Source organism: Maricaulis maris, assembly GCF_049116555.1.
GTDB classification, from domain to species: Bacteria; Pseudomonadota; Alphaproteobacteria; order Caulobacterales; family Maricaulaceae; genus Maricaulis; species Maricaulis maris_C.
On sequence record NZ_JAGDYT010000008.1, the window covers coordinates 1 to 55,229 of the forward strand.

General features: G+C 63.5%; 55 protein-coding genes and 1 tRNA gene (1 of these 56 running past the window's edge). 33 read left to right on the plus strand and 23 right to left on the minus strand.

Annotated elements, in window-relative coordinates:
• Positions 1-88 precede the first annotated feature (88 nt).
• From JXQ94_RS10615 to JXQ94_RS10665, 11 genes are all read right to left on the minus strand, one after another.
• Positions 89-1,330 (minus strand): tetratricopeptide repeat protein, encoded by a 1,242-nt coding sequence (locus JXQ94_RS10615; protein WP_421923760.1) that lies wholly within the window; start codon positions 1,328-1,330, stop codon positions 89-91.
• A 61-nt stretch (positions 1,331-1,391) separates the two neighbouring features.
• Positions 1,392-2,285 (minus strand): tetratricopeptide repeat protein, encoded by an 894-nt coding sequence (locus tag JXQ94_RS10620; protein WP_421923761.1) that lies wholly within the window; start codon positions 2,283-2,285, stop codon positions 1,392-1,394.
• A 104-nt stretch (positions 2,286-2,389) separates the two neighbouring features.
• The gene (ptsN, locus tag JXQ94_RS10625; protein ID WP_421923762.1) at positions 2,390-2,854 is read right to left on the minus strand and encodes a PTS IIA-like nitrogen regulatory protein PtsN; all 465 of its coding nucleotides are present in this window, start codon (positions 2,852-2,854) and stop codon (positions 2,390-2,392) included.
• Positions 2,855-2,871: 17 nt separating this feature from the next.
• Entirely contained in the window at positions 2,872-3,501 is a 630-nt protein-coding gene (gene hpf, locus JXQ94_RS10630; RefSeq protein WP_301065831.1) for a ribosome hibernation-promoting factor, HPF/YfiA family, read from the minus strand.
• Positions 3,502-3,682: 181 nt separating this feature from the next.
• Complete coding sequence (rpoN, locus tag JXQ94_RS10635; protein ID WP_421923763.1) at positions 3,683-5,200, minus strand: RNA polymerase factor sigma-54; 1,518 nt, start codon at positions 5,198-5,200, stop codon at positions 3,683-3,685.
• A gap of 37 nt (positions 5,201-5,237) precedes the next feature.
• Positions 5,238-5,999, minus strand: a complete 762-nt coding sequence (gene lptB, locus JXQ94_RS10640; protein ID WP_421923764.1) for an LPS export ABC transporter ATP-binding protein — start codon at positions 5,997-5,999, stop codon at positions 5,238-5,240.
• Between the two features lie 33 nt (positions 6,000-6,032).
• A complete protein-coding gene (locus JXQ94_RS10645; RefSeq protein ID WP_421923765.1) occupies positions 6,033-6,569 on the minus strand; it encodes an LptA/OstA family protein in 537 nt (178 codons plus the stop codon).
• Entirely contained in the window at positions 6,566-7,279 is a 714-nt protein-coding gene (gene lptC / locus JXQ94_RS10650; protein WP_421923766.1) for an LPS export ABC transporter periplasmic protein LptC, read from the minus strand. The genes JXQ94_RS10645 and lptC overlap by 4 nt, the downstream gene beginning before the upstream one ends.
• An 87-nt stretch (positions 7,280-7,366) precedes the next feature.
• Positions 7,367-7,981 (minus strand): ribonuclease D, encoded by a 615-nt coding sequence (locus JXQ94_RS10655; RefSeq protein WP_421923767.1) that lies wholly within the window; start codon positions 7,979-7,981, stop codon positions 7,367-7,369.
• A 26-nt stretch (positions 7,982-8,007) separates the two neighbouring features.
• Positions 8,008-9,267, minus strand: coding sequence for a hypothetical protein (locus tag JXQ94_RS10660; protein ID WP_421923768.1), 1,260 nt, complete (start codon positions 9,265-9,267; stop codon positions 8,008-8,010).
• Between the two features lie 12 nt (positions 9,268-9,279).
• Positions 9,280-10,800: an MBOAT family O-acyltransferase gene (locus tag JXQ94_RS10665; RefSeq protein WP_421923769.1), complete on the minus strand. Its 1,521-nt coding sequence runs from the start codon at positions 10,798-10,800 to the stop codon at positions 9,280-9,282.
• A 305-nt stretch (positions 10,801-11,105) separates the two neighbouring features.
• Here JXQ94_RS10665 and JXQ94_RS10670 point away from each other — a divergent pair, with 305 nt between their 5' ends.
• Positions 11,106-11,522: a hypothetical protein gene (locus tag JXQ94_RS10670; protein WP_421923770.1), complete on the plus strand. Its 417-nt coding sequence runs from the start codon at positions 11,106-11,108 to the stop codon at positions 11,520-11,522.
• A gap of 33 nt (positions 11,523-11,555) precedes the next feature.
• On the opposite strand, the gene JXQ94_RS10675 is transcribed toward JXQ94_RS10670, so the two are convergent.
• Both JXQ94_RS10675 and JXQ94_RS10680 read right to left on the minus strand, forming a co-directional pair.
• Positions 11,556-12,839, minus strand: coding sequence for an ATP-binding protein (locus JXQ94_RS10675; protein WP_421923771.1), 1,284 nt, complete (start codon positions 12,837-12,839; stop codon positions 11,556-11,558).
• Entirely contained in the window at positions 12,839-13,513 is a 675-nt protein-coding gene (locus JXQ94_RS10680) for a response regulator transcription factor (protein WP_421923772.1), read from the minus strand. The genes JXQ94_RS10675 and JXQ94_RS10680 overlap by 1 nt, the downstream gene beginning before the upstream one ends.
• A gap of 121 nt (positions 13,514-13,634) precedes the next feature.
• On the opposite strand from JXQ94_RS10680, the gene JXQ94_RS10685 reads away from it, so the two are divergent.
• Positions 13,635-14,819, plus strand: coding sequence for a serine hydrolase domain-containing protein (locus JXQ94_RS10685; RefSeq protein ID WP_421923773.1), 1,185 nt, complete (start codon positions 13,635-13,637; stop codon positions 14,817-14,819).
• Between the two features lie 63 nt (positions 14,820-14,882).
• Here JXQ94_RS10685 and JXQ94_RS10690 read toward each other — a convergent pair.
• Positions 14,883-14,969: transfer RNA gene (locus JXQ94_RS10690), tRNA-Leu, on the minus strand.
• A gap of 163 nt (positions 14,970-15,132) precedes the next feature.
• Between JXQ94_RS10690 and JXQ94_RS10695 the strand changes: the two genes are divergently transcribed.
• Positions 15,133-16,098: a complex I NDUFA9 subunit family protein gene (locus JXQ94_RS10695; RefSeq protein WP_421923774.1), complete on the plus strand. Its 966-nt coding sequence runs from the start codon at positions 15,133-15,135 to the stop codon at positions 16,096-16,098.
• A gap of 20 nt (positions 16,099-16,118) precedes the next feature.
• On the opposite strand, the gene JXQ94_RS10700 is transcribed toward JXQ94_RS10695, so the two are convergent.
• Together JXQ94_RS10700 and JXQ94_RS10705 are read right to left on the minus strand one after the other, a co-directional pair.
• Entirely contained in the window at positions 16,119-17,006 is an 888-nt protein-coding gene (locus JXQ94_RS10700; RefSeq protein ID WP_421923775.1) for a CPBP family intramembrane glutamic endopeptidase, read from the minus strand.
• 75 nt (positions 17,007-17,081) lie between these two features.
• Entirely contained in the window at positions 17,082-17,888 is an 807-nt protein-coding gene (locus JXQ94_RS10705) for an undecaprenyl-diphosphate phosphatase (RefSeq protein ID WP_421923776.1), read from the minus strand.
• 150 nt (positions 17,889-18,038) lie between these two features.
• On the opposite strand from JXQ94_RS10705, the gene JXQ94_RS10710 reads away from it, so the two are divergent.
• The 5 genes from JXQ94_RS10710 to JXQ94_RS10730 all read left to right on the plus strand — a co-directional run bounded on the left by JXQ94_RS10710 (position 18,039) and on the right by JXQ94_RS10730 (position 22,967).
• Positions 18,039-19,010 carry a cation diffusion facilitator family transporter gene (locus JXQ94_RS10710; RefSeq protein WP_421923777.1) on the plus strand — a complete coding sequence of 324 codons (972 nt, stop codon included), beginning with the start codon at positions 18,039-18,041 and terminating at the stop codon, positions 19,008-19,010.
• Between the two features lie 31 nt (positions 19,011-19,041).
• Positions 19,042-19,719 (plus strand): glutathione S-transferase family protein, encoded by a 678-nt coding sequence (locus tag JXQ94_RS10715; RefSeq protein ID WP_421923778.1) that lies wholly within the window; start codon positions 19,042-19,044, stop codon positions 19,717-19,719.
• 21 nt (positions 19,720-19,740) lie between these two features.
• Positions 19,741-20,736 carry a hypothetical protein gene (locus JXQ94_RS10720; RefSeq protein ID WP_421923779.1) on the plus strand — a complete coding sequence of 332 codons (996 nt, stop codon included), beginning with the start codon at positions 19,741-19,743 and terminating at the stop codon, positions 20,734-20,736.
• 14 nt (positions 20,737-20,750) lie between these two features.
• A complete protein-coding gene (queG, locus tag JXQ94_RS10725; RefSeq protein WP_421923780.1) occupies positions 20,751-21,869 on the plus strand; it encodes a tRNA epoxyqueuosine(34) reductase QueG in 1,119 nt (372 codons plus the stop codon).
• A 126-nt stretch (positions 21,870-21,995) separates the two neighbouring features.
• Positions 21,996-22,967 carry a GGDEF domain-containing response regulator gene (locus tag JXQ94_RS10730; RefSeq protein ID WP_421923781.1) on the plus strand — a complete coding sequence of 324 codons (972 nt, stop codon included), beginning with the start codon at positions 21,996-21,998 and terminating at the stop codon, positions 22,965-22,967.
• On the opposite strand, the gene JXQ94_RS10735 is transcribed toward JXQ94_RS10730, so the two are convergent.
• On the minus strand, positions 22,968-23,639 hold the full coding sequence (locus JXQ94_RS10735; protein WP_421923782.1) for a hypothetical protein: 672 nt from the start codon (positions 23,637-23,639) through the stop codon (positions 22,968-22,970). It lies immediately after the preceding gene.
• 213 nt (positions 23,640-23,852) lie between these two features.
• Here JXQ94_RS10735 and JXQ94_RS10740 point away from each other — a divergent pair, with 213 nt between their 5' ends.
• From JXQ94_RS10740 to infC, 3 genes are all read left to right on the plus strand, one after another.
• Positions 23,853-24,992, plus strand: coding sequence for a glycosyltransferase family 4 protein (locus JXQ94_RS10740; RefSeq protein WP_421923783.1), 1,140 nt, complete (start codon positions 23,853-23,855; stop codon positions 24,990-24,992).
• Positions 24,989-25,972 carry a glycosyltransferase family 9 protein gene (locus JXQ94_RS10745; protein WP_421923784.1) on the plus strand — a complete coding sequence of 328 codons (984 nt, stop codon included), beginning with the start codon at positions 24,989-24,991 and terminating at the stop codon, positions 25,970-25,972. Before JXQ94_RS10740 ends, JXQ94_RS10745 begins: the two co-directional genes overlap by 4 nt.
• A gap of 153 nt (positions 25,973-26,125) precedes the next feature.
• A complete protein-coding gene (gene infC, locus JXQ94_RS10750; RefSeq protein WP_295696623.1) occupies positions 26,126-26,665 on the plus strand; it encodes a translation initiation factor IF-3 in 540 nt (179 codons plus the stop codon).
• A gap of 71 nt (positions 26,666-26,736) precedes the next feature.
• Here the strand turns inward: infC and JXQ94_RS10755 are convergent, their stop codons facing one another.
• On the minus strand, positions 26,737-28,005 hold the full coding sequence (locus JXQ94_RS10755; RefSeq protein WP_421923785.1) for an MFS transporter: 1,269 nt from the start codon (positions 28,003-28,005) through the stop codon (positions 26,737-26,739).
• A 251-nt stretch (positions 28,006-28,256) separates the two neighbouring features.
• Here JXQ94_RS10755 and JXQ94_RS10760 point away from each other — a divergent pair, with 251 nt between their 5' ends.
• The 12 genes from JXQ94_RS10760 to JXQ94_RS10815 all read left to right on the plus strand — a co-directional run bounded on the left by JXQ94_RS10760 (position 28,257) and on the right by JXQ94_RS10815 (position 39,556).
• Complete coding sequence (locus JXQ94_RS10760) at positions 28,257-28,733, plus strand: peptidase S1 (RefSeq protein WP_421923786.1); 477 nt, start codon at positions 28,257-28,259, stop codon at positions 28,731-28,733.
• A gap of 25 nt (positions 28,734-28,758) precedes the next feature.
• Positions 28,759-30,531: a hypothetical protein gene (locus JXQ94_RS10765; protein WP_421923787.1), complete on the plus strand. Its 1,773-nt coding sequence runs from the start codon at positions 28,759-28,761 to the stop codon at positions 30,529-30,531.
• Positions 30,532-30,705: 174 nt separating this feature from the next.
• The gene (locus JXQ94_RS10770; RefSeq protein ID WP_421923788.1) at positions 30,706-31,173 is read left to right on the plus strand and encodes a MerC domain-containing protein; all 468 of its coding nucleotides are present in this window, start codon (positions 30,706-30,708) and stop codon (positions 31,171-31,173) included.
• Between the two features lie 147 nt (positions 31,174-31,320).
• Positions 31,321-31,521 (plus strand): 50S ribosomal protein L35, encoded by a 201-nt coding sequence (rpmI, locus tag JXQ94_RS10775; RefSeq protein WP_295696582.1) that lies wholly within the window; start codon positions 31,321-31,323, stop codon positions 31,519-31,521.
• A gap of 30 nt (positions 31,522-31,551) precedes the next feature.
• A complete protein-coding gene (gene rplT, locus JXQ94_RS10780) occupies positions 31,552-31,908 on the plus strand; it encodes a 50S ribosomal protein L20 (protein WP_421923789.1) in 357 nt (118 codons plus the stop codon).
• A gap of 145 nt (positions 31,909-32,053) precedes the next feature.
• Positions 32,054-33,136: a phenylalanine--tRNA ligase subunit alpha gene (pheS, locus tag JXQ94_RS10785; RefSeq protein WP_421923790.1), complete on the plus strand. Its 1,083-nt coding sequence runs from the start codon at positions 32,054-32,056 to the stop codon at positions 33,134-33,136.
• A gap of 7 nt (positions 33,137-33,143) precedes the next feature.
• On the plus strand, positions 33,144-33,776 hold the full coding sequence (locus JXQ94_RS10790; RefSeq protein ID WP_421923791.1) for a hypothetical protein: 633 nt from the start codon (positions 33,144-33,146) through the stop codon (positions 33,774-33,776).
• A complete protein-coding gene (locus JXQ94_RS10795) occupies positions 33,773-34,354 on the plus strand; it encodes a hypothetical protein (RefSeq protein WP_421923792.1) in 582 nt (193 codons plus the stop codon). The genes JXQ94_RS10790 and JXQ94_RS10795 overlap by 4 nt, the downstream gene beginning before the upstream one ends.
• Positions 34,355-34,373: 19 nt before the next feature.
• A complete protein-coding gene (gene pheT, locus JXQ94_RS10800) occupies positions 34,374-36,773 on the plus strand; it encodes a phenylalanine--tRNA ligase subunit beta (protein ID WP_421923793.1) in 2,400 nt (799 codons plus the stop codon).
• A gap of 2 nt (positions 36,774-36,775) precedes the next feature.
• Entirely contained in the window at positions 36,776-37,390 is a 615-nt protein-coding gene (locus JXQ94_RS10805) for a nucleotidyltransferase family protein (protein ID WP_421923794.1), read from the plus strand.
• Positions 37,391-37,574: 184 nt separating this feature from the next.
• Complete coding sequence (locus JXQ94_RS10810; RefSeq protein WP_421923795.1) at positions 37,575-38,927, plus strand: peptidoglycan-binding protein; 1,353 nt, start codon at positions 37,575-37,577, stop codon at positions 38,925-38,927.
• A 23-nt stretch (positions 38,928-38,950) separates the two neighbouring features.
• Positions 38,951-39,556 (plus strand): hypothetical protein, encoded by a 606-nt coding sequence (locus JXQ94_RS10815; protein ID WP_421923796.1) that lies wholly within the window; start codon positions 38,951-38,953, stop codon positions 39,554-39,556.
• Here JXQ94_RS10815 and JXQ94_RS10820 read toward each other — a convergent pair.
• Positions 39,508-40,212: a cation transporter gene (locus JXQ94_RS10820; RefSeq protein ID WP_421923797.1), complete on the minus strand. Its 705-nt coding sequence runs from the start codon at positions 40,210-40,212 to the stop codon at positions 39,508-39,510. The genes JXQ94_RS10815 and JXQ94_RS10820 overlap by 49 nt on opposite strands.
• A 72-nt stretch (positions 40,213-40,284) precedes the next feature.
• Here JXQ94_RS10820 and JXQ94_RS10825 point away from each other — a divergent pair, with 72 nt between their 5' ends.
• Entirely contained in the window at positions 40,285-40,722 is a 438-nt protein-coding gene (locus JXQ94_RS10825) for a MerR family transcriptional regulator (RefSeq protein WP_421923798.1), read from the plus strand.
• On the opposite strand, the gene JXQ94_RS10830 is transcribed toward JXQ94_RS10825, so the two are convergent.
• The 3 genes from JXQ94_RS10830 to JXQ94_RS10840 all read right to left on the minus strand — a co-directional run bounded on the left by JXQ94_RS10830 (position 40,719) and on the right by JXQ94_RS10840 (position 43,284).
• A complete protein-coding gene (locus JXQ94_RS10830; protein ID WP_421923799.1) occupies positions 40,719-42,047 on the minus strand; it encodes a hypothetical protein in 1,329 nt (442 codons plus the stop codon). The genes JXQ94_RS10825 and JXQ94_RS10830 overlap by 4 nt on opposite strands.
• Positions 42,048-42,163: 116 nt before the next feature.
• Positions 42,164-42,682 carry a GNAT family N-acetyltransferase gene (locus tag JXQ94_RS10835; RefSeq protein WP_421923800.1) on the minus strand — a complete coding sequence of 173 codons (519 nt, stop codon included), beginning with the start codon at positions 42,680-42,682 and terminating at the stop codon, positions 42,164-42,166.
• Positions 42,682-43,284 carry a DUF1134 domain-containing protein gene (locus JXQ94_RS10840; RefSeq protein WP_421923802.1) on the minus strand — a complete coding sequence of 201 codons (603 nt, stop codon included), beginning with the start codon at positions 43,282-43,284 and terminating at the stop codon, positions 42,682-42,684. Before JXQ94_RS10840 ends, JXQ94_RS10835 begins: the two co-directional genes overlap by 1 nt.
• A gap of 105 nt (positions 43,285-43,389) precedes the next feature.
• Here JXQ94_RS10840 and JXQ94_RS10845 point away from each other — a divergent pair, with 105 nt between their 5' ends.
• The 3 genes from JXQ94_RS10845 (at position 43,390) to JXQ94_RS10855 (ending at position 48,501) form a co-directional block, all read left to right on the plus strand.
• Positions 43,390-44,787 (plus strand): flavin monoamine oxidase family protein, encoded by a 1,398-nt coding sequence (locus JXQ94_RS10845; protein ID WP_421923803.1) that lies wholly within the window; start codon positions 43,390-43,392, stop codon positions 44,785-44,787.
• Complete coding sequence (locus tag JXQ94_RS10850; protein ID WP_421923804.1) at positions 44,787-45,962, plus strand: peptidase family C69; 1,176 nt, start codon at positions 44,787-44,789, stop codon at positions 45,960-45,962. The genes JXQ94_RS10845 and JXQ94_RS10850 overlap by 1 nt, the downstream gene beginning before the upstream one ends.
• Before the next feature lie 319 nt (positions 45,963-46,281).
• Positions 46,282-48,501, plus strand: coding sequence for a M3 family metallopeptidase (locus JXQ94_RS10855; RefSeq protein WP_421923805.1), 2,220 nt, complete (start codon positions 46,282-46,284; stop codon positions 48,499-48,501).
• A gap of 73 nt (positions 48,502-48,574) precedes the next feature.
• On the opposite strand, the gene soxR is transcribed toward JXQ94_RS10855, so the two are convergent.
• Positions 48,575-49,051 (minus strand): redox-sensitive transcriptional activator SoxR, encoded by a 477-nt coding sequence (gene soxR / locus JXQ94_RS10860; RefSeq protein ID WP_421923806.1) that lies wholly within the window; start codon positions 49,049-49,051, stop codon positions 48,575-48,577.
• 80 nt (positions 49,052-49,131) lie between these two features.
• Here soxR and JXQ94_RS10865 point away from each other — a divergent pair, with 80 nt between their 5' ends.
• The 6 genes from JXQ94_RS10865 to serA form a co-directional block, all read left to right on the plus strand.
• Positions 49,132-49,497, plus strand: coding sequence for a VOC family protein (locus JXQ94_RS10865; protein ID WP_421923807.1), 366 nt, complete (start codon positions 49,132-49,134; stop codon positions 49,495-49,497).
• Positions 49,498-49,549: 52 nt separating this feature from the next.
• A complete protein-coding gene (locus JXQ94_RS10870; protein WP_421923808.1) occupies positions 49,550-50,641 on the plus strand; it encodes an aromatic ring-hydroxylating oxygenase subunit alpha in 1,092 nt (363 codons plus the stop codon).
• 24 nt (positions 50,642-50,665) lie between these two features.
• Positions 50,666-51,985: an amino acid permease gene (locus tag JXQ94_RS10875; RefSeq protein ID WP_421923809.1), complete on the plus strand. Its 1,320-nt coding sequence runs from the start codon at positions 50,666-50,668 to the stop codon at positions 51,983-51,985.
• A 134-nt stretch (positions 51,986-52,119) separates the two neighbouring features.
• Complete coding sequence (gene lepA / locus JXQ94_RS10880) at positions 52,120-53,928, plus strand: translation elongation factor 4 (protein ID WP_421923810.1); 1,809 nt, start codon at positions 52,120-52,122, stop codon at positions 53,926-53,928.
• 72 nt (positions 53,929-54,000) lie between these two features.
• Positions 54,001-54,531, plus strand: coding sequence for a peroxiredoxin (locus JXQ94_RS10885; RefSeq protein ID WP_421923812.1), 531 nt, complete (start codon positions 54,001-54,003; stop codon positions 54,529-54,531).
• Between the two features lie 134 nt (positions 54,532-54,665).
• A protein-coding gene (gene serA, locus JXQ94_RS10890) for a phosphoglycerate dehydrogenase (RefSeq protein WP_421923813.1) crosses the window boundary here: on the plus strand, positions 54,666-55,229 show its 5' end (the start). 642 nt of this gene lie beyond the right edge of the window; the window shows 564 of its 1,206 coding nt (coding positions 1-564); its start codon is at positions 54,666-54,668; its stop codon lies beyond the right edge, outside the window.

Here is a 55,229-nt window from a genome sequence, read left to right on the forward strand (position 1 = left end):
CGCTTGCATGGCATGCAAGAGGTCGTCGGTTCGATTCCGTCTGGCTCCACCAAGATCAAACCCCGCCGGGACCCGGCGGGGTTTTTTCTTATTCGGTGCGTGAGGCAGTCTGGCCGGGCTCGCTCATGAAGACCGGGGCTGCGGAGGTCTCTGTCTGGGCGCCATAGAGCGCGTCGGCACTCAGACCGGTTTCGCGCAGAAATCCGGCCCGGGCACCGGAAACCTGATCACGCCAGGCGGGGTCATCCGGGATGTGCGGGCGCAATTGGTCAAGCAGCTGGATGGCCAGTTCATCGCCCGACTCCGCCGCCAGCTGCGCCAGCGCGACGCCATAGGGCGGATCGGCCGGGCCACCTTCGCCATAGATCATCATGAAGCCAAGGCCCCGAATCGCATGTGCGTTTCCGCGCCGGGCGACTTCGGTATAGAGCGCACGGGCGCGTTCGGCATCAACCGGCGTGCCCTGCCCGACAGCGTGCATGACCGCCAGGGAGATCACGCCGTCATCCAACCCGGCGATTGCCGCGAGATTGATCCAGCGGAAGGCCTCCTGCGCATCCTGCGGCGTGCCGTCACCATTGAGGTGCATCATGCCGGCAATCCACGCCGGTCGCCCCTGCCCTGACAGCGCTGCGCGCTGGTAGTGATCGAGTATGGTGTGACGATCCTGGAGCTCAGCCGGTGTGTCGCTCAACCAGTCCGCCATCGCCCAGTTGAACCAGCCATTGTCCGGATCGGCGGCGAGGCCGGTCTCGAGGCGCGCCCGCGTGGTTTCAAGGTCGGGCGGGGTGTCCAAATCCGGCCGGTGCACATCGGCCCAGCCTCGATAGCCGGTCAGGATAGCGCCAAACGCGCCCGGCAGGTCTTGTTGGGCCGCCAGGTTGTCGAGCGTCGCGCGGCCCTCGCTCACGCGCGCAGGATCAAGGCTCCAGAGATCGCGGAGCGCCATGTTCAGTCGGGCATCGACACTGCCTGTGTCAGCCGCCAGCCGGAAAAGCGCGTAAGCCGCGTCAGGATTGGCTGGCTGGGCCAAACCGTCCTCGGTCATGACCGCAAGCAGGTTCAGGGCGGGCCCGTATCCGGTATCGGCAAGTGCCGCCGTGCGCCCGCGGATTCGGGCCGCCGCCTCCGGGGCGACCGGATCCTGCTCCAATAACGCCCGATAGTCGCCGACAATGGCGCTGTAAGCGGCTTCGGCGTTGGGCGTCTCGGCCGGCGCGACGGCCGGTGGTGCGCCCTGTGTGCCCTGCGCGCCGGCCACAGGTGGCAGAAGGCAGGTCAGGATTGCCAAACCAGCACTTGCGGTGGCGGTGCGGACGGGGTGGAACATGCTGTCTCCCGGCTGTGATCTGTCTCAATATCACCACAGCGTGCAAGAGCGTCAATGCGGCCTAGTCGGGCAAGGCGGTCCTACCCATCCGACTTTCCCATGCGGCGCGTCGACCCGCGGCATCCGCCCGGCCGTCCGGGTCAAGCGTGCCGCCAATCGTCTCGGCGGCGTCGGCGGCATCGCTGTCGCCGAGGTCTGCGGCCAATGTGTAGAGGACATAGGCCTGGACCGGGTCTGGTGAGCCCCAGTCATCGTCCAGCCAGGTTTCTGCCAGCGCAATCAGGGCGAGACTGTCGGAAGCTTCTGCCCCGGCGTGCCAGACGCGTCGTGCCTCGGCCTGGTCGACCGGGCCGGCATAGCCTTCGGCGGCGCCGATTCCGAGGATATAGTGCGCGCGTGCAAGTTCCGGGTCGCGGTCCAGAGCGTCGCGGGCCAGCGTGACGGCACGGGCGAACTCGGCCTCCGTTGAACCGTCAAACATCAAGCTCTCTGCTAGGGTGAGGCTGGCGACCGGGCCGATATCGACATTGCCCAGCAGGCTTTCGAGGATTTCGATCGCGGCGACGCGTTCACCCGGGAAGTCATAGAGAAGCAGCTCGGCCAGTTCGTGCCCGGCAAAGGCATCCTGTGCCGTCCAGGCCAGTTCAAGGAAAGCGCGGGCCCGGTCGATGTCCGGGGCGACGCCGAAGCCGTCGCGATAGATCACGCCCAGAATGGCATTGGCGGGGGCGTAGCCCGCATTGGCGGCCTGTATGAGCCAGTACCGCCCGGTGACGGTGTCCGGTTCACCGCTTTCCGGGAAGGTGAGATCATAACCATAATCAAACGCCGCTTCAGGATCGCCGGTTTCGGCGAGTTCCCGCAAGCTGGGGGGTGGTGTTTGGGCTTGGCCCCAGGCGAGGCTGTCGGTACCGGAAAAGGCAACCAGCCCGGCCATAAGACAGACACGCAGCATGTCCGGACTCCTGACGACAAGGAGGGTCAGAACATCATGGTCCGGCTGAACGCCGGATGAGCGGCGTGTTCAGTCTGGTGGCGCGGCTGTGGCCGTTGGCCCGGTCAGGCTGCGTCGGAGGCCGGCTCGCCGGCCAGGACAGCGTGGACTGCATCGGAATTGGGGGCCGCGCGCAGTCTCTGGCGCACATCTTCGCGGCGCAGCAGGCGTGACACCCGGGCCAGCGCCTTGAGGTGTTCGGCACCGGCGTTTTCAGGGGCCAGCAACATGAAAACCAGATCGGCCGGTCGTCCGTCAATCGACTCGAAATCAACCGGCGTACGGAGTCGGGCGAAGACGCCAACCACCTCATCCATGCCGCTCAGGCGAGCATGGGGGATGGCGACGCCCTGTCCGACTCCGGTCGAGCCGAGGCGTTCCCGCTGGAGGACGGCATCGTATATCGTGCGGGCGGATTGCCCGGTCAGATCGGCGGCCAGTTCAGACATGGCCTGGAGGGCCTGTTTCCGGCTGGACGCGCCCAAATCGATGCTGACTCCCGCATTGGGGATCAAGTCTGATAACGCCATTGTACGACTGCTCGCTCCTAGGCCGGCTCTGAGCGATCTTCCCGCGCCGGGTTGAGCCATCCGATATGGCCGTCCGGTCGCCGGTAGACGATGTTGAGACCGCCATGGGCTGCATTGCGAAACATCAGAAAGGGCGAATCCGCCGCATCCAGTTCCAGCGAGGCCATGCCCACGGTCAGGGTCCGGACTTCTCCGGCCTGCTCCGCGATGACGATCGGTTCAGGCGCACCATTGAGCGGCGCACCACTGGTGTCGTCCTCATCAAGGTCATCATCATCAGCATGGCTGTCGCGCATGCCCTTGAGAACGACAATGGGAAGACTTTCGGCCGGAAGCTCGGCCTTGTTGTCGTGATGGTGGTTCTTCAGTTTCCGCTTGTAGCGGCGGAGGCGCTTCTCCAGGCGCTCCATGGTTTCTTCCGCTGCCTTGTAGGCGTCACCGGCTTGGCCGTGAGCCTGCAGCATCACTCCCGATGGCAGATGCACCGAACAGTCCACGCGAAAGCCGATGCCCTCGCGTGATATCGATACATAAGCTTCACCGGGACGGTTGAAGTATTTGGCTACGCCGTCTTCCACGCGCCCGAGGATCTGTTCTCGCAGCGCGCCGCTGACGTCGATGCCTTTGCTGACCACCTGTATATGCATGCGCTCCTTCCCGCCGGCCATTCACCGGCACGTGAGGCGTTGACGTGCAGTTCCGCCTCTTCTCGGAAAGCGGGCGGAACCTAGTCGCGGGCCGCGGGGGGAGTCAATGACTGTTCTCCAGATGCCAACGGACCGCGTATTCGGTGGAGGGTATCCACCGGGGCGCTTCAACAAGCGATCCCTAGCCAGCACGTTTCAGCATACGACGGCGCTGGACCGAGGAGGGGATGTTGAGCGCCTCCCGGTATTTGGCCACAGTCCGGCGGGCTATTTCAATCCCTTCATCCCGCAATTGTTCGACGAGACTGTCATCCGACAGCACATCGCTTGCGGATTCCTGACCGATCATCGTCTTGATCCGGTGCCGGACAGCCTCGGCGGAGTGGGCTTCCCCGCCGCCGGCGGACGGAATGGCCGAGGTGAAGAAATATTTCAGCTCAAACATGCCGCGTGGCGTCGCGACATACTTGTTCGAGGTCACCCGGCTCACGGTCGACTCGTGCATGCCGATCGCGTCGGCGACGGTTTTCAGGTTCAGCGGGCGCAAATAGGCGACGCCATGGGCCAGGAACATGTCCTGCTGGCGTACGATTTCGCTGGCGACCTTGAGAATGGTCCGGGCTCGCTGATCGAGGCTTTTGACCAGCCAGGAGGCGTTCTGGGAGCATTCGGTGATGAAAGTCTTGTCAGTTTCGGACTTCGCAACAGCGGAGATCTCGTTGAAATAGCTGTTATTCACCAGGACGCGCGGCAGGGTTTCGGAATTCAGCTCGACCTGCCAGCTACCGTCCGGCGACTGGCGAATGAAGACATCCGGGGAAACCGCCCGGGTCGAATCACTCCCAAAGGCATGTCCGGGCTTGGGGGTCAGGTTGCGGATTTCCGCGATCATGTCGTCGAGATCATCATTGTCGACGCCACACAGGGATTTCAGGGCCGGGTAATCATGCTTGGCCAGGCGCTCGAGATTGTCGATCAGAGCGGCCATGGCCGGATCGAGCCGGTTCTTGTCCTTGAGCTGCAGGGCCAGGCATTCAGGCAGGTCGCGCGCCATGACACCGGCCGGGTCAAAAGTCTGGGTCATCGACAAGACCGCTTCCACGCGAGCCCGTTCGACACCCAATTGCTGCGCGATCTCGTCGAGATCCGAGCGCATATAGCCGTCATCATCGGCCAGATCGATCAGGTGGGCGCCAATCAGGCGGTCAACGGGATCGCCGGTGGCCATGGAAAGCTGTTCGTGCAGATGTTCCGCCAGCGAGATGTCGCGGGACGAATTGGCGATGGCGTCGTAATCCTCACTGGCAGGACCCCGCCCCCCCGCGCCGGCCGAATAGGTCGAGCTCGAGCTCGCACCCATGGCGGCGCCGCCTTCGACACCCTCAACACCCGACAGATCAGACTTGGAATCATCGCCGTGCATCATGTCGGCATCGGCATCCATTGAATCATTGGCGTCGGCAGAGGGCGCGGCGAGCTCCAGCTCGCGCGGCTCGCCCTGACCTTCTTCGCGGAGTGATTCGGACGAATCACCCCTGTCATCACGCTCGAGCAACGGGTTGCTTTCCAGCTCGCCCTCGACGAACTCGGCAAGCTCGATATTCGAGAGCTGCAACAGCTTGATGGCTTGTTGGAGCTGGGGCGTCATCACCAGGGATTGTCCCTGGCGCATATCCAGCTTCTGCATCAATCCGGCCATGTGAACCTCTGTTTGGTACGTTTCCTGCAGAGGTTAATCAGCCAAAGCTTTCTCCGAGATAAACGCGGCGCACGTCGGGGTCTGCCCGAATCTCTGCCGGCGAGCCTTCAAACAGGACCTCGCCTTCGTGAATGATCGTCGCTCTGTCAGTGATTTCAAGGGTTTCACGGACATTATGATCGGTGATCAGGATCCCGATCCCGCGTTCTTTCAGGAAGCGGATCAAATCGCGAATATCTGTAATGGCCAGCGGATCAATGCCGGCAAACGGCTCGTCGAGCAGCATGAAAGAGGGGCGAGTCGCGAGCGCACGGGCGATTTCCATGCGCCGCCTCTCCCCGCCCGACAGCGATGGGGCCGGGGCCTTGCGCAAATGTGAAATCCGCAATTCCTCGAGCAGCTGGTCTACCAGGGCATGGCGTGCATCGCGGTCCTTCTCGACCACTTCCGCCACTGCCAGGACATTCTGTTCGACGGTCATGCCGTGGAAGATGGATTTTTCCTGCGGCAGGTAGCCGATGCCGAGGCGGGCGCGCTGATACATGGGCAGGCGGGTGATGTCCTCGCCATCCAGCAGGATGCGGCCATAGTCAGCCTGGACCAGGCCGGTGATCATGTAGAAACAGGTCGTCTTGCCGGCCCCGTTGGGTCCCAGCAGGCCGGCCACCTCGCCGCGCTGCAGCGACACGGATACGCCCTTCACGACCGGACGTTTGCGGTAGGCCTTGCCGATCTGTTCGACGACAAGGCCGCCCGCCGTTTCGGTCTCGGCGACAGGCGTGGGTTCGGTTAGCGCCATGGAGGTCAGTGTCCTTGTGCCAGAGGCTGGAAATCAGCCCTCCGGAGCGTCTTCGCTTGGTTCCGTCTCGTTCGCGTCGCGCGCCGGCTGGAGGACCATGCGGACGCGCTCGCCCGTTCCGGCTTCGCCGAAATTGGAATTGCCGGTGGTCAGGTCATTCACAAACCGGTTGGTGGTGATGACATTATCGCCCTGCGTGATAACGACTTCGCCCGTCAGAGTGATGACTTCCTCACTCATCTGGTAGACGCCACGATCGCCGCGCGCGCGCTGGGCGGGCGTGATGTAGAAGACATTATCGGTCGCCACGATGCGGTCGATATCGCCCCAGCCACCGGCGGGCGCCTCGGTGTAATAGACATCCATACGGTCTGCCTGCAGGCTCGAATCGCCTTGCACAACGTGGACATTGCCCAGCCAGACGATATGGCGTTCGGCGTCGAGCACCTCGAAGGTATCCGCCTCGATATCCAGCGGCAGACCGGAATTGCCGATCTGGGCCGCGGCGTTGCCGGACGGAAGGGTTGCGCTCATCAAGCCGAGCAGGGCAATCGCAATAAGGCGCATCATTGGTTTCCTTCCTCGGACGGGGTCTCCGCCTGGGTGATGGTTCGGCTCTGGGTCAGTCTCGCCCGGACATTGCCGGTGAAGACGATCCGGTTGCCGCCATCGGAGATTTCATAACTGTCAGCCCGGATTGTACCCATCGGGCCGGTTCCTTCCACCGCTTCTTCTCCGGTGACGCGTTCCTCGCGCAGGAAAATACGGGCGTGGTCGGACTGGAAGGCGTAGCCGGCGCGGGTTCGGAAGTTGACGTCCGAATAAAGGTCGAGAATTCGGTTGGGCAGATCATAGCGCCCCGATTCCGCCAGCACTTGCGAGACATCGGCCCCGGCATCAAGGAAATTATAGTCGAGCCGCGGGCGCTCCAATTCGGTCACCCCGTCGGCCGCATCGCGGCGGCGGATCGCCACGTCGGCGGTGACGGCATAGGGAGTGAGATTTTCATCACGGCCGGTAAAGCGCGGATTGGTCATGCGGACATCCGTGCTGACGGCCTCGGCTTCGCGGGCCGCGCCTCCGCCTGACCCCAGGATGAGCTGGACAACCAGAATGCCCGCGATGCTCAGCGCCGCCGCCGTAAAGAAAAGCCGCAAGCCGCGGACAAAGGCGGTGCGCCGCCGAGCCACACTCAAGGCAAGCGCGCGCCGCGGCTCCCAGCTGGCATGCGGGGTCGCGTGCGGGGCGTCATGGCCGAAAGAGGCGGTCAGGCTGGTCACGGGGCTACAAACTTCCGATCAGGCCTTCCAGCAAGGCCTGCCCGCCAGAAAGACCAGTCTTTGCGGGCCTTTTCAAGGCGGCTGGGCTCAGGAATGGGCAAAAATGTCGATTTCCGGCCAACCTTCGAGATCAAGCCGGGCACGCGTGGGCATGAAGTCGAAACAGGCCTTGGCCAGGTCCAGACGACCTTCGCGCTCGAGCATCATTGACAGGGCGTCGCGAAGCTTGTGCAGGTGAAGCACGTCCGAGGCGGCATAATCCAGCTGGGCCTGCGACAGCTCGACGGCGCCCCAGTCCGAGGATTGCTGCTGCTTGTTCATGTCGGCCCCGACGAGTTCACGGGTGACATCCTTCAGGCCGTGCCGGTCGGTATAGGTGCGGGCCAGCTTCGAGGCGATCTTGGTGCAGAAGATCGGCGCCATCGTCACGCCGAGATATTTTTCCACCATGGCGACGTCGAAACGGGCGAAATGCAGGATCTTCTCGACATGGGTGTCGGCCAGAACGCGCTTGAGATTGGGGCAGTCATAATCGGGCCGGTCCATCTGCACGACATGCGCATCGCCATCGCCGGCCGATAATTGCACGACACACAGCATGTCGCGGGTCAGGGACAGGCCGAGGGTCTCGGTGTCGACGGCAACGAGCGGTCCCAGATCGACTTCGGCGGGCAGGTCGCCCTTGTGGTAGTGCACGGTCATGGCGTCATCCTTGTTTGTCCCAGCGTCTAGCGCCGCGCGGCGCGTGGCGCAATGCGTGCCAGCTTGTCGGAGACGCTGGTTTCATCGTCGCGATTGAGAAATTGCGGGGTCTCCACTTCTGCTGACGGGGCATTGGCGATCACCGCATCAAGCAGTCCCGAGACGGTCACGCCATCGGCGCCGGCCAGCCAGGCCGCGCGGCGTGACTCTATGGCCGCGGCCGTTCCGGCCAGCGTTTCGGGTGTCAGCCTGTCGCCGGTCACGCGCGGATCGGCGGGCCCTTCACCATTCATGATGGCGAGCATGTCGGCACCGATATGAGGCAGATAGTGCGACGGTTCATAGAATGTCGGATGGGCGGCGGTGTCCCCGGCCGCGGGGGCATTCACGGCCGCAAAAGGCCGGAAGCCGGAGAAGTCGTAGAGCTGCGCCGCACCCCCCGGCTGGCACGCATGGGACGGTGTGCGGTCGGCATGGCGGGCAAATGTCTCGGTCAGGGCGGCGCGGAAGGCCAGATAATCCTCGCCGCGCCCGGCCCGGAACATCGCTTCTTCGCGCCAGGCATGCAGGGGATGGATAAACCCGGTCACCTGTACGCCTTCGGCTGTCAGGCGATCGAGCACCCGCTCGAACAGAGCCAGGCGTTCCGGGTCGAAGCGATAGCCCAGATAGAAGCGGTAGATTCCGCGTGCGCCGTTTTCGTAACGCGCGCGCTGGGCTCCGGCCGGATAGGTGTCGGCCCATGGTACGCGCGGCTCCGAACCGGTGAGATTGTCGGCGAGGAGCTGGATGGAGGCGCCGAATGTACTGGGTGAAAGGGCGACCCGGGCCCGGGCGAAATCGGCATTGCCATCGCGCAGGGCTGACAGCCAATAGGTCGATTTGGCCTTGGAGTGGGTGCCGAATTCATCAAGGTCGAGCCCGATCACCACGCAGCGCAGATCGCCGCTCTGGGCCGCGAGGGCCGCAGCCTGGGACAGTTCGAAGATGTTGGTGCCGCGCATGCCGGCATTGATGAAGCCGTCGGGCAGGTCGGCCGGATCGCGCGGGAAGCCGTCCACCGTGCGCGAGGAGCCCAGCAGGATGGCGCGGACCCCGCCGCGCGCCAGCTCGTCGCCGACATGCACCCGGCCGCCATCGTCATAAACCCGCGTATCGCGACTGGTCAGGCCGGGAATGCCGGGTGAGCCGGTGATGTTGAACGGGTCGACCAGCGCATTGAAGCTTGAAAACCCGGCCAGGGCCGCGAAGAGGGCGATCAGCAATGTCACGGCATAGCGGGGCATCTCGGCGCGGTCCTAGAAGGTGTAATAGATGAATTCGGAGGTCTTCCAGGCATTCAGCACGGACAGGAAGAGCAGGAAAGCGGCGCCGATGGCGGCCAGACGTGTAAATCGCCAGCGCAGGCCCGGCTTGGGCTTGATCTGGGCGTCCTTGAGGGTTTGTTCGTCAAGCACATCGGCGAAGAGTTCCGGTGTGTCCGGCAGTGACCAGACAAGGGTCAGGCCGAACATGACCCAGGCGATGAGCTCGCCCGATACGCCTTCCAGTCCGAGGCCCGAGAAACCGAACATGCCGGCGAGGATGCGGCCGGCGCCGGACCAGGTCTCGGCCCGGAAAAAGACCCAGGCAATCGTGGTGAAGGCAAAGGTCAGGCCGATGGCGATGATGCGACGATGGCCATCGAACCAGCCCCTGGGTCCCCACTTGTTCCAGTAATGATTCACGGTCAGGCCAAGCCCGTGCAGTCCGCCCCAGATGACAAAGGTCCAGGCCGCACCATGCCACAGGCCGCCGAGCAGCATGGTCGCCATCAGATTGATCGAGCGGCGGGTCTCGCCATGCCGGTTGCCGCCCAGCGGGATATAGAGATGATCGCGCAGAAAATGGCTCAGCGTGATGTGCCAGCGGCGCCAGAACTCTACAACCGAGGCGGATTTGTAAGGGCCGTTGAAATTGACGGGCAGGCGGAAGCCCAGGCACCGCGCCAGGCCGAGCGCCATGTCGGAATAGCCCGAGAAATCGAAGAAAATCTGCAGCGCATAGGCGACAGCGCCAAACCAGGCTGCCACCAGGCCCGGCGTGTCGCCGCGCTCCGCCATGGCAAATAGCGAGGAAGCGTAAGGCTCGATGCTCTCGGCGATGAGCACTTTCTTGGCCAGGCCAATGGCGAAGAGAGACAGGCCGACACCCAGATTGTCCCAGAGATCATCCTTGCGGGTCGTGTCGTTGAACTGTGAGGCGATCTGGTGGTGCTGGATCAGCGGCCCGGCGACAATGTGCGGAAAGAAGGACACGAAAAGCGCGTGGGCGAAGAAGCGGCCCGGCTCGGTCTTCCGGCGGGCGACATCGACCAGATAGGAAATCTGCTGGAAGGAGAAGAAGGAGATCGCCAGCGGCAGGCCCAGGCCCAGTTCGGGTATGTCCAGCCCCGTCAGCGCATTGATATTGCTGGCCAGGAAGTCGGCATATTTGAAAAAGCCGAGCAGGGAGAGGTTGAAGATGATGCCGACGGCGAGCAGGGGCTGATTGCCCCAGCGCCGCATCAGCCGGGCCACAATGTGGTTGATGATCACCGAGCCCAGCAACAGCAGGACATGGCGGATGAACCAGAGCGAGCGGATCAGGCTCTCGACGGTCCAGCCATCGAGCTCGTGCCAGGGCGCCCGCGACACATCCCACCAGGCGTAGAAGAAGAAACTCGCGGCAGCGAGCAGCGAGAGCGCTGTCCAATGCGAGATATAGCGCCGCGCCAGATAATAGGTGAGCAGCACGCCGGGCAGGAAAAGAAACAGGAATTCGAAGGAATTGAAGATCATTGCCGCGCCGCACCGGGATTTGGGGCGACGCTAGCCCTCCCCCGTCGAGGCGGCAAGGCAGGCCTGCACGCGGCCCGGTTATCCACCGCGCGCGCCATTCGCCCGCCAGGGAGGTTTGGCGTCATCACGCCCTCCGCCGGCTTCGCGGGTAGTGAGTTGTTTTACCGGGGCCCGGGGGAGGGGTTGGCTCCCGAAAATTATTCCGTATAAAGACTTTACTTTTTCGAGCCCGGCTGCAAGTTTTGCGCCCCGCACAGTCTCGCGGCTTCCATGCGAGAGGGGGGCGAATGAAGGATCGAAGTAGAATGACCGCGTCGTATCTGGCGATGTCGATCGCCGCGTGTTTTGTCTTGATGGCTCCGGTCTCGGCGCAGGCCCCCGATCGGGGCGAGGCCTTCCTGCTCGACATGACGGGCGCGGGCGCCTGGGAAGTGGCCTGCCAGCTCAGCCAGGGGAATGGCGATGGCGTGGCGAAGCGTGCGCTTGGTCGTGACCCGCGCGACAATGGCCGTTTCTCGGTCGCGGATGTCGTGAGCGGCCTGTGCACTTACTCGGTGCCGGCGCGCGGGGAGCTGCTTCTGACGCTCCATGTCGCGCATACGCAGCTCGAATGCCCTTTCACGGTGACCGAAGCCGGATTCTGCCGCGCCTATTTCCTGCCGGGCGAGACAGGCAGCTTCACTATCCAGCGCCACTCGACCCCTGTCACGACCGGAACCTAGCGCCCGCGATCGTCTGATCTGACCGCGTTGGCCTCAACCCGCATTCGCAGCCTCATCCAGGGTCAGGTCCATGCAGGTCCCCCCGTCCGGCCGGTCACGAAATGTGACGCGGCCGCCAAACCGCTCCGCCAGGCGACGGCAGAGCAGCAGGCCCAGGCCGGCGCCGGCGGGCTCGGGAATCGCGCCACCTGCCAGAAAGGCCTGCTTTTGCTCGGCCGTCAGGCCGCGCCCCAGATCCTGAACCTGGAACCCGGTCTTCGTGGCTGTCAGCCGCACGGTCTTGCTGCCTGAGTGAAGGATGGCATTGCGCAGGAGATTGCTGGCAAGAACGGTCAGGACTTCCGCCGGTATCGGTAATTCCGCCTCATCCTCGACCGTCATGGTCAACAAGGTGCTGCGGGCCTTGGCGGTCGGTTGCAGGCTGCGGACGCTGGCCGCGAGGACCGGCGTGATCGGGATCGGCGTGGCGTCGTCGGTGCGTGTGAGCCACAGGACGGCTTCGGACGCGTCCTGCATGCCGATGATGGCGCGTTCCATTCGATCAAGAAGGTCTGGACGCGGGGTGTCGGACAGGGGGAGGCGCAGTAGTTCGAGCGCTTGCCTCGCCGTTTGAAGGCCGGTTCGCAATTCGTGTGAAAGGCCGACATTGAAAGTTTGCTCACGTTGCAGCGCTGCCCGGGTTTCCGCCAGATTGGCTTCGAAGGCGGCAGCGACCTGGCCCAGTTCGCCGTCGCCGAACCCGGCCGCGAACTGATCCGGGTGTGAGTCGGTCGCCTGTCGGCTGATCAGGCGTGACAAGCCGCGAACAGGTGACGCAATCTGTTGACCGGCGATGTAGCTCACTGCTGCGGTCAACAGGATAACAAGCAGCGCGGCAAGGCCCAGATAGACCAGATATCGTGTCGTGCGATGCTGGTGATTCAGCAAGGATCCGGTATCCATCATCACAACGCGCGATGCAGGCCCCAATTCCGGCTCCAGCGCAATCGCCCGGATGGTGCGCCCGTCCTCGGCCCTCAAGACCTGCGTGCCCGATTGACCGGGATCGAAACCGGGTGGCAGGCGGTCCACCAGCGCGCCCAGGTCGGCGGCGCCCTCCACGCCCGGTGTGCTGGGGACCCAGATCTCTGCCTCATGGTCCTCCGCCGAGCGAAAGGCTGCGCTTTCGCCTTCCAGCACGCGGTCAAACAACGCGGTCTCGACGGACCAGGTCAGCGTCAGGAAACTGCCGGTGAAAATCACGCCGAGGCAAATCGTCCAGGCCGCAATGATCAATGCGGCTCGACGCGCAAAGCCGGAGGGGCGACGTGGGAACATCACTGTGCCGCAGCCTCGGCAAGGGCGTAGCCGAGACCGCGCACAAGCCTGATTTCCACGTCGGCAGCGTTGGTCTGGAGCGTGCGCCGAAGGCCCGAGATGTGGCTCCGCAGGGGCGCGCTGTCGGGCTCTTCATCGCCCCATATTTCGCTGACCAGCGATCCGCGATCGACCGGCTCGGGATGATTGCGCATCAGCGACCGCAGAATGATGGCAGGGATGCGGGGCAGTATTATGGCCTGTCGCCCGATCCGGACGGAATGCCCGTTCCGGTCCATCTCGACAGTTCCGACCAGGAGAGGTGCGCGGTCGCCGGCCCGCAAAAGTGTGGCCTGCATGCGGGCATCGAGCTCGGCGAGAGAGAACGGCTTGACCAGGTAGTCCCAACACCCGGCTGCAAACCCGGCCAGCTTGTCGTCAAGATTTCCTCGCGCGGTTGTAAACAGGATCGGGGCGTCAATCTGGAGGGTTTCGCGCATGATCCGGCAGAGTTCGAATCCGCTGAGGACAGGCAGATTGGCGTCGAGCAGATAGAGGTCATGCGGCGCCTGTCGCGCGGCCCGCAAGCCGTCCGCCCCGTCATAGGCCAAATCGACGACATGACCCTTGGCCGTCAGGTAGTCGCTGATATTGGCCGCGATATCGCTATCGTCTTCGATCAACAGGACGCGCATGAAGTCTCCGGTCTGGCGTCACTCTAGTGTGATCAAGCTCAAGTCAGCGTCAAATCCGGGATCACCGCGGCTTGACGCGCGGGCGACCAGACTCCGGGCGATAATCAACCGGAGAATGACCATGTTCAAACCACTGGTATGGGCGGCGGTCGCCCAACTCGGCCTGAGTCCTATGGCGATCGCTCAGTCCGCGGATCTGGAGGCAGCCTTGGCTGCCGTGCAGGAGTCGATCGATCATCCCGGCTTTTCCGGGGCGATCACGATTCTTGTGGAGGGGCAGCCGGTCCTGTCGGAGGCTCGGGGCTTTGCCGACCAGGACGCCGGCCGGGCCAATACGCTGGATACCCGCTTCAACATCGCGTCAGTCGGCAAATTCCTGACCGCGATGACCTATGTCCGGACGATTCGCAATCAGGACCCCGGCGGGGCAGATTTTCGTGACCTGGAAGTCAGGGCGCTGCTACCGGAACAGGCGATGGCTTTCTCAAGCGATGTGACCGCCGGCGATCTGCTGGCGCACCGAACGCGGATCGAGAGTTTCATGGAGGCTCCGGGCGCCATGACCCGCATCGTCGAGGCGGGCAGCAATGATGACGTTTTCGAGATGGTTCGGGCTGCCCAGCCCGTTCCGATTGCCCGGCGCTGGGACGGCCTTGCCTACAATAACGCCAATGCGGTGGTGATGGGCGCCGCAGTCGCTCGCCTGACCGGTCTGACCTATGAGGACGCGCTCGACGAGATCGTGTTGTCTCCGGCGGGGGTCAATGACGCGTCTTTCGCCCGGCTTGCTGATTACCGGGCTGAAAACCTCGCCTTGCCCTATGTCGAGGCCACGTTCGACGGGACGAATGAGCGCCAATCCGGGGCTGCACAGCCACTCGCGACGGTCTATCCGCGGCGCTTTGAATCTCCCCTCACCCTGATGACACCCTCCGCCGCCGGCGGTTTGTACATGACCGCGCCGGGCCTGGCCTCGGTCGGAGCTGCGGCCCTGGATGGTCGCGTTCTCGAGCGCGCCGAGCTTGCCCAGATGTGTGAGAGCATTCTGCCGATACCCGGACGGATACTGGGTTATGGCTGCAGCGGGCGCGAGCTCGCACCTGATGTCGTGCGCTGGGGGCATGGTGGTGGCGCGCCGGGCGTGGGCGCCGAGCTTGCGATCTATCCGGACCTCGACATCGTCGTTGCCATTGTCGCCAATCACAATGGTCGCGCGACCCCGGTGCTGGCCGCGTTTGAGGCGGCCTTGGTGCCGCAGGAGGCCCGCGAAACCGAGGCAGGCGGTTTCGTGATCCGCGAGCACTGATGCCCAATATCAAAGAAGCGCGCCCGACCGGGCACGCTTCTTTGATATGCAGTTCTGAAGCAATGGTGCCCAGGAGAAGACTCGAACTTCCACTCCCTTGCGGGAACTGGCACCTGAAGCCAGCGCGTCTACCAATTCCGCCACCTGGGCAGGTGTGCGAGGCGCGGTAACTAAAGCCGGGGCGGGGCGCTGTCAACGGCTTGCATGCACGCGGCGCTGTGTTCTGCAGTCAGCATCAAGCGCATTGCCGCATGGACAGGCGCGCGGTTTTTTGGTCTATCCCGGACAAACCCTATTTCCGCGAGGGCAATCCATGCTGAGAGACGAGATCATCACCGTATTCGGCGGGTCCGGCTTTGTCGGGCGTCACGTGGTTCGGGCGCTGGCCAAGGCCGGCTACCGGGTCCGCGTCGCTTCGCGCCGTCCGCACCTGGCCCAGGACCTGCGCGTCATGGGTGTGGTTGGCCAGGTTCAGCTGATCCAGGCCAATCTGCGTGTTCCCAGCTCGGTCGAGCGCGCCCTGGAAGGCGCCTCCGGCGTGGTCAATCTGGTGGGTGTTCTCAATGAGAATGGGCGCCAGACCTTCTCCCGCCTGCATGCGCTCGGGGCCAAGACGATTGCCGAAGCGGCGTCCGGGATGGGTATCTCCCGCATGATCCAGGTCTCGGCCATCGGCGCGTCGTCCCAGAGCGAGTCGCGCTATGCCCGGTCCAAGGCCGAAGGTGAAGCCTCAGTCCTCGCGGCGATCCCCGAGGCGACGATCCTGCGGCCGTCCATTATTTTCGGAACCGAGGACGGCTTTTTCAATCGCTTCGGCTCCATGGCCCGCTTTGTGCCAGCCCTGCCGCTCTTCGGCGGTGGCCAGACCAGGTTCCAGCCGGTCTTCGCCGGCGATGTTGCCAAGGCCGTCCTGGCGGCCTTCGAGCGCAGCGAGGCGCGCGGTGAGACCTATGAGCTCGGCGGACCGGGCACGTACACGTTTGAAGCGCTGATGAAGTTCATTCTGGACGAGATCGACCGGCCGCGCTTTCTCCTGCCGCTGCCCTGGGCAATTGGCAGCGTGATTGCGACCGTGTCCGAAATTGTCGGTGCCCTGCCGCTGATGCCGGTGGTGATCACGCATGACCAGCTGATCCAGCTGCGCTCTGACAATGTTGTTGCCGAAGGCGCCAAGGGTTTGGCGGATCTCGGCATCGCCGGTGAGACGGTGGAGGCCATCGTGCCGAGCTATCTCGAGCGCTATCGCCGCTATGGCCAGTTCCACGAGCGCGAAGCCTGAACCCGCGATTTCATCGCGACCTAGTCAAGCGGGCCGCGTTCTTGCGCGGCCCGTTTTTTTTCGCCTTGGCGTCGCCAGGCGAGGATTGGCAGTCCGGCGGCCAGAACCAGGAGACCGCCGACGCCCAAAGGCCCATTCCACGGCCATTGCGGCGTCGACAGGAATAGCAGTGAGACGCCGGCAACGGCGTTGAGGGAGCCGTGTACGCCGGCGGCCGCGACAAGGCCTCCGCGCTCACGCAGATAGGCGTGATAGGGCGTCCATAGCGTGGTGAAGACCGTCATGACGGCCACCCCGGTCCAGCCCAGGCCGGGATAATTATATCCCATCAGGATAATGGGGGCGTGCCAGATGCCCCATAACACGCCGACCACCCCACACATCGGCCAGAAGCCCAGACCGGAGAGGCGCGGCTGCAACCAGCCCCGCCAGCCAAGCTCCTCGCTCACCATCAGGAAGACGGTGTTGAAAAGGATGCCAACGGGCAGTCCGACCGCGAGTTGGATCATCAGCACTGTGCCGGCATCCATCGGTATGTCCTCGCCGCTGGCGGCGATCTGGGCGGCGATGACCGCCGTCGGGTCGCCCGGTGCCTGGCCGGACAGGGCGAGCGTGACGCCGATGGCGAGGGCGCAGATCAGGATCGGCAACAGCCAGCCGACCAGGGTCCACAATGCGATGCGGCCGATGCCGAAGCCGGCCAGGCCGATTGCCGCGAGCCTTCGGCCCTGGTCGAAAATGAGCATGCAGATCACGGCCCCGAGCGCCGGCCCCATCATCATCAGGGATAACAGCCCCAGACTGCCCAGCGGTCCCTGGGCACCCAGCCCGCCGGTGACATGGATGAGATAGGCGATGGCCCAGCTGAAACCGAAGGCGATCAGGAGGAAGACGGACAGGGCGCGCATGACGATCTCGCTTAATTAGGTTTATCCCTAATCAATCATGCGCGCCAGGCCAGGGCAAGAAATTTCGCTAAAGGGCTAAATAAAGAATGCGAGGAGAGCGAGACCGAGTGCAACCCGATAGAGGGCGAAGGGCAGGAGGCCGATCCGGTCGACCAGCTTCATCAGGACGGCGATCGCGGCCCACGCCGTCACCGTGGACAGGCCGGCCACGATGAGACCGTCGGTCAGGTTGGCTCCGGCTGCAGCACCGTCGGTGCGGGCCAGCTCTATCAAGGAAATCAGCCCGAAAGCGGCGATGACGGGAATGGCCATCAGCATGGAGAAGCGGGCGCTCTCCTGGCGGGTCAGTCCCAGCCCGCGCGCGGCGGTCATGGTGACGCCCGAGCGCGAGGCCCCGGGGATGAGCGCAAAGAGTTGGGCGAGGCCAATCAAGGCAGCCTGGCGGAAATTCATCGTCTCCAGTGTGTCGCGCTGCGGGCCATAGCGGTCAGCCAGCCAGAGCGGCAGGGCGAAGACCAGGGTCGCGATTGCGATCACCAGCGGCGATCGCAGTGTGTCGACCAGATCGAAGGCGACGAGACCGCCAGCGACAATGAAAATGGGGGGCATTGACGCGCCGACCAGCAGCGCAATTCGTCCGCCGGGCGTCATCCGGCCCTTGAGCAGGGCCAGCTTGCCGACGACGATCGCGCCGATATCGCGGCGGAAATAGATCAGGACAGCCAGCAGCGATCCGGCGTGCGCCATGACATCAATCAGCGGTCCCTGGTCGGTCTGGCCGGTCACTTCGGGCGCGAGGATGAGGTGGGCCGAAGAGGAGATCGGCAAAAACTCGGTAATGCCCTGCACGAGCGCGAGAAGAATGAGATAGATCAAGCTCATGAAACCGGCCTGCTGGAGGATGAGAGGGGATATTTGATCAAACGGCGGGCCTTGGCCAGCGCCTTGCCCCGTCCGTGGCTTGCCTGGCGGGATCGCCCTGATTGACGGCAAAGCCGCAGCGGCCCAAAACCGGTGCAGAAGGACGGTTCCATGCCCCATGATTTCGCTGGCAGCCCGCAAGGGCCCGGGCGTCTAAGCCCGAAAGAAGCGCTCAGCCATACCGGTCAGGCCACAGCCGCCTCTGTCGCGGTGGCCCTCATTCTGACCCTGACCAAGGCCGTGGTGTGGTGGATGTCCGGTTCGGTCGCCCTGCTGGCGTCCATGGCAGACAGCCTGCTCGACCTGACGGCCTCGCTGACCGTCTATCTCTCCGTTCGGTATGCTGCCGAGCCGGCTGATGCCGAGCACCGTTTCGGGCATGGCAAGGCAGAAGCCTTTGCCGGCATCCTGCAAGCCATCTTTGTCGCCATGTCGGCTGTCCTTCTCCTGCGCGAGGGCGTCGAGCATCTGATCAATCCGGTGGTCGTGCGCGCCAGTGGCTGGGCCATCGCCGTCATGGGTCTCTCCATCGTGCTGACACTGGGCCTTCTGGTCGTTCAGACACGGGCGGTGAAGGAGACCGGGTCGGTGGCGGTGGAAGGTGACCGCGCCCATTATTTCTCGGACCTCGGCGCCAATGCGGTTGTCATCATTGGCATTGTCGGCGCGACAGTGGGCGGGCTGCTCTGGCTGGACGCGGTCGCGGCGCTGGCGGTCTCGCTCTGGCTGTTCTGGACGGCCTGGGGCGTGGCGCGCGGCGCCGGTGACCAGCTCATGGATCGCGAATTGCCGGACGAGGCGCGCGAGCATATCCGCAGGCTGGCCGGTGATGATCCCCGCATCATTGATATCCATGAGCTGCGCACGCGTGCGGCCGGCCCGCTCATCCATATCCAGTTTCATCTGGCGCTGGATCCTGATCTCACGCTCAGCGAGGCGCATTCAATCCTGGTCGATTGCGAACACCGGTTGATGGCCGCCTATCCGGCTGCCGACATCCTCATCCATCCCGACCCGCATGGAGAAGCCGAGCCCCATGGCGCTGAATTTTTCAATGCAGAAAGCACGTCCAAGGACGCTTAGACTTCCGGTTGAAGCGGGTTAGCCTGTCGCCATGCGAACGCTCCACTTCTGGCCCCTCGACCCGTTTTCCCGACAGGTTCGCCTCGTCCTCGAGGAGAAGTCGCTGCGTCACGACCTGCAGCTGGAAGTGCCCTGGGAGCGCCCCGATGATCTTCTGTCGCTCAATCCGGCCGGAACCACGCCGGTCCTGATCGATGAGAGTGGTGGCGGGCGGCGGGTTATCGTCGAAAGTCGGGCGATCCTGGAATACCTGGAAGAGACCACGCCCAGCCCCTGCCTCCTGCCCGGCGGTCCGGCCGAGCGCGCCGAAGCACGCCGCCTGGTCGACTGGTTCGACCGCAAATATGACGGCGAGGTCAACGCCTATCTCCTGCACGAAAAACTGGAGAAGCGTGCCCAGGGGCTTGGTGCGCCGGACCCGGCAGCCCTGCGTGCCGGGCGCGACCATCTGCGCTGGCATCTCGATCACATGGCCTGGCTCCTGGAGGCCCGCGACGGCCTGGCCGGGCCGCGCTACACCCTCGCCGATATCGCCGCTGCGGCGCATCTTTCGTGTGTCGATTATCTGGGCGATGTTCCCTGGGACGAGTTCGAACCGGTCAAACAATGGTATTCCCGCGTAAAATGCCGCCCGGCGTTTCGCGGGCTCTTGGCGGACAAGCTGCCGGGGGTTCCGGCGGCGGCGCACTACGCGGATCTGGATTTTTGAGATTAGCTGTCTGGGGGCGGTATGCGTGCAGTTCTGTTGATTTTGGTGTGGCTGTGCTCAGGCGGAGCGATGACCCATGCCCAGGAGGCCGATCCAATGGCCCCCGCGCGGGCTTTCATCGCGTGGAGCTCTGACGTCAATCAGACCAATACCGAGATCATGGCCTTGATGGAACGCATCTTCGAGGCTGACGAGTATGGCGTGTCGGTCCGTGAAGGATTGATGACCGAGGCTGAGGGCGAGGATGGCCTGGATCGCTGGAGGCGCGAACTCGACGTGTCGCTGGCGGGTCTTGAAGCGCGCGTCGCTGTCCTTGCTGCCGGGCCGGAACTGGTTCCCGACGGCATGGAAAAGATCGTCGACACGCTGACCCGCAATCTGGACTCCGCATTTCTGCTGGTCGGCGAAGTTCTGGACGTTGCCGAAGATGCGGCGCGTCAGGACATCGCCGGAAAGATGGTTGATGATTTTGTCGTCTACGAGGCGCGCTATGCGGTGCTTCAGAATTATTACTCCGGACTGGTCGCCAACATCGAGGCGGCACTCGAATCGGTCGATGACCGTCACCCGCAGGGGCCCCTTCTGCGCGCGACCGCCATCAATATCGAGAGCGCGATCATTGGTTTCGAGCTGGGCCGACTTTCCTTTGGTGGCACACCATCTGACCATGCTGTCGACGATCCGCAGGCTGTATTTGACGACAACCAACGGGCTGTTGCCCGGGAAATCGACCAGGCCACCGCGCTGTTTCGCATCATGCAGGACAGCTTTGCGCGCGTGCCGCGTTCGACCCCCGAAGAGCAGCGTATGATGGGGGCGCTGGATGCCATGGTGGCCAGCTTTCCTGACAGCTTCCAGGTCGAGATTGAGGGGGCCGCCCTTTTTGACGGGCTGGCCGAGCGTATTGCGCAGGGTGGCACGAATGCGACATTCGACTTCGCCGACGAGCTCACCGCCTATGAGGCGGCGCGGGATGCGTTGAATGCCGAGCGGATACGCTTGGCGTCGGACCTCTAGGCAACGGAGTTTCGATGTCGCCTGAGGCCCTCAAATCCCTCGCCCTCGAGCTCGGCTTCTCGATCGCCCGCATCTGCCGCGCGGACGAGGCTTGGGCGGCGGGTGACCGGCTCGCGGAGTATGTTGCCGACGGGCATCACGGCTCGATGGCGTGGATGGAGGAGACGCTGGCGCGGCGCCAGCATCCCACCGCCATGTGGCCGGACGCGAGATCCGCCGTGGTGGTGGGGCTGAATTACGGGCCGGAGCAGGACCCGCTGCCCTTGCTGGAGCGCCGCTCGGAAGGCGTGGTTAGCGTCTATGCCCAGAACGCCGACTATCATGACTTGCTGAAGAAACGGCTGAAGCATCTCGCGCGGGCATTTGCGGAGAAAACCGGCAAGCAGGTCAAGGTCTTCGTCGATACGGCCCCGCTGATGGAAAAGCCCCTGGCCGAAAAAGCGGGTATCGGCTGGCAGGGTAAACACACCAATCTGGTGTCGCGCGAATTCGGCTCCTGGCTTTTTCTGGGGGTGATGCTGACCGAGGCCGAGCTGGCACCGGATGCTCCCGAGCGCGACACATGCGGCTCCTGCCGGGCCTGCCTCGATATCTGTCCGACGGACGCCTTCCCGACCCCCTATCGACTGGATGCGCGGCGCTGCATCTCCTATCTGACCATCGAGCACAAGGGCGTCATTCCGCTCGAGTTTCGCCAGCCGATGGGCAATCGCATCTATGGCTGTGACGACTGCCTGGCGGTGTGTCCGTGGAACAAGTTCGCGCAGACCAGCGCCGAGATGGCCTTCCATCCGCGCCCGGAGTTGAAAGGGCCGCTCCTGGCAGAGCTGGCGGCGCTCGATGATGCCGCCTTCCGCCAGGTCTTCACCGCCTCGCCGGTCAAGCGGATCGGCCGCGACCGCTTTGTCCGCAATGTCATGATCGCGATCGGAAATTCCGGTGACCTGCAGCTGATCCCCCGGGTCGAGGACGCGCTGGATGACACGGCGCCGGCGGTGCGGGCGATGGCCGTGTGGGCGCTTGCCCGGCTTGACAGCGAGCAGGCCCAAGCGGCAGCGGGTCAGGCGCTGGAAGCCGAGACGGATGCGGATGTCGCAACGGAATGGCGCCGCGTCCTGGCCATGTCCGAATAAGAAATCCGGCCGTCCATTGAGGGGATATTATCTTTTGCGGCGCTAGCCTGACGTTCTGAAGCTAGACGATGACAGTGTGTTCGGGGGGACAAGGGTCATGACCGGTTTGAACAAGGGCGACGCAGCATGACGTCGGCAGATTTTCAAAGTGATATGTCGCCTGAGGCGATTTCGGTTCTTATCTGCGAGCACAGCAGTGTGCAGCTGCGCATCCTGTCCGAAGCGGTAAGCCTGGCAGGCTATTCCGTCCAGACGGCCTCGTCGGCCGAAGAGGCACTCAAAGTCCTGGCATTGATGCCGGTCGACATCTTCCTCACCGGTATCGAGGTCGGATCGGTGTCGGGCCTGGAAGCCTGCTGGTCGCTCAAATCGAATGCCGAGACCGAGTCCGTCTACACGATCGTCGTCACCGCGTCCGGTGAGGATCGGCGGCTCGAGGAATCGCTCGATGCAGGCGCTGACGACTTCATCCGGAAACCGGTCAACATGACCGAGTTGCGGGCTCGCCTGCGGGCTGCCAGTCGCCTGGTTCGCATGCAGAAACAATTCCGCAGCCTTGCGGAGACCGACGCGCTGACCGGTGCCGCCAATCGTCGTGCTTTCATGCAATATCTTGAGATGAAGGCCCAGCATGCGACCCGGGATGACACGCCGCTTTCGGTCGTCATGGTCGATCTCGATCACTTCAAGGCCATCAATGACACGCACGGCCATGCCGCGGGTGATGCGGTGCTGATCGATACGGTGATTGCGATCCAGGCCTGTCTGCGTAGCGGCGACATGCTGGGACGGCTGGGCGGCGAGGAGTTCTGCGTCGTGCTCCCGGGCGCGGGCCTGCATTCGGCATCGCTGGCCGCAGAGCGGATCCGCGCGGCCGTCGAGGCCATGGCCACCAACACCGACAGCGGCGACGTGATTGCGGTTTCGGCCAGTCTGGGCGTTGCCAGCCTCGGGAATGGGGATCTCATTGCCGCGCCGGACCTGCTGCTGCAGGCTGCGGATTCAGCGCTGTATCGTGCCAAGGCTGCAGGCCGGAATCGTGTCGAGCTCGATGACGGCCAGCCGCCGTCACATCAGGCCATCCGCGCCGTAGGCTGATTACGCGTCATCATCTGTCGCTGTTCGGCGCGCTTCGAGAATCGCGCCACGCAGAAGCAGGGACGGGATGTCGTCCGGCTCCTGTTCACGCGCGTTTTCCATCGCGGCCCATGCGGCGTCCAGCTCGCCGCGCGCCAGATGGGCCTGACCGCGATAGCGCCAGCCTGCAGCCAGATAAGGCGCTTGTTCCACAAGCGCGTCGGCATCCTCGACCAGGCCGTCCCAGTCCTGTGTCGCGGCACGCAATTGCGCCCGTGCGAGCCGGGTGGCAATGGCGTCCGGCTGGAGGTCCAGAGCCGCGTCATAGGCCTCACCCGCTGCATCGATCATGCCGTGCGCAAAGCGGGTGTCCCCGGCGAGGGTCAGCAGTTCGGCGCGCTCCGCATCGACCATGCCGACGGCGAGGCCATCTGACAGATTGACCAGAATGTCGGCGCCGATCGTGGGCTCACCGAGCGCAATCAGGGCCCGGGCCTCGCACACTTCCGCTGGCCAGCCACCGCCTTCAAGGCGCCAGGTCTGCGCCCGCTCGAGCGCGTCGCTGGCATCGAGCTGGACCTGGCCGAGGCAGGCATCAAACCGCACCCTTTCGCGATACGCAGCATCGGTCTGGGCAAGTGTGTTCGGGGCGAGTGCCAGGACGAGAAGGCAGGCGGGCAGGGCAAGGCGCATGGGGCAACTCCAGGACAGGACTGACACCGGACCGCACGCCCCCGCGTCGCCGATCCTGCTTTCAGCAATAATGCAGAACAGCCGGGCCAGGATAGTCCCCGTTCACACACCCGACCGGCGACACAGAGGTTTGTTTTCCGGGCCGAGCTATGGAAAAAGAGAGCCACAGCTTGACGAGACGTGCTCGGCGCTGATGAGGACTCCCTCCCATTCATGATCATTCTCCAGGTCATCCCCGAACTTGAAGCCGGCGGTGCCGAGCGCACGACACTTGAGGTCGCCGAGGCGGTGATCGAGGCGGGCGGCCGGGCGTTGGTCGCCAGTGAGGGCGGGCGTCTGGAGTCCGAATTGGCTGCGATCGGGGGCGAGTTGATCCGGCTTCCGGTTGCGAGCAAGAATCCGCTGACCCTGTGGTCCAACATGCGCGCCCTGATGGCGCTCATCCGGCGCGAGGGAGTGCAGATCGTCCATGCCCGCTCACGGGCGCCGGCCTGGAGTGCCAAATGGGCCTGTGATCGCACCGAGGCGCATTTTGTCACGACCTATCATGGCACCTATAACGCCCGCTCCAGCCTCAAGCGGCGGTATAATGCCGTCATGGCGGCTGGCGAGCGGGTGATCGCCAATTCCAATTTCATCGCCGACCATGTGCGCCGCGAACATGCCGTGCCGGAAGACCGTCTGGTGGTGATCCCGCGCGGTGTCGATCTGGCGCGCTTTGATCCGGCTGTCGTGACAGCCGAGCGTGTCGAGGCGCTGGCCCGCGACTGGCGTGTGGATGGGGTCGATGGGCCGCGCCTTCTGCTGCCGGGTCGTCTGACCGGATGGAAGGGACAGCGCGAGGCGATCCGGGCCCTGGCTGCCTTGCCCGCTCTGGACCCGGAACCGCACCTCTTGCTCGCCGGTGATGCCCAGGGGCGTGAAGCCTATGTGGCAGAGCTCGATGAACTGGCGTGCGAACTTGGTGTTGCAGGCCGGGTTCATCGTGTTGGTCATTGCAGCGACATGCCGGCCGCCTTCGCGCTCAGCGACCTTGTCCTGACCCCGTCTGTCGAGCCGGAAGCCTTCGGGCGGACGGCGGCCGAGGCCGGGGCAATGGGGCGTCTCGTCATCGCGGCTGATCATGGTGGCGCCCGCGAGGTTGTGCGCGATGGCGAAACCGGCTGGCGTGTGCCTCCGGGCGATGCCCGGGCGCTGTCTGCCGCGGTTTCGGCGGCGCTTTCACTCAGCTCGGACGCGCGCGCGGACATGGCAAAGACGGCGCGCAACTACATCACAACGCATTTTTCTGCCCGCTCCCTGCAAGCTTCGACTTTGCGGGTCTATCATGAGGTTCTAAACTCATCCCCATGACCGAGCCGCAGCGCGACATAACCTATATTCTTCATTGGGGTGATCTGACCTCGACCGTCCGCATGCTGGCGGCCGCCAAGATCATTCGCGACACGTATCGGCGCGACCGGATCGTATTGCTCACCACCCCGGATTTCGAGAGCCTGCTGAAGCATTGCCCCTGGTTCAATGCCATCGAGACCGATGCCTGTCCGGATACGCGTCCGATGGCAGGGCTGCGCGACAAGCGGATCAAACTGTCCAAGCCCGTCAGGATTTTCGATCTGGCAGGGACCGCAGACAGCCGCAAGATCAAGGGGCTCTTTCGTTTCTCGAAGTGCAAATGGCATGAGGTCGTGGCGCGCGACGGCGATACGCAGCATCCGGTGGATGCCGTATCCGGCGCGCTCAATGCCGCGCTCGGGCTCTCACCACAATCCTACCCGCTTGGCGGCGCCCCGGCCCCGGATGCAAGCTGGGTCGATTTCCTGGCCAAACAATCGCGCATGCTCGACCCGGAATATTTTGGCCTCAATGGTCCCTTCGCCCTGCTCGCTCCGGCCGGCGAGAGTGTGAAGCCAGCCTTGCGATGGCCGATGGAAAAATGGGCCGCCCTTGCGCATGAATTGCTGCAGGCTGGCATTACGCCGGCCCTGATCGGCGGACCGGATACGCGCGATGTCGGTCGTCATGTGTCGCAGGTTGCGCCCGGCGCTCGCGATATCACGGGCAAGGCCAAGCTGCCGCAGCTCGCGGGTCTTGCCCGGCGGACCTGTTTCGTCTTCTCCGAAGACACCCCGCTCCTGCATTTGCTGGCCGCATCGGGCGCGCCCGCTCTGGCTCTTTATGGCGATGTCGGGGATCCCGCGCTGATCGCGCCGCGTGGTTCATCGCCAGTCATTCTGATGCACGCGACGACATTGGCCCAGGTCACGCCCGAGGAGGCGATTGCCGCCATGCGCTTCGCCGGCGGCTTTGCAGACGCGCCGGCTGCGGCGTGAACCGCTCAGCAAGCTTGCCAATTGTGTTCATTTCACCATAGTGCCCGCCTCCCGGCGGACCTGAGGCGCATTTTGCCTGTTTAGGGCTTGATCCTGCGCCCTCCCGGGAGGATTAGTTAGGTTCAGCTTTGGGGCCACAAGGGAGAAGATGCCATAGCCCGTAGACCGCACGCTGCGCAACCGCCCAAGAAAGAGGGCCCGCGCATAAACCGGGATATCCGCGTACCGCGGGTGCTCCTGATCGACGAAACTGGAGAAAAACAAGGCATTATGCCGACTGAAGCGGCGCTTGAAGCGGCCGAGGAAGCCGGACTCGACCTCGTTGAAGTGTCGCCCAATGCCGATCCGCCTGTTTGCAAGATCGTCGATTATGGCAAGCTGAAATACCAGGATCAGAAGAAAAAGGCCGAGGCCAAGAAGAAGCAGAAGACCGTCGAGATCAAAGAGATCAAGATGCGTCCGAACATCGATATTCACGACTATCAGGTGAAAACGAAGGCGATGACGCGCTTTTTCGAAGCTGGCGACAAGGTCAAGGTGACCCTGCGTTTCCGGGGCCGTGAAATGGCTCACCAGGACCGCGGCATGGACATCATGAACCGGGTCAAGGCGGATTTCGGTGAAATCGCCAAGGTCGAGTTCGAGCCCAAGCTCGAAGGTCGCCTCATGGTCATGGTGATGGCACCGCGCTAGGCGGACTTCCCCGACCAGAAACGAAAACGGCGCCTCGAGGGGCGCCGTTTTTGTTTTCAGGCCGTTTGTTTTCACCCTGCCGGCTTGGCGGGCGCCTCATCGACATGTTCCAGCTCGTCAGTCTTCGCCAGTTGCGGGAAGAGCCGGAACCAGGCCGCCGCAGTGACGAGGGCCATGCCGCCACCGAGCAGTACGGCGCCGACCGGCCCGAGGAAGCGGGCGGCGACTCCGGATTCGAACTCGCCCAGCTCATTCGACGCGGAGATAAAGATGAACTCCACCGCCGAGACGCGCCCGCGCATGCCTATTGGCGTCGCCAGCTGGATGATGGACTGGCGGATGAAGACCGAGATCATGTCGGCCGCGCCTGTCACCGCCAGAGCAATCATGGACAGGATCAGGACTTCCGACAGGGCGAAGCCGATCATGGCGACGCCATAGACCGCGATGGCAGCCAGCATCCAGGCACCAATGCGCCGTGTCAGCGGGCGGGTCGCCAGCAGAAGCGCGATGATGGCGGCACCGATGGCCGGTGCGGTGCGCAGCAGGCCAAGCCCGACCGTGTCGGTATGCAGGACATCCCGGGCAAAAACCGGCAACAGGGCCGTGACCCCGCCGAACAGGACCACGACAAGGTCGAGCGAGATCGCGCCCAGCACGACCTTGTTGTCGCGGACATAGCGCAGGCCCTCGATGACCATTGAGAGGCCGCGCTGGCCTTCCAGTTTTTCGTGACGCGGAGTACGGGCGGTCGCGATGAAGACGGTCGCGACTGCCAGCATGCCAGCGCTGACCAGATAGACGGTGGTTGGCCCCAAAATGTATAGCAGGCCGCCGATCGCCGGCCCGCCGATGGCCGCGGCCTGGAAACCGAGTGAATTCCAGGCAATGGCCTGGCGCATGTCATCGCGCGGAACGATCCGCGCCATCAGCGCGCTCGAGGCGGCGGGCGAGAAGGCATGGGTCACGCCGAGGAAGGTTGCGGCGCCGAAGACGATGACCAGGGTCACCGGTCCGGTGAAGAACGGGCTGACTGCGAGGGCAAAGGCGCACGCGACCCGGATCAGATTGGTAACAATCAGGATGAGTTTCCGATCAAGCCGGTCCGCGGCCTGACCGCCAAGCAGGGACAGGAAGAAAACCGGCGCGAACATGGCCAGGCCGACAAAGCCGAGCAGCAGCGCCGACTCCTCGACTGACCGGGTCTGGCGCGCGACGTCATAGACTTGCCAGCCAATCGCCACGGCCTGCATCTGGCGCGCAGCCGACAGCAATTGCCGCATGATCCAGTAGTGGCGGTAGGCCTGATTGGAAAAGATCGACAGGGAGGGCGTCAGCACAGGGCGAAATCCGGACTTCGCCGCCCGACGCGGCGCGAAAATCGATTAACGCGCTTTCCTCCGAAAATTCAACAGTCTGGCAAAATCGGCTCGGCGGATGCCCGATTTCCGCCCCGAGTGTGCCGGAAAGGCGACTCACCCGTTCAGATGATGTTCAGCGCCGGGGATTTCTGATGATATCGTACTCGAAGCGTGATCAAATGATGCGGCAGGCGGATGATGATGCCGCTGCTCACAAGACTGGAGACAGTATGAACCGGCCCCCGTACTCGGCCCTGCTTTCCGCCATCGCCCTGACCGTTCTGGTTGGTGGTGGTGCGGCACTGGCCGTCAGTGACGATGCCGGGGACGATCTCTATTTGTCGGCCGGCTTTACGCCGGACCCGCGCACCGTGGATCTGGTCCTGGACGCGCGGATCGACGGGTCGACCCTGAGCGCGCCGGATTGCCATGGCTTTGTCGCCAGCGAGCAGCCCGATGTCGCGCTCTATTATAACGCCGGACCCTTTCCGTTGATCCTGTCGGCCAGTGCCGAGCAGGACATGACGCTGATCGTCAATGCGCCGGACGGTGAATGGTATTGCGATGACGACAGCGGCAGCGGTCTCAATCCGTCCATCCGCTTCGGTGAGCCCGCCTCGGGCAATTACGACATTTGGGTCGGGCGCCATATCGGGCCTGGCCCGGCGACGGCCCGCCTTTCGATTTCCGAACTTTACAGCGAGTGACACTTCAATCCTGGGGGAGAGACAGATGAAGTTGCAATTGATGACAGGGGCCGCGCTTGCGGCCATCGTGGCGATCGCACCGGCTCAGGCCGTGCAGGATCCGTCCGCTGCACCCGCCTACGGCTCCGGCGCCCTGAGTTCCGGGTTCACACCCGACCCGGTGTCGATCGGTCTTCGTGCCGGCGGGGCCATGCCGGCCAGCGACGCTTCGGAATGGTGTCCGGGTTATGTCAGCTATCAGCCCTCCTATAATCTCGATTATGATGCGGGCGGGTATGATCTCTACCTCTCGGCAGCGGCGGATGTGGACACAGTTCTGCTGGTCAACGCACCCGATGGCAGCTGGCATTGTGATGATGACGGTTCGGGCTTCGGTCTGAATGCCGGCATGATGTTCGAGGACCCGCAAAGCGGCGTCTATAATATCTGGGTCGGAACCTACGGGTCCGGCGGCGGCTATTCACCCGCCATGCTGCACATCTCCGAGCTGGCATTCGACGACAGCAATCCCTATTCCCAGGCGCCAAGCGCGAATATGGCGCCGCAATACGGCACCATCAGCCTGAATGAAGGCTTCGCTGACGATCCGCGCACCATTGCGGTCGAGGCCGGTGGCGAGCTCGAGCTCGGCAATTACGGCGTTTGCTGGGGCAATGTGGACCGGGCACCCGACCTCTGGGTCGACTATGCCGGCAGCGAGACCTTCGATCTCTATATCTCCATGGAGGCGGATAACGACACCACACTCGCGATCCAGGGGCCTGATGGCGACTGGCATTGCGATGATGACAGCGCAGAAAACCTGAATCCGGGCGTGCAGATCAGCGATCCGCTGCCGGGCCGCTATGCGGTCTGGACCGCGCGCTACTCCTCGGGCGCCTATGTGCCGGCGACGGTGTATGTGTCCGAGCTGGGCTTCCTGGGCAATATCGACGAGCCGGCCGTGCTCGACTTTTCCCTGCCCTCCCAATCGGGTTCCGCTGCCTTGCAGGCCGGATTCGTACCGGACCCGTATGATGTCCCGGTGATGGCTGGCGGCGGCGTCGACGTCTATGAGGCCGTCGGCGACGGTGTCGAGACCGGTTATTGCCGGGGTTGGGCAGACAGCGCACCGGATTTCGATCTGGACTACCAGGCCGGGGATTTCGACCTCTACCTCTCCGCCTCCTATGACGGTGATGCCACCCTGGTGGTGAATGCGCCGGATGGCAGCTGGCACTGCGATGATGACAGCGCCGGCGAACTGAATCCGGGCCTGCGTTTCGACAACCCGCAATCGGGTCGTTACGACGTCTGGGTCGGCACGTATGGCGAGTATGACGGAGGTCCGGCGACGCTGCATGTCTCCGAACTTGCCTTTGGCGGTGGATTCGAACCGGCCTATCCGCTCGATTTCACCCTGCCGGCCAATTATGGTGGCGTCGACCTGACCGGTGGTTTTGTCCCGGATCCTTATCTGGTTGAACTGATGGCGGGTGGTGACCTGGAGGCTGAAGTCGCCGCGGATTCGTCCTGCCGTGGTTTTGTCACCGAGGCTCCCGATTTCGAGCTGACTTTTGAGCCGGGCGCTTTGGACCTCTATATCTCTGCGGTATCCGATCGTGACACGACCATCGTGATCAATGGTCCGGATGGCAGCTGGTACTGCAATGATGATGGTGCCGGCAATTTCAATCCGGGCGTTCACTTTGCCGAACCGCGGGCCGGGGTGTATGACATCTGGGTCGGAACCTATTCGGAAGGCGGACCGGCGGATGCCGTTCTGGCCATCTCCGAACTCGGTTTCTACGAAGAATAAGCCGCGCAGCGCGCGGGGATCAGGAAGGGCGGCCCGCTTGGGTCGCCCTTTCTCGTTCTGGCTTCATCGCGGGATGTCCGGGTTCCGCAAGAAAAGCGCAGGAGAGCGCAGTTCGGTCCTAGGCAAGCCGCGAATGTTATACTATATCATTCCGACATCGAGCCCGGACCCACCATGTCGAACAACCGCCCCATCGCTGAACGCCGCATCGCTGATCACCGCGGCAAGCTGGACGCCACGGGCGTTGGCCTGTCCGCGCTGTGCATCGCGCATTGCCTCTTCCTTCCGGCGGCCGCTGCGGCGACGCCGATGCTGGTGCCCGAGGCCGGTGAGTTGTTCGGGCTGAGCCATGACTGGCATCTCATCCTGCTGGCCATTGCCGCACCGGTCTCGCTGATCGGTCTGGGCTGGAGTGTCCGGACCACGGGCGCGGGCTGGCCGATCCTGCTGACCGGGCTTCTGGGCCTTGGTCTGATGGCGACCGGTGCCTCGCACCTCTTTGATCGCAATATCGAGACGCTGCTGACCTTGGCGGGTGTCACCATTCTGGCCGGAGCGCATTTCGCCAATTGGCGCAGCCGGGCCCGCGCCGGTCATGTCCATGCGCGCGATTGCGGCCTCTGTGACGACCACGAACACTGACACAGCGACTCGCAAGACCGCTTGCAATCAGGCGTATTGTGCGTATAAACCCCCGCTTCCAACACCAGCCAACCGGGCCATATTCGACATGCCCGCTGGTTGAACCATCCACCGGTCGCTTCCGGGCGTCCTGCAAAGGAGATGAAAATGTCGAAGATGAAGACGAAGAGCGGCGCAAAAAAGCGCTTCAAGCTCACTGCCACGGGTAAGATCAAGGCGGGCCAGACCGGCAAGCGCCATGGCATGATCAAGCGGACTCCCAAGCAGATCCGCAACAAGCGCGGCCAGGTGACCCTGTCACCCCAGGACGCCAAGATCGTGAAAAAATACCTCCCGAACGGCCTTTAGGCCGCTGGCACCGAGTAGGAGCACTTAGATATGTCTCGAGTTACGTCCGGACCGGCGACCGCTAAACGCCACAAGTCAGTTATCAAGAAAGCCAAGGGCTATTACGGCCGCCGCAAGAATACTTTCCGCGTTGCCGTCCAGGCCGTGGAAAAGGCCGGCCAGTACGCCTATCGCGACCGCCGCGCCAAGAAGCGCAGCTTCCGGGCTCTTTGGATCCAGCGCATCAATGCCGGCGTCCGCCAGTACGACATGACCTATTCGGTCTTCATGAACGGCCTGACCAAGGCTGGCATCGAAGTCGACCGCAAGGTCCTCGCCGACATCGCCATGCACGAGCCGGATGCCTTCAAGGCCCTGGTCGACCAGGCGCGCGCGGCTCTGGGCTAAACGCTCGGAACACTGAATTTCGAAAAGGCCCGCCAGCGCACCGTTGGCGGGCCTTTTTGTTTGTTCTTGCCCTTCACCGCGCCACATGGTCGACACACAAAACCCCAGCCGCTAAATCCTTCCCGACCGTATGGGACGACATGACATGACTGACACTTCCAATCTCGACACGCTTGAAGCCGAGGTCCGCAGCCAGATCGATGGCGCGACCGATGAGGCGGGGCTGGACACGGTGCGCGTCGGTGCGCTGGGCAAGAAGGGCTCGGTGTCGCTGATGATGCGCGAGCTGGGCAAGATGAGCCCGGAAGAACGTCAGGTGATGGGCCCGGCGCTCAATGGTCTCAAGACCCGGCTCAATGATGCGCTGGAAGCCCGCAAGGCCGACCTGGAAGCGGCGGCCCTGAATGCGGCGCTGGCGTCGGAGACGGTGGATGTCACCCTGCCGGTGCGCCCCGAGCCGAAGGGCTCGTTGCACCCCATCACCCAGGTGATGGAAGAGCTGGCGGTGATCTTCGCCGATATGGGCTTTGCCGTCGCCGAGGGGCCGGATGTGGAGACCGACTTCCACAATTTCACCGCCCTGAACTTCCCGGAAGGCCACCCGGCGCGCGATACCCAGGACACCTTCTTCATGAAGCCTGACGCGGACGGCCTGCGCAAAGTCCTGCGCACGCACACCTCGCCGGTGCAGATCCGCACCATGCTGGAAGGCAAGACCCCGATCCGCATCATCGCGCCGGGCCGTGTCTATCGCTGCGACTGGGACCAGACCCACACGCCCATGTTCCATCAGGTCGAGGGCCTGGTGATCGACAAGGAAACCCATATGGGTCACCTCAAGGGCACACTGATGGACTTCATCGCCGCCTTCTTCGAGACCGATCAGGTGGAAGCGCAATTCCGTCCGCACCACTTCCCCTTCACCGAACCTTCGGCTGAGATGGATGTGCGCTATGAACGCGTCGGCGATGCGGTGAAGGTCGGCTCCGGCGACAAGTGGATGGAGATTCTCGGCTGCGGCATGGTCCACCCGAATGTGATCCGCAATTGCGGCCTCGACCCGGACGAATATCAGGGCTTCGCCTTCGGTATGGGCGTCGATCGTCTCGCCATGCTCAAATACGGCGCCCCGGACCTGCGCGACTTCTTCAATTCCGACGTCCGCTGGATGGCCCATTACGGCTTCTCGCCGCTGCTGCAGGCGAATTTGGCGACAGGGCTGAGCTGAGGGATCCATGTGGCGCTGGCTCACAAATAACCACCAGACCCTGACCGGAATCGGCGCCATGCTGGTCGGCGTTGCGGCGCTCTTTGTCGCCTGGGACCAGGGGCGGGTGATGCGGGCGCAGCAGCATGGGGCGGTGGTTCCGGTCCTGCAGGTGGATGGTTTCATCCAGTCGACACCCGAGCTGCGCAGCGTCGGCCTTCGCATCGTCAATAACGGTGTCGGGCCGGCCATGATCGAAAGTGTGACGCTGGGACGAGAGGGCGCGCTGGTCGACAATTTCGACCCTCTGATCGAACTCATGCCGGCCGGATTCGATCAATCCTGGTCGAGCGTGAATGGGCGTGCTCTGGCGCCTGGAGGTGAGGTCGCGCCGATCGTGTTCCTCTGGGAGCGGGGTGCGCTTGGCGAGGAGGAGCTCCGTGCGCTTCTGGCCGAGTGGCAGAATTGGTCTGTCGAGATTTGCTATTGCTCGGTCTTTGATCGGTGCTGGACTTCCTCGACCGACGATGCGGGTCGGTCGCCTGTCCGCCAATGCCCTGCGGTTGAGGGCGACCCGTTCGCGGAACTGGGTGCGTCGGGCGGGCCCGATCCCGGCCTGACACGATCCGCTTCCGACGGGCTGGAGGCTCCGACGCCATGACCCGAATCCTCGCCTGGCTGAAAGACAATCACACCGCCATCACTTCGCTGGCCGCGATCCTGATTTCGGCCATCGCGCTGTTTGTGGCCTGGGACCAGTCGCGGGTGATGCGGGCGCAGCAGCACGCCGATGTCTGGCCGGCGGTGCAGATCGAGACCCAGATGACGACCGAGGCTGGCGAGCACGTCTTCCTCGTCGGCATGACCAATGACGGCATCGGTCCGGCCCTGGTGACCCGCGTCGATGCGACATTCGCCGATCAATCGCTGGCAAATTGGGAAGAGATGGGTGCGCTGCGTCCAGATGGCCTGCCGCGCCCCGACATGTGGACCGGCGGCAGCCAGGGCGCGATCCTTGCGCCCGGCGAAACCGTTATCCTGGCCCAGATCACCTGGCCGGCCAGTGAAGAGCGCTGGCCGCTCATCCGCGACTACCAGACCGATTTCTTCGCCCTCACGGTCGAGGCCTGTTACTGCTCCGTCTATGGACGGTGCTGGACAGCCCGCCGCGAAGGTCGCACCACCCATCCTGAACCGATCGACGCCTGCCCGGCGGCCGACCCGGATTCCAACCTGTAAGTGACGGCAGGAGCCGACGATGAAATTCCCGCTTTCCTGGCTGAAATACCACCTCGAGACCGAGGCCACGCTCGACGAAATCGCCGAGGCGATGACCATGGCCGGTCTGGAGATCGAGGAGATCGACAATCCGCTTGAGCGGTTTGCGAAATTCTCGGTCTGCCATGTCACAGAAGCGGTTCCGCATCCCGATGCCGACAAGCTGCGGGTCTGCACGGTCGAGACCGTGGATGGCACCAAGCAGATCGTCTGCGGCGCACCCAATGCCCGCACCGGCATGTATGCGATCTATGCGCCGCTGGGGGCCTATATCCCGGGTCTCGATTTTTCGCTCGACAAGAAGCCGCGCAAGATCCGCGGTGTCGAGAGCCATGGCATGATGTGTTCGGCCAAGGAGCTGGAACTCGGCGAGGATCATGACGGCATCATCGACCTTCCCGAACCCTTCGAGGTCGGTACGCCGGCCGTGGTCGCGCTGGGTCAGGCCGATCCGGTCTTGGACTTTGAAGTGACACCCAACCGCCCGGACTGGCTGGGTGTGCGCGGTATTGCCCGCGATCTCGCGGCAACCGGTATCGGCACGCTGAAAACCCACGAAATTGCCGAGATCCCGGGCACATTTCCCTGCCCGGTCACGGTCGAGCTGGACTGGCCGGAGGCCTGCCCGGTCTTTGCCGGTCGGGTCATTCGCGGCGTCAGGAATGGTGAAAGCCCGGACTGGCTGAAAAAGGCGATCAAGGCGATTGGCTTGCGTCCGATCAATTTTCTCGCCGACATGACCAACATGATCTCGGTCGACCGCTGCCGTCCGCTGCACGTCTATGACCTGGCCAAGCTGGACGGTCCGATCCGGGCCCGTCGCGGCAAGGGTGAGGCCGATCGCTTCGAGGCGCTCGACAACAAGGAACACGTCCCCGGCGAGGCTCATTGCGTGATTGCCGATGATGCCCGCTGCCTCGGTTTTGGCGGCATCATGGGGGGCACATATTCGGGTGTGACGTCCGAAACCACCGATGTCTTCATCGAAAGTGCCTGGTTCGATCCCCTGATTACTCGCGCCACGGCCAAGGCGACCGGTATCGACAGCGACGCCAAATACCGCTTCGAGCGCGGTGTCGATCCGGCATCGGTCCGTGCCGGTATCGAGCAGGCGACCGAGCTTGTCCTGAAATATTGTGGTGGTGAAGCGTCCGAGGTGATCGTCGCTGGTGACGTCCCTGCGGCGCCTGCGGATATCGAGTTCCCGATCGCGGAAGTGAAGCGCCTGACCGGCCTCGATCTGCCGCGCGCCGAGATCATCCGCATCCTGGAAACGCTGGGCTTTACGCCATCAGGCGAGGGCGATGTGCTGAACGTCGGTGTGCCGAGCTGGCGCATGGATTGTTCGCAGAAAGCGGACCTCGTCGAAGAGGTCGCTCGGATCCATGGCTTCGACAAGCTGGACGCGGTCTCATTGCCGCGCCCGCCCGTGCGCCGCGAAGCGCCGGCGACGGTGATGCAGCTTCGTGCCCGTCACGCGCGCCGTGCACTTGCTGGCCGCGGCTATTCGGAGTCCGTGACCTGGTCCTTCTGCAATACCGACCAGGCCAAATTGTTCGGCGGTCATGGTGACGGGCTGGAGCTGGAGAACCCGATCTCCTCCGAGCTGGATGTGATGCGCCCGACGGCGTTGATCCATCTTCTCACCGCGCTGCAGGCCAATGCTGATCGCGGTCAGGATGATGCGCGCCTGTTCGAGGTCGGACCGATCTATCTCGACGACACGGACAAGGGCCAGAAACTGGTCGCGACCGGCGTTCGCCGGGTCGAGGCTGGCCGTCATTGGGCCGGCACCCGTCAGCCTGACATCTTCGACGCCAAGGCGGATGCCCTCGCTGCGCTCGCGGCGGCCGGTGCGCCGGTCGACAGTCTGCAGGTTGCTGCCGAAGCGCGTGAGTGGTGGCATCCGGGCCGTTCCGGTGTGCTGCGGCTGGGTCCGAAAAACGTCATGGCCGAGTTTGGCGAAATCCACCCGGCGGTTCTCAAGGCGCTCGACATTGATGGCCGGGTCCTGGCGTTTGAAATCGTGCTCGATGCGATCCCGCAGCCCAAGAAGGCCTCCGGTCTCAAGGCCCGCACGCCGCTCGTCCGCGCCGATCTGACGCCGGTCACGCGTGATTTTGCCTTCCTGGCTGACAAGTCCGTTGCCGCCGACACGCTGGTCCGTGCCGCCAAGGGTGCGGACAAGCAGATGATCACCAATGTGTCCGTGTTCGACGTCTATGACGGCAAGGGTGTGCCCGAGGGTCAGGTCTCCCTCGCGATCGAGGTGACGCTGCAGCCGCGCGACAAGACGCTGACCGAGAAAGAAATCGAAGTGATCGGCCAATCCATCATCGCCAAGGTCGAGAAGGCCACCGGCGCCAGCTTGCGTAGCTGATCATGCCCGGGGCTGCGCATCGCTGGGTGGTCCCGAGCGAGGCGGACCGAGCCGATTATGTGATCGCGGCCGTGATGGCCGACCCGCTGGCACGGACTGTACTCGACCGTGCGCACACGCTTGGTCTCCCCGACTGGGCGCTGATGGCCGGGGCCGTCTACAAGGCTGTCTGGAACACGATGACCGGGCGCGCGGCCGGGCATGGCATCAATGATTATGACCTCGCCTATTTCGACGCCAGTGATCTGAGTGCCGAAGCCGAGGCTGCTGTCATCGGCCCGGCCGAGGCGGCGTTTGCGGACTTGCCGGCTCCGGTGGAGATCTGCAATCAGGCCCGTGTCCATCTCTGGTTCAACGCCCAATACGGCACTGACCGGACGGCACTCCGCGATACCACCGACGCCCTGCGCCATTTTGCGTCGCTCACCCATGCCATCGCGATTCGGCTGGACCGCGATGGCCGACCGGAACTGCTGGCCCCCTTCGGTCTGGACCCGGTTTTCGCGCAGACGATTCGCCCCGCTGTCGGTCTGGCCGGTCCGGACGCCTGGAATCGGAAGATTGCAGAACAGGCTTCGCTCTGGCCGGAGCTGGAATTCCTGCCAGCTCCCGTGTGACGCGAACGCGCCCGCCAGAAGTTCAACTGTCAGGGGATTATCGGGCGCAAATCATCTCCGTCGACGCGGTTTTTTGCTCAATCGCGCGTGAGGCGTATGGCGGAGCGCCGGTGCAACCGCTAGGGTAGTTAAGCAGACCTTAACGCCAGTACCGGGCCGCGGCCTGGGGGAGTATGATCCGGACATGGAGCGTGTGACCGCCTTGCTGGCTCAGGCCGCCGCGACGATTCTGGTCCTGATCGGACTTGTCGTCGTGCTCGGTTTCACACATGCCCGCGCCTATGATGCCGGATATTGTTCGGGCCAGTATTGTCCGGAAGCGGGTGGCGGTTGGTGGCCCTTCGGCGACCAGCGCCGGGCTGCGACCACGCCGCCGGCTCGAACGGTGCCGCCGGGTCAGGCCCCCAACGCGACCCAGCCCGGTCCGACCGGATCGACCAATTACCCCGACCCCCCGCCCAATGTCCGCGCCGGGACTGGAAGCGGGCCGGACAATGGTCTCAGCATTTCAACGGGTGTGGCGGGTCCCGGTTCCTCGACCCAGGGGCGTCCGATTGCGCGACCAACCGTCTTTGCCCGTGATCCGGGCGAGCGGATCTGTTCGCCGGAGCGCTATGACATTGATGATGCCGCGATCGCCCGCTGCTGGTTGCGCATTGGCGACGCCTATCAAGCCGTCGGTCGCATCGACGAGGCCCGGGCCGCCTGGGATGAAGCCCTCCTGATCGGCTCTTCGGTCGGCGGCGCCCAGGCGTCTCTCGTCGCTCACCAACGCCTGCAGGCCGCTGTGCTGGAACGGTCCTGTCCGACGACACCGCAAAGCCTGTCGCGTATCGCCTATGGCTTCGATCAGACAGAGGATGACGGCGATATTATCGAACTGGCCTTGCGCCAGCGGGCGCTGGCCGCTCTGGGCTATTACAATGGCGAGATCGACGGCAGTTATGGTCCGATGACCCGCCGCTCGGTGCGTGATTTCCAGAGCGATCTCGGTTTCGACCTGACCGGCGTCCTGACCCCGGCCGAGACCGTGACCCTGGCCTGCCATGCGGCGCTCACCGCTCGCGATGCCCACGCCCAGAACCTGCTCGGTATCATGTTCGCGACCGGTCTGGGTCTCGAGCAGAATATCGACACCTCGCTGGAATGGCTGGAAACCGCTGCCGAGCGCGGCCATCCCGGCGCCAATTTCAATCTCGCCGTGATGTATGGCACCGGGACCGTTCAGGGCAGCTATCGCCTGTGTGGCATTGTCGAGAGTCCGGAGCGGGCCGACAGCTATCTGCGCCGGGCTGCCGATCTGGGTCATGACCGGGCCCGACGGCTGCGCGGCGTCATCGGCGTGTCCGGCGAGCCAAGCGCCCGCTGGAGCCGGATATCCGATGCCCTGATGACAGAGGCGGAGGAAAACGGCGACCGTTTCTATCTCGCCTGGCAGAGGCGGGTCGACGAAATGCGCCGTTCCAACGGCACTGAATTGGACCAGCCCGGTTGTTACCAGGCCGCCATGGACGGAGGTCAGCCGGCCGTCGAATAGACGGCAGGGCTGGATGGAGAAAGATGACGATGATGACCACCCCGAAGACAGTGCTGCTGCTGCTGGTCTCCGCCACCGCGCTGGCTGCTTGCGGCGAACACACATCCGGTCAGCGCCCTGCGCCGCCGCCCGTGATCCATCGCGCCCCGCCTCCGCCGCCGCCGGATACGGTCAGCCCGGCCATCGCCATGTGCCTGGTCGATACGCTGGCCGAGCAGCGCCTTGCGATGCTGGATGAAGTGCACGGGTATCGCGAGGCCATCAATGCCGAAGCGATGACCGGGGCCAATGTTGCCGACACCCGCACGCAGGAGATCATCGCCGCTTTCGAAACCGATCTGGACGCGTCCTACCGTTTCGCCACCGCGTCCTGCCGGACCTATAATCGCTGCCTGGAAGAGAATGGTTTCCAAGAGGGCGCCTGTCAGGATACGGCCGCGCTTTGGCATGATGGCCAGGACCGCTTCCATGATCTCTCAGAAAGCCTTGCTGCGGTGCGCGAACGTATCGCCTCCGGCTGCCGTGAGTGTCGGCCCTCCAGTCAACGCAGCGAGGCCCGGCGGCATGGGCCGCATCCGCGTCAGTCCGACGAAACGATCGGTTCTGTCTTTTCCACTGACGGACATTGATCGCCAGCATGGACGTGGGCATCGACAGGGGCGTGCGCGCGGTCACGGTTGGCGCCGCGCTCGGCCAGGGCTTGCCGGAGGATCTGGATCGCCGATGAGGTGAACAGGCCGGCCATCAGCACCGCGACGGCAAGGTCCGGCCATGGCGTTGCCGTCCAGGCGACAAGTCCGGCCGAGGCGAGGACGGCGACATTGCCGATGGCGTCATTGCGCGAGCACAGCCAGACCGACCGGACATTGGCGTCGCCGTCACGCCAACGCATCAGGATCAGCACGCTCGCCCCATTCGCAATGAGGGCCAGGACCGCGATCGAACTCATCAGACCGGCCTCGGGCTGAACGGTGAAAACCGTCCGCCAGATTGCCAGAGCGAGAATGGACACTCCAATCGCCATCAGACTGCCAGCCTTGATGAGCGCAGCATTGGCGCGCCAGGTGGCCGGCTTCCCGATCACATAGAGCGATAATCCGTACGTCGCGGCGTCGGCGGCAAAATCGAGGGCATCGGCCTTGAGTGCCTGGGACCGTGCGGCGGCGCCGGCCAGCATCTCGACCGCAAACATCACCGCATTGATCGCAATCACGACCCACAGGGCGCGCCTGAAGGCCGGCGAACTGCCGTCGAATTCCTGATCTTCGCAACATCCGGCTGACATGCTCTGTCCTCGCCCTTCCCCATCCGATATCTTCTACCCTAATCCCTCTAGCGACTGGAGGTTCAAGGGGTGATGTCAGATTTGTCTATCGGGGCCCTGTCGCGGCAAACCGGGGTGAAGGTTCCGACCATTCGCTACTATGAGTCCATCGGCATGCTGGATGAGCCGGCACGCTCCCCTGGCGGGCAGCGGCGTTACGGGGCGTCACATCTGCAACAATTGCGTTTCATCCGTCATGGTCGCGACCTGGGTTTTGGCCTGGATGACCTGCGCGCCCTGCAGGGTCTATCACGCCAGCCGGACCGTTCCTGTGACGCTGCCGACCGGATCGCCCGTCAGCAATTGGCCGATGTCGAGCGACGCCTCGCGGGATTGCGGGCGGTCCGCAAGGAGTTGAAGCGCATGGTGGCGCAATGCTCCCACGGCATCATGGATGAGTGTCATGTGATCCAGACCCTGTCAGATCACGGCCTTTGCGACGGCGATCATGCCCGGCCGGAGCGACGCTAGCCGCGCCCCATACGGTTCTTCCAATAGCCGACATCCTCGGCATATTTGCCGACAATCTCGCCGAGGACATTCTCGAGCAGCAGGCTGTCGAAGCCGATCCATTCATCCTGGTTGATCTCGTCAATGCTCATCATCGAGCGGCGCAGGAAGACCGCGTAGATGACCAGCAGGCTGACGAAGAGCAGGACAAAGACGAGACCGAGATCGGCCAGGCGGGCGCCGGCATCGAATCCCGTCAGCTCGACCAGGGCGATGTTCAGCCCTGCCATGACGGCGAGAAAGAGCACGGGCACGAAGACCAGATAGTAGCCGGAATTGCGCAGCATCTGGAACATGATGTTCCGCACGAAACTCTCGAGAAAGAAGATGCGCATGGCGATCCACAGGACGTTGGTGTGCCATTGGCGCGCGGCCTGGGAAACCTTGTTGGCGTCTGTTTCCTGCCCGACCGTCACTGACTTGGCCTGACCGGCGGCGGTCCGGAAATGGTCGTTCAGGCGGGCCAGATAGCGCGTGATGAAATTGGACAATTCGCGGAAATTATTGCGCTGATAGGGCACGTATTCGACGAAATAGATGATCCACATCAAGAAGGCGCCGCCCAGGGTCGACAGTGCCCCGAAGAGCGCCTGATTGATGTCGCTGGCTGCCATTTGCAGCGGGCCGAGCGCGAGTGCGCCGGTCAGGCCCAGCATGCCATGCAGGTCGATCAGTGAGCCGTCATTGTACAGCAGATTGATGACCAGCACGAAGGCGATGATGGTCGAGAAAACCACGGTCAGCTTGCGCACATTGGAGTTGATGGTGCTGCGCATTGTGTTGAGCAGGTAGAGCGCGCCATGATCGATCGGGAAATAGCTGGCGATCAGCGCGCCCTCTTCGTCCTCATAGAGATTTTGCGGATTGGACGAGATTTTCACACGGCCATTGAGAAATTCATGGCCCTGCTTGAAGTAATCCTCTGCCACATCCGGCGTCAGCTCGCCGGGAATGCGGATATAACCCACCTTTACGGCCAGCCAGTGAAACAGCAGGCCGCTCCGGTTCGTGTGGGATTTCTCATGCTCGAACCCGTCGCCCATGACGGTCTCGGTTTCCGTGTTGTCCCGAGCCGCCCGTGACAGGGCCGCCCAGGCGCTGGGCCCCATATGCGCGGGCCGTATCGTGCCCGGCCCGGCGCGGGGTGCCGCTTTCAAGCCGAAGAGTTTGCCCGTTGCCCGGGAAACCGGGCTGAGAAGACGGCCCAGGATCTGAAGCGGGATCTGGCGGGCAAGGGCGAGGAGGAAGAGAACTCCAATGCTGACCAACAGGATGATGCCGCTCATGAACTCCCCTCCACTCGGCGGCCCAAGGCCACCACAATCACAACGGCAAGTATGGCACTCTCACTCGAGTCGGTAAAAGGGGGATGCGCCGGCCGTGACGTCCCGCGTCAGCCGGATCAGACTCCCAGAAATGCCGCGTGATAATGCGCGACCGCGACCCGGCCATCGGCGGGTGCGCCGTTGAGTGCCTTGACCTGAAAGGCAGAGGCGAAGTGTCCGTCCGGATCCCCGGCCCAGGACCAGTTCCAGGTGGCGGCAGGCACAAAACCGAAGCGGGCATAATAGTCGGGCTCTCCCAGCAAGACGCACCAGGGCACGCCCAATGTGGTGAGATAACCCAGACCGGCTTCGATCATCGCGACACCGATACCGCGGGATTGATGCTCCGGGATGACGGCGACCGGTCCCAGTCCGACCCCGAACACATCCTCGCCATCCGCGGTACGGGCGGTCACCGGAGAGAACATGACAGTGCCGACAATCTGACCGTGGTCTTCGGCGACCAGCTCGAGCGTATCGGCATCGGCCGCGCGCAGGGCGGTGACAAGGCGCGCTTCGCCGGGTCCCGGGAAAGCGGCCTTGAGCAGGCTATCAATGCCGGTTTCGTCGCCCGCCTCGACCGCCCTTATCTGCATCAGAAGGGCAACCAGGCGCGACGACGCGAATAGGCCAGATACCCGATATTCGCACCCGCTCGCAGTCCGACACCCGAGCGGATCGGGGCGAGGGTGACATCGTCTGCGCGCTGGTAGTTCACCCCAAGGCCGGCCACAAAATAGGCCGTACCCTCGACGCCCGGAAAGCGCTGATAGAGGCGATCCACATCATCGAGATTATACACCAGCACGAAGACGCGGCTGGCATTTCCGCCGGCATCAAAGCCGATTGAGGGGCCGCGCCAATAGACTTTCTGGCGCTCGTTGAGGCCGCGCAGGGTGAGGTAGCCTTCGCCATAGCGCAGGCCGATGCCGGCTGCCCCGGCGACTTCCTCGCCGGCAATATAACCGACCGGGCGTCCCAGATCGGAGAAGACGCGTTCGAGCGCACTGGCCGCCGCTTCTGCCGTTACGCCGAAAAAGTCGGAGACCGCGTCCACGATTTCGTCTTGAGAATAGGATTCAACGGGGTCGGAGTACTCGCTGGGTTGGCCATAATCGGCGGTCTGCTGATCCTGGGCAAACAATTGTGCGGGCATGCCGAAGGTCAAGGCGGCGAAGGCAGTCACAAGGGCACGCATGGAAAGCTCCATTGGCAAAACAGGTCCCGCCTGAATGACAGGCGAATAGGGCGACAGAGCGGCGAAAGGGTTATGGCTTCGTTAACGCGGCCCGATGACCGTGCCATGATACGCGCGTTCGAGGTATTCGCTGAGCAGGGTTCGGGTATGGGCAGGGCACACGACACCATCATTATCGGAGCCGGCTTGTCCGGACTGCGAGCGGCGCAATTGCTCGCGCCGGACCATGATGTCTGTGTACTGGAAGCGCGTGACCGCGTCGGCGGAAGGGCCCTGGCGCACACTTTTGCCAATGGCGACACGGTTGATGTCGGCGGGCAATGGGTCGGGCCCGGTCAGACCCGGCTCTATGAGCTGATCGATGCGATGGGGCAGTCTGTCTACCCGCTGCATGACCAGGGCGACGGGCTGCTTCTCAATCGGGGGCGCTTGTCCCGCTATCGCGGTACGATCCCGAAACTGGCGCCTCATGTTCTTGTCAATCTACACCTGATGACAGGTCGTTTCGACGCCCTCGCGGCGCAGATCGACCCGGTCTCGCCCTGGACCCATCCGCGCGCGGCGGAATGGGACAGCATGACCGTCGCTGAATGGATGCGGCGCCAGGCCTGGACGCGCGAAGCCTTTGAGGTCTTCGCGGTCGGTATTGGCGCCGTTTTCGCAGCAGAACCGCATGAAGTCTCCCTCTTGCACGGGCTCTTTTACGCGCGCGCCGGCACGTCGCTGGACAATCTCATTTCGACATCGGGCGGGGCGCAGCAGGATCGGGTGCATGGCAATATGGCCGGGTTGGCGGATCGCATCGCCGCCGAGCTGGGAGACCGGGTCTCCTTGTCCATGCCGGTCTCGCGGATCCGCTGGAGTGATGATGGCGTCGAGGTCGATACGCCCGACGGCCCGGTTGCCGGGCGACGCGCGATCCTCGCCCTGCCGCCGAACCAGGCCATGCGGATCGACTGGGACCCGGTCCTGCCGGCCGCCAAGGCGGGGCTCTGGCTGCGCATGCCGCCGGGAGCCTGCATAAAATGCCTTGCCCAGTACGAGACCCCGTTCTGGCGCGAGCAGGGGTTGTCGGGCCAGGCCGTCGCGCCGCAACTGGATGTGCGGGTGACCTTTGACAATACCGAAGCCGGCAAGTCCGCGGGCCTCATGCTGGGCTTCATCGAGGGCGATCAGGCGCGCGTCTGGGCGCGGCGGGACCCCGCCGAGCGCCGCGCGGCCGTGCTTGAGGCCTTCGCCGCCTGTTATGGAGACCAGGCCCGGCACCCGATCGATTATGTCGATCAGGACTGGACCTCCGAGGTCTGGTCGCGCGGGTGCTATGCGGCGCTGATGGGACCGGGTGTGTGGACCGGGCATGGCGAATATCTGCGCACTCCGATCGGGCCCGTTCACATGGCGGGCACCGAAACAGCGCGGGCCTATTACGGCTATTTCGAAGGGGCTCTGGAAGCCGCCGAGCGGGCCGTGTCTGAAGTCAGAGCCGCGCTGGGGGCAGGCTGATGTGCGACACGATTGCCCTGCGCCGGGCCGGCGCGGTCTGGTTTGCCAAGAATTCTGATCGCGAGCCCGATGAGATCCAGCGCGTGGAGCGTCATCCCGCAGTGTTCGGCGATACCCGTGAAAAACTCGCCTGCACCCATATCGAGATAGACCAGGTGCCGGACCGTCAGGCGGTCATCCTTTCGCGGCCTGACTGGATGTGGGGCGCCGAGATGGGTGTGAACGGGGCCGGCGTGGCGATCGGCAATGAGGCGGTCTTCTCGCGCCGGGTGATGAGGCGCGGCGCGGCGTTGCTCGGCATGGACCTGGTGCGGCTGGGTCTGGAGCGGGGCGGCTCGGCGCACGAGGCCGCGGCGATCATCATCCATTTGCTGGAGACCCATGGCCAGGGCGGCCCCGCCGGCTGGCGCGACAAGGGGTTTCGCTATGACAACAGTTTTCTGATCGCCGACGCGACCGAAATCCTGGTGTTGGAAACCTGCGGCCGTGAATGGCGTTTGGAGCGCGTGACATCCCATGCGGCGATTTCGAATGCCTATGCCCTGGCCGGGCCGGTGACAATGGCCTCCGAAGGTGCGCCGATCGAGGGCTTCATGACCTCGGACGAGACCTGGCTGAGGCCCAAATTCGGTTGCGCGCGGGAGCGGCGGGTCTGTGCCCTGGCCGCGATCGAGGCGCTCGACACGCCCAGTCTTGCAGCCTTGGCCCGCATCATGCGCCGGCACGATCATGGCGATGGTTTTGAGGGCGGCTCAAATCGCGATCTCTGCCTTCATCAGGGCGGGGGGGTGTTTGGCAAATTCCTTCGCCCCAGCCACACGACCAACTCGCTGCTGGTGCGCCTGATGCCGGGGGTCGCCCCGGCAATCACGATGACCGGCACCAAGACGCCGTGCATCTCGCTATACCGGCCGATTGCATTCGAGGGGGCGTCCAGCCTGCTCGGCACGCAGGTGTGGCAGTCAGGCGCTTCGCATCATGACCGAATGGCTGCAGAACCGCATGCGCGTGACCAGGTTCGCGCCCGCATCGCCGCTGCGGAAACCCATATTTTCTCGGCCGTGGAGGCCGGGCGTCATGATGTGGCCGAGGCGCTGATTGAGGCCTGGGATGATCACGGCCTCGCCGAAACAAATGGCAAAGGCGGCGCGGAGCGCGCCGCACCATCGGCCTGACCATCACGCAGGCCTCGTCTGCCGTCACCAAGGTGTTGGCACCGCCGGACCCGGCGTCGGTCAAGTCACGGCGACCCGCCAGTGCATGGATCAGCCAGGCCTCACCCCCGCTCAGTCGCCCGGCCAGCCGGATCAGGGCGAACAGGGCGAGAACCGGTTTGGTCCTGCGAATCAATCCCTTGACCCTGAGAGCGTGACCCGTGCCAGCACCGGGGCCAGACCTTGCGGCGACCAAGCTGCGTAGATGGTGAAAACTTCATTTTTGCGACGGGCCCGCTGCGGGTAGTGTGCGGCACGGATTTTTCGGGGAGCATTCAATATGCGCACACTAATGATGATCACCGCGAGCTCGGCCGCACTTCTTGCCGCCGCCTGCACGCCCGCCGACGACGCTGCCGACACGGGTGAGACGAGCGCGATGACCGAAACGATGAACGACGCGACGCCCGACGCCGGCACCATGTCTGCGAACACCGAAATGGCCAGCCTTGAAAACCCGCTCCTGAGCGAGTGGACGGGCGGTTATGGCGGCACGCCGAACTTCGACACGGCCAGTCTCGACGACTTGAGCGGCGCGCTGCGTGAGGGCATGGAGCTCAACCTCGCCGAGATCGATGAAATTGCCTCCAATCCAGAGCCTGCCACTTTCGAGAACACCATTCTCGAGCTCGAGCGTGCCGGCGCCCCGCTCAGCCGGGTCTTCTCCCATTGGGGCATCTGGTCCTCGAACATGTCATCGCCGGAATTCCGCGATATCCAGCGCGAAATGTCGGGTGAAATCTCGGCCTTCAGTTCGCAGATCACGCAGAATGAGGCCCTCTTTTCGCGCGTGCGTGCGGTCTATGAAGGCGAAGAAATGGCCACGCTCACGCCGGCCCAGCAGCGCGTTGTGCAGCTGACCTATGATGGCTTTGCCCGCAATGGCGCGATGCTGGAAGGCGAGGCCGCCGAGCGTTATGCCGCGATCAATGCCCGACTGTCCGAATTGCACACCAGCTTCGCCAACAACGTGCTCAACGACGAACAGAGCTATGTCACCTATCTGACCGAGGACCAGCTGTCCGGCCTTCCGGCCGACTTCGTGTCCGCGTCCGCCGCTGCAGCGGCGACCCGGGGCCGCGAAGGCGAGTATGCGATCACCAATACGCGGTCCTCGATGGACCCCTTCCTGACCTTCTCGGACGAGCGCGACCTGCGTGAGCAGGTCTGGAATAATTACTATTCCCGCGGCGATAATGGCGGCGAGTACGACAATAACGCCATCATCACCGAAATCCTTCAGCTGCGCGACGAGCGCGTCGGTCTGCTGGGCTATGACAATTACGCGTCCTGGCGCCTCGAAAACCGCATGGCCGGCACGCCGGAGCGTGCCCAGGCCTTGATGGAAGGTGTGTGGACAGCCGCTGTCGCGCGCATCGAGGAAGAAGTCGCCGACATGCAGGCGCTCGCCGATGCCAATGGCGACGACATCACCATCGCACCCTGGGATTACCGCTATTACGCCGAGCAGGTTCGTTCGGCTCGCTATGACCTCGACAGTGAAGAGGTGAAGCAATACCTGCAGCTCGATAATCTGCGCGAAGGCATGTTCTACGTTGCCGGTGAGTTGTTCGGCTTTGCCTTCCGCGAACTGCCGGAAGGTGAAGTCTCGGTCTGGCATCCGACGGTGCGGGTGTGGGAAGTCACCAATCGCGAGACCGGCGAGAATGTCGGCCTGTGGTATCTCGACCCCTTCGCGCGCCAGGGCAAGCGCTCGGGCGCCTGGGCCAATTCCTTCCGCTCGCACACGACGATTGATGGCGAGACGAATGTCCTGGCCACCAATAATTCGAATTTCGTCGCGGGTGCCCCGGGTGAGCCGGTCCTCGTTTCCTTCGACGATGCGACCACTTTCTTCCACGAATTCGGTCACGCCCTGCACACGCTTTCATCCAATGTCGACTATCCGACCTTGAATGGCGGGGTCCGCGACTACACCGAATTCCAGTCGCAGCTTCTCGAGCGCTGGGTGCTTACCGACCCGGTGGTCAACAACTATCTGACCCATGTCGAGACCGGCGAGCCGATGCCGCAAGCCCTGATCGACCGCATTCGTGCGGCGGCCAATTTCAACCAGGGCTTCTCGACCGGCGAGTATCTCGCCTCGGCCCTGATGGACATGGTCTATCACACGACCGATCCGGCCGAGATCACCGACCCGGACACATTCGAGCGTGAAACCCTCGAGCGCCTGGGCATGCCGAGCGAGATCGTCATGCGTCACCGGTCTCCGCACTTCGGGCACATCTTCTCCGGCGAAGGCTATTCGGCCGGGTATTACGGCTATATGTGGGCTGATGTGCTCACCGCTGACGCCGCGGAAGCCTTCCAGGACGCGCCGGGCGGTTTCTATGATCCGGGCGTTGCCGCCGATCTGGTCAACTATCTGTTTGCCCCGCGCAATTCGATGGACCCGGCGGAAGCGTATCGCCTGTTCCGCGGCCGTGATGCCGAAGTGTCCGCTCTGATGCGGGACCGTGGTTTCCCGGTCACCGAATAGGGCTTTCGAGTCTGACCGAGACGAGGCCGGCGGGGCAACCCGCCGGCCTTTTTTCTGGCGGGTGCATGCGGGGCTAGTCCGGCAGGTCGGTCACCCCGAAATGTGGGCCGGCGCCGAGACGGCCCAGACGGTCCTGCGGGTTGTAAAGCTGGCAGGCTTTCAGCGACAGGCAGCCGCAACCGATGCAGCTGTCCAGCCGGCCCCGCATCCGGGTGAGGTCCTCTATCTGCTGGTCGAGCCGGTCCTTGAGGCTGGTGCTGATCCGCGCCCAGTCGGACTGGGTTGGTGTTCGCTGGTCTGGCAGCGAGGTCAGCGCTTCGCCGATTTCGCGGATGGTCAGGCCCAGTTGTTGGGCGATCAGGATGAAGGAGATGCGCCGCACATCGGCGCGCTTGAAGCGGCGCTGTCCTCCCGGATTTCGGGTCGGCTGGACCAAACCCTTGTCCTCGTAAAAGCGGATCGCCGATACGGTGACACCGGTGCGTTCGGCGAGCTGTCCGATCGACAGCGGATCGCCGGCTTTCGGTGAAATGAGATTTTTCTGATCCAAAGCTTGACCTCAACCAAGGTTGAAGAACTATCTCACAGCCTGTCCAAGCGGCCAAGCGGGTCGCAGTACAGGAGATTCCCATGACCAATGCGATACTTGAACACGTCAATGTGACGGTCAGCGACCCCGCAGCGACGGCCCGTCGCCTGACCGACTGGTTTGGCTGGCAGGTGCGCTGGCACGGCCCGGCCAAGAATGGCGGCACCACCTATCACGTTGGCGGCGAGGCCAGTTACGTCGCCGTCTATGCCTATCCAGAGCCGACCGACATGCCGGTGGGTCGACTCAACCATATCGGTGTTCAGGTCGATGATCTCGACGCCGCCGAGGCGCGGATCAAGGCCAGCGGTATCCAGACCCATTCCCATGGGGACTACGAGCCGGGTCGCCGCTTCTATTTTGATGACCCGGACGGGATCGAGTTCGAAGTGATCAGCTACGCCTGACCAGGCGACGGAAATCATTGGCAGGTGGGGCGGTTGTCGCTAGCGTCCGGTCATGGATGACCTTTCCGCCCCGCCTTCCACTGACAGAACTGACGCGAACCGACCGGATCAAATCTCGCCGCTCGCACAAGCCCGTGCCCTTGATCCCGCTCGATATGTCGGGTCCTCGGCGCTGCGTTTCGACCAAGATGAGGTCCTCTCCCGTGGCTGGCAGGTCGTGGCGCCAGTCTCGTCACTGGCAGCGCCTGGCGATCATGTCGTGCGCGAGATTGGCGGCGTGCCGATCCTTCTGGTTCGCAATGGCGAGGGCGCGCTCAACGGGTTCTTGAATATCTGTCGCCACCGCGCTGGCCCGCTCGCCCTGTGCGATGGCAGGGGCGCCAAGCGACTACGCTGCGCGTATCACGGTTGGGCCTATGACCTGGACGGGCAATTGCGCGCGGCGCCGGAGATGCAGGCTGCGGAGGACTTTGATGTCTCGGGCATTGCGCTGGATCGGATCGAGGTCGAGATCTGGGGCGGGATGGTTTTTGCGCGCATCCGGTCCGGACCATCTTTCGTTGATGTGATGGCCGGCCTGGATGGCATTGTCGGGCCGGACCGCCTGGCGGGTCTGCAGCATCATCACAGTCGTCTTTATGATGTGGCCTGCAACTGGAAGGTCTATGTCGATAATTATCTGGAGGGCTATCACCTGCCCTTCGTCCATCCGGACCTGACCCAAATCGTTTCCTATCCGGACTACAAGACCGAGCTGGCGCGCTACTGGTCGCTGCAACGCTCTCCGATTGACGCCGAAACCGACGCCTATGCGGCCGGTGAGGCGCTCTATTTCTTTATCTATCCCAACACCATGCTGAATATCCTGCCTGGCCGCATGCAGACCAATCGGGTTGTCCCCGACGGGCCGGACCGCTGTCATGTCGAGTTCGATTTCTACTACGCGCCCGGTCAAGGCGGCCGCGCGGAAGCCGATGACGCCTTTTCCGACCGCGTCCAGGAGGAGGACAGGCTGATCTGCGAGCATGTCCAGAAAGGCCTCGCCTCCGGCGCTTACGACCCGGGTCGGCTCTCGCCGTCCCAGGAATCCGGTGTCTGGCACTGGCAGAATCTTTTGCGCGATGCCTATGCCAATTCCGGCTGATGGACGGCGCGTCCGGGGGGACAGATGAACACCAAGGAAACCGACCAGCCGACGCTGGAAAAACCTACCCACAAGGCGATTGGCTTCTGGGGCTGCTGGTCACTCGTTGTGGGCATCATGATCGGATCCGGCATTTTCATGCTTCCGGTGGTCCTGGCGCCCTATGGCATGCTCGGCTTTACCGGCTGGATCGTGACCGCGGGCGGGTCCATCCTTCTCGCGCTTGTGCTGGGGCGCCTCGCACATCGAACGACCCGGTCGGGCGGGCCAATCGCCTACGCCCATGATGCCTTCGGTGATCTGGTCGGCTATCTGGTGGCCTGGGGTTACTGGGCGTCCTACTGGATCGGCATGCCCGTCATCGCGATCGCCTTCGTTGGCTATCTCACGGTTTTTGTCCCGGCTCTGGATAACGCCCCGATCGCTCAGGCCGGGTGTGCTCTTGCATTGATCTGGGGACTGGGCTTGATCTCCCTTCATGGCATACGGGATGCCAGCATCGTGCAATTGTTGATGACCGTGCTCAAGCTTATCCCGATCTTCCTGATCATCGGGGTTGGGCTGTTCACCGGTGATGTTGCCAACCTGCCCGAGGCAAACCCGTCCGGTGGCAGTTTCTTCCCGGTGCTGGCGGCAACGGCACTCTTGACCATGTGGGCCTTTGCCGGACTGGAGTCTGCCACAGTGCCCGCCGGCGATGTGCGCGATGCGGCGAATACCGTCCCCAAGGCTACCGTGATTGGCACGATTACCGTGGCCCTCATCTATATTGCGGCAACGGCGTCGGTGATGTTGGTCGTGCCAGCTGCCGAGCTCGTGGACTCGACCTCGCCTTTCGCCGACGCGGCAAGGGCGCTGGGGAGTTGGGGGCCCGGTCTGATCGCTGCAGGCGCCATGATTTCAACCGCCGGCGCGCTGAACGGCGTGATCCTGCTGTCTGGCCAACTTCCGATGGCGGTCGCGCTCGACCGGCTTGCCCCAGCCATATTGGGTCACCGCAACAAGGGCGGGGCGCCGCAAGTCTCCCTGCTAATCTCCCTGACGCTCGGCTCCATCCTGCTGGTGGCGAACTATTCGCGCGGTCTGGTCGAGGCGTTCACCTTCCTGTTGATGATGAGCACGGTCTGCCTGCTCCTGCCGCTGTTGGTCAGTGCCCTGGCCGAGCTCCGCCATTCCTGGCGGTCGGCTCGCAGCTGGGCCATCATCGCCCTTGCAGCGGGTGCCTATTCTGCTTTCGCGGTGCTGGGATCGGGACTGGAAGTGCTGGCCTGGGGCGGCGTCCTCATCCTGGCCGGTCTGCCTGCCTATTGGCTCGGCAAGCCAAGACAGGTGGTCGAGGCTTAGGGCAAACGGTTTCCGCCGACCTGTTTTCGCGCCGTTCCGGGCGGTGGCCCGGCTGTCATCTCTGCTCGAACCGTTTCGGTCAAACAGCCTATCCCGCTTGGCCAAACCGCTTGGCGATGCTACCTGCCCGCTCCATGACCATAGATCCGTCCCTCATCCGCAATTTCTCCATCGTGGCCCATATCGACCACGGCAAATCCACGCTGGCCGATCGCCTGATCCAGGTGACAGGCGGGCTGACCAAGCGCGAGATGAAGGAGCAGGTACTCGACAATATGGAGCTCGAGCGCGAGCGGGGCATTACGATCAAGGCTCAGACTGTGCGTCTGGACTATTTGGCGAAGGACGGGAAGACCTATGTCCTCAACCTGATCGACACCCCCGGTCACGTCGACTTCGCCTATGAGGTCAACCGGTCGTTGGCCGCCTGCGAAGGTTCGCTCCTCGTCGTCGATGCCTCCCAGGGCGTGGAAGCCCAGACACTGGCCAATGTTTATCAGGCCATCGAGGTTGATCACGAGATCGTCCCCGTCCTCAACAAGATCGACCTGCCCGCCGCCGAGCCGGACCGCGTCAAGGAGCAGATCGAGGATGTGATCGGCCTCGACGCGTCCGACGCTGTCGAGATTTCCGCCAAGACGGGACTCGGCATCGAGGATGTGCTGGAAGCCGTCGTGACACGCTTGCCGCCGCCCGATGCCGGTGATCTGGCCGCGCCGCTCAAGGCGATGCTGGTCGATAGTTGGTATGATCCCTATCTCGGCGTCATCTGTCTGGTCCGGGTGATCGACGGCACGCTCAAGAAGGGCATGAAAGTGCGCCTCATGGGTACGGGTGCGGCCTATCCTGTCGACGGGGTCGGTGTCTTCCGTCCCAAGAAGGAATCCATCGACAGTCTTGGTCCGGGCGAAATCGGTTATCTCAATGCCTCGATCAAACAGGTCCGGGATGCGCGGGTGGGTGACACGGTCACCGATGATCGCCGTCCGGCCGACAAGGCACTGACCGGCTACAAGCCGGCCCAGCCCGTGGTCTTTTGTGGCCTCTTTCCGGTCGACAGTGCCGAGTTCGAGGATTTGCGCGAAGCGATCGAGAAATTGGCCCTCAATGACGCGTCCTTCTCCTACGAGATGGAAACGTCCGCGGCACTCGGCTTTGGTTTCCGCTGTGGCTTTCTGGGCCTGTTGCACCTCGAAGTGATCCGCGAACGTCTCGAACGCGAGTATGATATCGAGCTGATCACGACCGCGCCGTCCGTGGTCTATCGCATCATCATGAATGACGGATCCGAGATCGATCTGCACAACCCGGCTGACATGCCGGATCCGGTCAAGATCGACACCATTGCCGAGCCCTGGATCAAGGCGACGATCCTGGTTCCGGACGAGTATCTGGGTGGCGTTCTCAAACTCTGTCAGGATCGCCGCGGCAATCAGGTTGAGCTGACCTATGCCGGCAATCGTGCGCTGGTGGTTTATGAGTTGCCACTCAATGAGGTCGTCTTCGATTTCTATGACCGCCTGAAATCGGTCACCAAGGGTTATGCATCCTTCGACTATCAATGGATCGAGGATCGCGTTGGCGATTTGGTGAAGATGTCGATCCTGGTCAATGACGAGCCGGTCGACGCGCTTTCCATGGTGGTTCACAAGGCCCGCGCCGATATGCGCGGCCGGTCCATGTGCGAAAAGCTCAAGGACCTGATCCCGCGGCACATGTTCAAGATCCCGATCCAGGCCGCCCTTGGTGGCCGGATCATTGCCCGCGAAACGCTGTCGGCCCTGCGCAAGGATGTCACGGCCAAGTGCTATGGCGGCGACGCGTCGCGCAAACGCAAGCTTCTGGACAAGCAGAAGGCGGGCAAGAAGAAGATGCGTCAGTTCGGCAAGGTCGAAATCCCGCAGGAGGCGTTTATCGCCGCCCTGAAGATGGATGATGATTGACCGGGGCTTGCCTTCGGCGGCCGATGCGCCATGTTCTGAGCCAACTCTTCGCATCCCTCAGGGAGAATGATGATGCGCCGCCATTTTGCTGCCAGCCTTGCTGCTCTTGCCCTCACCGCGGCTCCGGCCCTTGCCGAGCTTGACGCCGGCGATGCCGCCGCGGACTTCACGGTTTCCGGCTTCCAGGCCGGTGAGCCGGTCTCCTTCCATCTCGCCGAGGCGCTGGAGGAGGGACCTGTTGTGCTCTTCTTCTTCCCGGCGGCCTTTACCTCGGGCTGTGAAGCCCAGGCCGCTGCCTTCGCTGAGGCGATCGACCAGTTCACCGCTGAAGGCGCTCGCGTCATTGGCGTGACCGGGGGCAATACGGACCGCTTGGCCGAGTTCTCGACCCAGCACTGCGCCTCGGCCTTTCCGGTCTTCGCCGCGGAAGACGGCATGGCCCGCGCCTATGATGCCCGCATGATGATGCGTCCGGGCTGGACCAATCGCACCTCTTACGTGATCGATCAAAATTCGACGATTGCCTTTTCCTGGTCCGATATGAGCCCCTATGAGCATGTCGATCAGACACTTGCCGCTGTGCGCGCGCTCAACGTGGAATAATCTTGCGCGTCCCCCGGTGCCAATCGGGTCGCGGTAGCGATATCATGCAGTAGACAAGGGCGCGGACATCGTGTTGCGGTGCATTGTGAGACGTGGCGATTCTGGCCGTCTCAATGCCCTTGGGAAGCTGCGTGATGTCCGACCCCGTCGTCCTGTTTGAGAATGTCCACCCTGTCGCCGATCTCGCCTTCAAGGCGGACGGCTATGCCATTGAACGCCATGCGGCGGCTCTGGATATCGACGCGCTGCATGCAGCCCTCGGTCCGGCCGTGCTGGCGGGGATCCGTTCGCGCACCAAGATGAACCGGGCGGCCTTCGATGCGGCGCCCAATCTGCGTGCGCTGGGCTGCTTCTGCATTGGCACCAACCAGGTCGATCTCGGCGTCGCAGCGGATCGCGGCATTCCCGTTTTCAACGGTCCCTTCGGCAATACCCGATCCGTGGCCGAGCTGACCCTCGCCTCGGTGATCATGCTGATGCGCGGTATCCCGATGCGCTCCGGCGCAGCCATGCGCGGTGAGTGGCAGAAATCGGCGACCAATTCGCATGAGGTTCGCGCCAAGAAGCTGGGCATTGTCGGCTATGGCAATATCGGCTCGCAATTGTCCGTTCTCGCCAGTGCCCTGGGCATGCATGTCTATTTCTATGACACCGAACCCAAGCTGGCGCACGGCAATGCGCGGTCCTGCTCGAGCCTG

What these genes read in the sequence shown, in the direction of transcription:
- JXQ94_RS10615 (WP_421923760.1), bottom strand. Translation starts at nt 1,330, where the DNA reads ATGTTCCACCCCGTCCGCACCGCCACCGCAAGTGCTGGTTTGGCAATC.
- JXQ94_RS10620 (WP_421923761.1), bottom strand. Translation starts at nt 2,285, where the DNA reads ATGCTGCGTGTCTGTCTTATGGCCGGGCTGGTTGCCTTTTCCGGTACC.
- ptsN (WP_421923762.1), bottom strand. Translation starts at nt 2,854, where the DNA reads ATGGCGTTATCAGACTTGATCCCCAATGCGGGAGTCAGCATCGATTTG.
- hpf (WP_301065831.1), bottom strand. Translation starts at nt 3,501, where the DNA reads ATGCATATACAGGTGGTCAGCAAAGGCATCGACGTCAGCGGCGCGCTG.
- rpoN (WP_421923763.1), bottom strand. Translation starts at nt 5,200, where the DNA reads ATGGCCGGATTGATGCAGAAGCTGGATATGCGCCAGGGACAATCCCTG.
- lptB (WP_421923764.1), bottom strand. Translation starts at nt 5,999, where the DNA reads ATGGCGCTAACCGAACCCACGCCTGTCGCCGAGACCGAAACGGCGGGC.
- JXQ94_RS10645 (WP_421923765.1), bottom strand. Translation starts at nt 6,569, where the DNA reads ATGATGCGCCTTATTGCGATTGCCCTGCTCGGCTTGATGAGCGCAACC.
- JXQ94_RS10655 (WP_421923767.1), bottom strand. Translation starts at nt 7,981, where the DNA reads ATGACCGTGCACTACCACAAGGGCGACCTGCCCGCCGAAGTCGATCTG.
- JXQ94_RS10660 (WP_421923768.1), bottom strand. Translation starts at nt 9,267, where the DNA reads ATGCCCCGCTATGCCGTGACATTGCTGATCGCCCTCTTCGCGGCCCTG.
- JXQ94_RS10665 (WP_421923769.1), bottom strand. Translation starts at nt 10,800, where the DNA reads ATGATCTTCAATTCCTTCGAATTCCTGTTTCTTTTCCTGCCCGGCGTG.
- JXQ94_RS10670 (WP_421923770.1), top strand. Translation starts at nt 11,106, where the DNA reads ATGACCGCGTCGTATCTGGCGATGTCGATCGCCGCGTGTTTTGTCTTG.
- JXQ94_RS10675 (WP_421923771.1), bottom strand. Translation starts at nt 12,839, where the DNA reads ATGTTCCCACGTCGCCCCTCCGGCTTTGCGCGTCGAGCCGCATTGATC.
- JXQ94_RS10680 (WP_421923772.1), bottom strand. Translation starts at nt 13,513, where the DNA reads ATGCGCGTCCTGTTGATCGAAGACGATAGCGATATCGCGGCCAATATC.
- JXQ94_RS10685 (WP_421923773.1), top strand. Translation starts at nt 13,635, where the DNA reads ATGTTCAAACCACTGGTATGGGCGGCGGTCGCCCAACTCGGCCTGAGT.
- JXQ94_RS10695 (WP_421923774.1), top strand. Translation starts at nt 15,133, where the DNA reads ATGCTGAGAGACGAGATCATCACCGTATTCGGCGGGTCCGGCTTTGTC.
- JXQ94_RS10700 (WP_421923775.1), bottom strand. Translation starts at nt 17,006, where the DNA reads ATGCGCGCCCTGTCCGTCTTCCTCCTGATCGCCTTCGGTTTCAGCTGG.
- JXQ94_RS10705 (WP_421923776.1), bottom strand. Translation starts at nt 17,888, where the DNA reads ATGAGCTTGATCTATCTCATTCTTCTCGCGCTCGTGCAGGGCATTACC.
- JXQ94_RS10710 (WP_421923777.1), top strand. Translation starts at nt 18,039, where the DNA reads ATGCCCCATGATTTCGCTGGCAGCCCGCAAGGGCCCGGGCGTCTAAGC.
- JXQ94_RS10715 (WP_421923778.1), top strand. Translation starts at nt 19,042, where the DNA reads ATGCGAACGCTCCACTTCTGGCCCCTCGACCCGTTTTCCCGACAGGTT.
- JXQ94_RS10720 (WP_421923779.1), top strand. Translation starts at nt 19,741, where the DNA reads ATGCGTGCAGTTCTGTTGATTTTGGTGTGGCTGTGCTCAGGCGGAGCG.
- queG (WP_421923780.1), top strand. Translation starts at nt 20,751, where the DNA reads ATGTCGCCTGAGGCCCTCAAATCCCTCGCCCTCGAGCTCGGCTTCTCG.
- JXQ94_RS10730 (WP_421923781.1), top strand. Translation starts at nt 21,996, where the DNA reads ATGACGTCGGCAGATTTTCAAAGTGATATGTCGCCTGAGGCGATTTCG.
- JXQ94_RS10735 (WP_421923782.1), bottom strand. Translation starts at nt 23,639, where the DNA reads ATGCGCCTTGCCCTGCCCGCCTGCCTTCTCGTCCTGGCACTCGCCCCG.
- JXQ94_RS10740 (WP_421923783.1), top strand. Translation starts at nt 23,853, where the DNA reads ATGATCATTCTCCAGGTCATCCCCGAACTTGAAGCCGGCGGTGCCGAG.
- JXQ94_RS10745 (WP_421923784.1), top strand. Translation starts at nt 24,989, where the DNA reads ATGACCGAGCCGCAGCGCGACATAACCTATATTCTTCATTGGGGTGAT.
- JXQ94_RS10760 (WP_421923786.1), top strand. Translation starts at nt 28,257, where the DNA reads ATGAACCGGCCCCCGTACTCGGCCCTGCTTTCCGCCATCGCCCTGACC.
- JXQ94_RS10765 (WP_421923787.1), top strand. Translation starts at nt 28,759, where the DNA reads ATGAAGTTGCAATTGATGACAGGGGCCGCGCTTGCGGCCATCGTGGCG.
- JXQ94_RS10770 (WP_421923788.1), top strand. Translation starts at nt 30,706, where the DNA reads ATGTCGAACAACCGCCCCATCGCTGAACGCCGCATCGCTGATCACCGC.
- rpmI (WP_295696582.1), top strand. Translation starts at nt 31,321, where the DNA reads ATGTCGAAGATGAAGACGAAGAGCGGCGCAAAAAAGCGCTTCAAGCTC.
- rplT (WP_421923789.1), top strand. Translation starts at nt 31,552, where the DNA reads ATGTCTCGAGTTACGTCCGGACCGGCGACCGCTAAACGCCACAAGTCA.
- pheS (WP_421923790.1), top strand. Translation starts at nt 32,054, where the DNA reads ATGACTGACACTTCCAATCTCGACACGCTTGAAGCCGAGGTCCGCAGC.
- JXQ94_RS10790 (WP_421923791.1), top strand. Translation starts at nt 33,144, where the DNA reads ATGTGGCGCTGGCTCACAAATAACCACCAGACCCTGACCGGAATCGGC.
- JXQ94_RS10795 (WP_421923792.1), top strand. Translation starts at nt 33,773, where the DNA reads ATGACCCGAATCCTCGCCTGGCTGAAAGACAATCACACCGCCATCACT.
- pheT (WP_421923793.1), top strand. Translation starts at nt 34,374, where the DNA reads ATGAAATTCCCGCTTTCCTGGCTGAAATACCACCTCGAGACCGAGGCC.
- JXQ94_RS10805 (WP_421923794.1), top strand. Translation starts at nt 36,776, where the DNA reads ATGCCCGGGGCTGCGCATCGCTGGGTGGTCCCGAGCGAGGCGGACCGA.
- JXQ94_RS10810 (WP_421923795.1), top strand. Translation starts at nt 37,575, where the DNA reads ATGGAGCGTGTGACCGCCTTGCTGGCTCAGGCCGCCGCGACGATTCTG.
- JXQ94_RS10815 (WP_421923796.1), top strand. Translation starts at nt 38,951, where the DNA reads ATGACGATGATGACCACCCCGAAGACAGTGCTGCTGCTGCTGGTCTCC.
- JXQ94_RS10820 (WP_421923797.1), bottom strand. Translation starts at nt 40,212, where the DNA reads ATGTCAGCCGGATGTTGCGAAGATCAGGAATTCGACGGCAGTTCGCCG.
- JXQ94_RS10825 (WP_421923798.1), top strand. Translation starts at nt 40,285, where the DNA reads ATGTCAGATTTGTCTATCGGGGCCCTGTCGCGGCAAACCGGGGTGAAG.
- JXQ94_RS10830 (WP_421923799.1), bottom strand. Translation starts at nt 42,047, where the DNA reads ATGAGCGGCATCATCCTGTTGGTCAGCATTGGAGTTCTCTTCCTCCTC.
- JXQ94_RS10835 (WP_421923800.1), bottom strand. Translation starts at nt 42,682, where the DNA reads ATGCAGATAAGGGCGGTCGAGGCGGGCGACGAAACCGGCATTGATAGC.
- JXQ94_RS10840 (WP_421923802.1), bottom strand. Translation starts at nt 43,284, where the DNA reads ATGCGTGCCCTTGTGACTGCCTTCGCCGCCTTGACCTTCGGCATGCCC.
- JXQ94_RS10845 (WP_421923803.1), top strand. Translation starts at nt 43,390, where the DNA reads ATGATACGCGCGTTCGAGGTATTCGCTGAGCAGGGTTCGGGTATGGGC.
- JXQ94_RS10850 (WP_421923804.1), top strand. Translation starts at nt 44,787, where the DNA reads ATGTGCGACACGATTGCCCTGCGCCGGGCCGGCGCGGTCTGGTTTGCC.
- JXQ94_RS10855 (WP_421923805.1), top strand. Translation starts at nt 46,282, where the DNA reads ATGCGCACACTAATGATGATCACCGCGAGCTCGGCCGCACTTCTTGCC.
- JXQ94_RS10865 (WP_421923807.1), top strand. Translation starts at nt 49,132, where the DNA reads ATGACCAATGCGATACTTGAACACGTCAATGTGACGGTCAGCGACCCC.
- JXQ94_RS10870 (WP_421923808.1), top strand. Translation starts at nt 49,550, where the DNA reads ATGGATGACCTTTCCGCCCCGCCTTCCACTGACAGAACTGACGCGAAC.
- JXQ94_RS10875 (WP_421923809.1), top strand. Translation starts at nt 50,666, where the DNA reads ATGAACACCAAGGAAACCGACCAGCCGACGCTGGAAAAACCTACCCAC.
- lepA (WP_421923810.1), top strand. Translation starts at nt 52,120, where the DNA reads ATGACCATAGATCCGTCCCTCATCCGCAATTTCTCCATCGTGGCCCAT.
- JXQ94_RS10885 (WP_421923812.1), top strand. Translation starts at nt 54,001, where the DNA reads ATGCGCCGCCATTTTGCTGCCAGCCTTGCTGCTCTTGCCCTCACCGCG.